The sequence below is a fragment of the Paenibacillus lycopersici genome, assembly GCF_010119935.1.
GTDB lineage: Bacteria > Bacillota > Bacilli > Paenibacillales > Paenibacillaceae > Paenibacillus_Z > Paenibacillus_Z lycopersici.
This window is the reverse complement of sequence record NZ_CP048209.1, coordinates 5858015-5915685: the sequence shown is the minus strand read 5'-3', so window position 1 is coordinate 5915685 and position 57671 is coordinate 5858015. Positions and strand designations below refer to the sequence as shown.

The 57671-nt window shown below is 59.9% G+C and carries 55 protein-coding genes and 1 pseudogene (2 of these 56 running past the window's edge); 40 read left to right on the top strand and 16 right to left on the bottom strand.

The window, feature by feature from the left end; all coding sequences use genetic code 11:
- Window positions 1–266: the 3' portion of an NUDIX hydrolase gene (locus GXP70_RS26010; RefSeq protein ID WP_162359502.1), read on the top strand. It extends 211 nt beyond the left edge of the window; only the last 266 of its 477 coding nucleotides appear in the window; its start codon lies beyond the left edge, outside the window; the stop codon is at window positions 264–266.
- 14 nt (window positions 267–280) lie between these two features.
- Window positions 281–838 (top strand): ATP-binding protein, encoded by a 558-nt coding sequence (locus GXP70_RS26005; RefSeq protein ID WP_263864048.1) that lies wholly within the window; start codon window positions 281–283, stop codon window positions 836–838.
- A 196-nt stretch (window positions 839–1034) separates the two neighbouring features.
- Here GXP70_RS26005 and GXP70_RS26000 read toward each other — a convergent pair whose 3' ends face one another.
- Window positions 1035–1595, bottom strand: a complete 561-nt coding sequence (locus GXP70_RS26000; protein ID WP_162359500.1) for a GNAT family N-acetyltransferase — start codon at window positions 1593–1595, stop codon at window positions 1035–1037.
- A gap of 293 nt (window positions 1596–1888) precedes the next feature.
- Here GXP70_RS26000 and GXP70_RS25995 point away from each other — a divergent pair, with 293 nt between their 5' ends.
- Window positions 1889–2236 (top strand): DUF805 domain-containing protein, encoded by a 348-nt coding sequence (locus tag GXP70_RS25995; protein WP_162359499.1) that lies wholly within the window; start codon window positions 1889–1891, stop codon window positions 2234–2236.
- Between the two features lie 124 nt (window positions 2237–2360).
- Here GXP70_RS25995 and GXP70_RS25990 read toward each other — a convergent pair whose 3' ends face one another.
- Window positions 2361–3257, bottom strand: a complete 897-nt coding sequence (locus tag GXP70_RS25990; RefSeq protein ID WP_225442555.1) for an alpha/beta fold hydrolase — start codon at window positions 3255–3257, stop codon at window positions 2361–2363.
- A 563-nt stretch (window positions 3258–3820) separates the two neighbouring features.
- Between GXP70_RS25990 and GXP70_RS25985 the strand changes: the two genes are divergently transcribed.
- Window positions 3821–5152: an arsenic transporter gene (locus GXP70_RS25985; protein WP_162359498.1), complete on the top strand. Its 1332-nt coding sequence runs from the start codon at window positions 3821–3823 to the stop codon at window positions 5150–5152.
- Window positions 5153–5575: 423 nt separating this feature from the next.
- Here GXP70_RS25985 and GXP70_RS25980 read toward each other — a convergent pair.
- Window positions 5576–5749 (bottom strand): annotated as a pseudogene (locus tag GXP70_RS25980) (small acid-soluble spore protein H); the annotation flags it as partial.
- Window positions 5750–6002: 253 nt separating this feature from the next.
- Here GXP70_RS25980 and glpK point away from each other — a divergent pair.
- Window positions 6003–7490 carry a glycerol kinase GlpK gene (glpK, locus tag GXP70_RS25975; RefSeq protein WP_162359496.1) on the top strand — a complete coding sequence of 496 codons (1488 nt, stop codon included), beginning with the start codon at window positions 6003–6005 and terminating at the stop codon, window positions 7488–7490.
- Between the two features lie 250 nt (window positions 7491–7740).
- On the top strand, window positions 7741–9429 hold the full coding sequence (locus GXP70_RS25970) for a glycerol-3-phosphate dehydrogenase/oxidase (RefSeq protein ID WP_162359495.1): 1689 nt from the start codon (window positions 7741–7743) through the stop codon (window positions 9427–9429).
- Window positions 9430–10027: 598 nt separating this feature from the next.
- On the opposite strand, the gene GXP70_RS25965 is transcribed toward GXP70_RS25970, so the two are convergent.
- The 3 genes from GXP70_RS25965 to GXP70_RS25955 form a co-directional block, all read right to left on the bottom strand.
- A complete protein-coding gene (locus GXP70_RS25965) occupies window positions 10028–10954 on the bottom strand; it encodes a GH25 family lysozyme (protein WP_162359494.1) in 927 nt (308 codons plus the stop codon).
- 286 nt (window positions 10955–11240) lie between these two features.
- Entirely contained in the window at window positions 11241–11750 is a 510-nt protein-coding gene (locus GXP70_RS25960) for an SRPBCC domain-containing protein (protein WP_162359493.1), read from the bottom strand.
- 29 nt (window positions 11751–11779) lie between these two features.
- Complete coding sequence (locus GXP70_RS25955) at window positions 11780–12109, bottom strand: ArsR/SmtB family transcription factor (protein ID WP_225442554.1); 330 nt, start codon at window positions 12107–12109, stop codon at window positions 11780–11782.
- 373 nt (window positions 12110–12482) lie between these two features.
- Between GXP70_RS25955 and GXP70_RS25950 the strand changes: the two genes are divergently transcribed.
- The 5 genes from GXP70_RS25950 (at window position 12483) to GXP70_RS25930 (ending at window position 20606) form a co-directional block, all read left to right on the top strand.
- Entirely contained in the window at window positions 12483–14789 is a 2307-nt protein-coding gene (locus GXP70_RS25950; RefSeq protein ID WP_162359492.1) for a helix-turn-helix domain-containing protein, read from the top strand.
- Window positions 14790–15093: 304 nt separating this feature from the next.
- Window positions 15094–16014 (top strand): ABC transporter permease, encoded by a 921-nt coding sequence (locus tag GXP70_RS25945; RefSeq protein WP_162359491.1) that lies wholly within the window; start codon window positions 15094–15096, stop codon window positions 16012–16014.
- Window positions 16015–16038: 24 nt separating this feature from the next.
- A complete protein-coding gene (locus GXP70_RS25940) occupies window positions 16039–16920 on the top strand; it encodes a carbohydrate ABC transporter permease (RefSeq protein ID WP_162359490.1) in 882 nt (293 codons plus the stop codon).
- A 44-nt stretch (window positions 16921–16964) separates the two neighbouring features.
- Window positions 16965–18557, top strand: coding sequence for an ABC transporter substrate-binding protein (locus GXP70_RS25935; RefSeq protein ID WP_162359489.1), 1593 nt, complete (start codon window positions 16965–16967; stop codon window positions 18555–18557).
- Window positions 18558–18845: 288 nt separating this feature from the next.
- Entirely contained in the window at window positions 18846–20606 is a 1761-nt protein-coding gene (locus GXP70_RS25930) for an alpha-L-fucosidase (RefSeq protein ID WP_162359488.1), read from the top strand.
- A gap of 1468 nt (window positions 20607–22074) precedes the next feature.
- On the opposite strand, the gene GXP70_RS25925 is transcribed toward GXP70_RS25930, so the two are convergent.
- On the bottom strand, window positions 22075–22623 hold the full coding sequence (locus GXP70_RS25925; protein WP_162359487.1) for a chromate transporter: 549 nt from the start codon (window positions 22621–22623) through the stop codon (window positions 22075–22077).
- Window positions 22624–22915: 292 nt separating this feature from the next.
- Window positions 22916–23404, bottom strand: a complete 489-nt coding sequence (locus GXP70_RS25920; protein ID WP_225442553.1) for a chromate efflux transcriptional regulator ChrS — start codon at window positions 23402–23404, stop codon at window positions 22916–22918.
- 211 nt (window positions 23405–23615) lie between these two features.
- On the opposite strand from GXP70_RS25920, the gene GXP70_RS25915 reads away from it, so the two are divergent.
- The 7 genes from GXP70_RS25915 (at window position 23616) to GXP70_RS25885 (ending at window position 29331) form a co-directional block, all read left to right on the top strand.
- On the top strand, window positions 23616–24125 hold the full coding sequence (locus GXP70_RS25915; protein ID WP_225442906.1) for a GNAT family N-acetyltransferase: 510 nt from the start codon (window positions 23616–23618) through the stop codon (window positions 24123–24125).
- A complete protein-coding gene (locus tag GXP70_RS25910; protein WP_162359484.1) occupies window positions 24122–24694 on the top strand; it encodes a hypothetical protein in 573 nt (190 codons plus the stop codon). The genes GXP70_RS25915 and GXP70_RS25910 overlap by 4 nt, the downstream gene beginning before the upstream one ends.
- 46 nt (window positions 24695–24740) lie before the next feature.
- Window positions 24741–25286 (top strand): AAA family ATPase, encoded by a 546-nt coding sequence (locus tag GXP70_RS25905; protein ID WP_162359483.1) that lies wholly within the window; start codon window positions 24741–24743, stop codon window positions 25284–25286.
- A gap of 198 nt (window positions 25287–25484) precedes the next feature.
- Window positions 25485–26585: an ABC transporter ATP-binding protein gene (locus tag GXP70_RS25900; protein ID WP_162359482.1), complete on the top strand. Its 1101-nt coding sequence runs from the start codon at window positions 25485–25487 to the stop codon at window positions 26583–26585.
- Window positions 26582–27424, top strand: coding sequence for an ABC transporter permease (locus tag GXP70_RS25895; protein ID WP_162359481.1), 843 nt, complete (start codon window positions 26582–26584; stop codon window positions 27422–27424). Before GXP70_RS25900 ends, GXP70_RS25895 begins: the two co-directional genes overlap by 4 nt.
- 6 nt (window positions 27425–27430) lie before the next feature.
- A complete protein-coding gene (locus GXP70_RS25890; RefSeq protein ID WP_162359480.1) occupies window positions 27431–28261 on the top strand; it encodes an ABC transporter permease in 831 nt (276 codons plus the stop codon).
- Window positions 28258–29331: an ABC transporter substrate-binding protein gene (locus GXP70_RS25885; RefSeq protein ID WP_162359479.1), complete on the top strand. Its 1074-nt coding sequence runs from the start codon at window positions 28258–28260 to the stop codon at window positions 29329–29331. The genes GXP70_RS25890 and GXP70_RS25885 overlap by 4 nt, the downstream gene beginning before the upstream one ends.
- A gap of 229 nt (window positions 29332–29560) precedes the next feature.
- Here GXP70_RS25885 and GXP70_RS25880 read toward each other — a convergent pair whose 3' ends face one another.
- Complete coding sequence (locus tag GXP70_RS25880) at window positions 29561–29959, bottom strand: hypothetical protein (RefSeq protein WP_162359478.1); 399 nt, start codon at window positions 29957–29959, stop codon at window positions 29561–29563.
- Window positions 29960–30149: 190 nt separating this feature from the next.
- Between GXP70_RS25880 and GXP70_RS25875 the strand changes: the two genes are divergently transcribed.
- Window positions 30150–30446 (top strand): helix-turn-helix domain-containing protein, encoded by a 297-nt coding sequence (locus GXP70_RS25875; RefSeq protein WP_162359477.1) that lies wholly within the window; start codon window positions 30150–30152, stop codon window positions 30444–30446.
- A 425-nt stretch (window positions 30447–30871) separates the two neighbouring features.
- On the opposite strand, the gene GXP70_RS25870 is transcribed toward GXP70_RS25875, so the two are convergent.
- Window positions 30872–32866 (bottom strand): alpha-amylase family protein, encoded by a 1995-nt coding sequence (locus GXP70_RS25870; RefSeq protein ID WP_162359476.1) that lies wholly within the window; start codon window positions 32864–32866, stop codon window positions 30872–30874.
- Between the two features lie 207 nt (window positions 32867–33073).
- Here GXP70_RS25870 and GXP70_RS25865 point away from each other — a divergent pair, with 207 nt between their 5' ends.
- From GXP70_RS25865 to GXP70_RS25815, 11 genes are all read left to right on the top strand, one after another.
- A complete protein-coding gene (locus tag GXP70_RS25865) occupies window positions 33074–33943 on the top strand; it encodes a helix-turn-helix transcriptional regulator (protein ID WP_162359475.1) in 870 nt (289 codons plus the stop codon).
- A gap of 172 nt (window positions 33944–34115) precedes the next feature.
- Window positions 34116–34532 (top strand): sigma-70 family RNA polymerase sigma factor, encoded by a 417-nt coding sequence (locus GXP70_RS25860; protein ID WP_162359474.1) that lies wholly within the window; start codon window positions 34116–34118, stop codon window positions 34530–34532.
- Window positions 34468–34671, top strand: coding sequence for an RNA polymerase sigma factor (locus GXP70_RS30125; protein WP_318652441.1), 204 nt, complete (start codon window positions 34468–34470; stop codon window positions 34669–34671). Before GXP70_RS25860 ends, GXP70_RS30125 begins: the two co-directional genes overlap by 65 nt.
- Window positions 34649–35482, top strand: a complete 834-nt coding sequence (locus tag GXP70_RS25850) for a hypothetical protein (protein ID WP_162359473.1) — start codon at window positions 34649–34651, stop codon at window positions 35480–35482. Before GXP70_RS30125 ends, GXP70_RS25850 begins: the two co-directional genes overlap by 23 nt.
- 207 nt (window positions 35483–35689) lie before the next feature.
- Window positions 35690–37174 carry an alpha-N-arabinofuranosidase gene (locus GXP70_RS25845; RefSeq protein ID WP_162359472.1) on the top strand — a complete coding sequence of 495 codons (1485 nt, stop codon included), beginning with the start codon at window positions 35690–35692 and terminating at the stop codon, window positions 37172–37174.
- Between the two features lie 6 nt (window positions 37175–37180).
- A complete protein-coding gene (locus GXP70_RS25840; protein ID WP_162359471.1) occupies window positions 37181–37459 on the top strand; it encodes a hypothetical protein in 279 nt (92 codons plus the stop codon).
- Between the two features lie 213 nt (window positions 37460–37672).
- Window positions 37673–38521, top strand: coding sequence for a protein phosphatase 2C domain-containing protein (locus tag GXP70_RS25835; protein ID WP_162359470.1), 849 nt, complete (start codon window positions 37673–37675; stop codon window positions 38519–38521).
- 640 nt (window positions 38522–39161) lie between these two features.
- Complete coding sequence (locus GXP70_RS25830; RefSeq protein ID WP_162359469.1) at window positions 39162–39791, top strand: phosphatase PAP2 family protein; 630 nt, start codon at window positions 39162–39164, stop codon at window positions 39789–39791.
- A gap of 88 nt (window positions 39792–39879) precedes the next feature.
- On the top strand, window positions 39880–41112 hold the full coding sequence (locus GXP70_RS25825; RefSeq protein WP_162359468.1) for a copper amine oxidase N-terminal domain-containing protein: 1233 nt from the start codon (window positions 39880–39882) through the stop codon (window positions 41110–41112).
- A gap of 704 nt (window positions 41113–41816) precedes the next feature.
- A complete protein-coding gene (locus tag GXP70_RS25820) occupies window positions 41817–42404 on the top strand; it encodes an RNA polymerase sigma factor (RefSeq protein ID WP_162359467.1) in 588 nt (195 codons plus the stop codon).
- Window positions 42405–42680: 276 nt separating this feature from the next.
- The gene (locus GXP70_RS25815; RefSeq protein WP_162359466.1) at window positions 42681–43697 is read left to right on the top strand and encodes an HD-GYP domain-containing protein; all 1017 of its coding nucleotides are present in this window, start codon (window positions 42681–42683) and stop codon (window positions 43695–43697) included.
- 50 nt (window positions 43698–43747) lie between these two features.
- Here GXP70_RS25815 and GXP70_RS25810 read toward each other — a convergent pair whose 3' ends face one another.
- Complete coding sequence (locus GXP70_RS25810) at window positions 43748–44080, bottom strand: winged helix-turn-helix transcriptional regulator (protein ID WP_162359465.1); 333 nt, start codon at window positions 44078–44080, stop codon at window positions 43748–43750.
- Between the two features lie 170 nt (window positions 44081–44250).
- Between GXP70_RS25810 and GXP70_RS25805 the strand changes: the two genes are divergently transcribed.
- Entirely contained in the window at window positions 44251–45189 is a 939-nt protein-coding gene (locus tag GXP70_RS25805; protein ID WP_162359464.1) for an aldo/keto reductase family protein, read from the top strand.
- A 233-nt stretch (window positions 45190–45422) separates the two neighbouring features.
- Here the strand turns inward: GXP70_RS25805 and GXP70_RS25800 are convergent, their stop codons facing one another.
- From GXP70_RS25800 to ku, 5 genes are all read right to left on the bottom strand, one after another.
- Window positions 45423–46934: an ABC transporter substrate-binding protein gene (locus GXP70_RS25800; protein WP_162359463.1), complete on the bottom strand. Its 1512-nt coding sequence runs from the start codon at window positions 46932–46934 to the stop codon at window positions 45423–45425.
- Window positions 46935–47023: 89 nt separating this feature from the next.
- Window positions 47024–47986 carry an aminoglycoside phosphotransferase family protein gene (locus GXP70_RS25795; RefSeq protein WP_162359462.1) on the bottom strand — a complete coding sequence of 321 codons (963 nt, stop codon included), beginning with the start codon at window positions 47984–47986 and terminating at the stop codon, window positions 47024–47026.
- Between the two features lie 318 nt (window positions 47987–48304).
- A complete protein-coding gene (ligD, locus tag GXP70_RS25790) occupies window positions 48305–49204 on the bottom strand; it encodes a non-homologous end-joining DNA ligase (protein ID WP_162359461.1) in 900 nt (299 codons plus the stop codon).
- Window positions 49201–50256: an ATP-dependent DNA ligase gene (locus GXP70_RS25785; protein WP_162359460.1), complete on the bottom strand. Its 1056-nt coding sequence runs from the start codon at window positions 50254–50256 to the stop codon at window positions 49201–49203. The genes ligD and GXP70_RS25785 overlap by 4 nt, the downstream gene beginning before the upstream one ends.
- Entirely contained in the window at window positions 50257–51180 is a 924-nt protein-coding gene (ku, locus tag GXP70_RS25780; protein WP_162359459.1) for a non-homologous end joining protein Ku, read from the bottom strand.
- A gap of 210 nt (window positions 51181–51390) precedes the next feature.
- Between ku and GXP70_RS25775 the strand changes: the two genes are divergently transcribed.
- From GXP70_RS25775 to tsaE, 9 genes are all read left to right on the top strand, one after another.
- Window positions 51391–51576, top strand: a complete 186-nt coding sequence (locus GXP70_RS25775; protein WP_162359458.1) for a hypothetical protein — start codon at window positions 51391–51393, stop codon at window positions 51574–51576.
- Window positions 51577–51578: 2 nt separating this feature from the next.
- Window positions 51579–51767: an H-type small acid-soluble spore protein gene (locus GXP70_RS25770; protein ID WP_162359457.1), complete on the top strand. Its 189-nt coding sequence runs from the start codon at window positions 51579–51581 to the stop codon at window positions 51765–51767.
- A gap of 187 nt (window positions 51768–51954) precedes the next feature.
- Window positions 51955–52110, top strand: coding sequence for a hypothetical protein (locus GXP70_RS29630; protein ID WP_192043395.1), 156 nt, complete (start codon window positions 51955–51957; stop codon window positions 52108–52110).
- Between the two features lie 405 nt (window positions 52111–52515).
- Entirely contained in the window at window positions 52516–52839 is a 324-nt protein-coding gene (locus GXP70_RS25765) for a helix-turn-helix domain-containing protein (protein ID WP_162359456.1), read from the top strand.
- An 8-nt stretch (window positions 52840–52847) separates the two neighbouring features.
- Window positions 52848–53870 (top strand): sialidase family protein, encoded by a 1023-nt coding sequence (locus GXP70_RS25760; protein ID WP_162359455.1) that lies wholly within the window; start codon window positions 52848–52850, stop codon window positions 53868–53870.
- 25 nt (window positions 53871–53895) lie between these two features.
- Entirely contained in the window at window positions 53896–54825 is a 930-nt protein-coding gene (locus GXP70_RS25755) for a dihydrodipicolinate synthase family protein (protein WP_162359454.1), read from the top strand.
- 430 nt (window positions 54826–55255) lie between these two features.
- Complete coding sequence (locus GXP70_RS25750; protein WP_162359453.1) at window positions 55256–56122, top strand: YitT family protein; 867 nt, start codon at window positions 55256–55258, stop codon at window positions 56120–56122.
- A gap of 151 nt (window positions 56123–56273) precedes the next feature.
- A complete protein-coding gene (gene thiL, locus GXP70_RS25745) occupies window positions 56274–57440 on the top strand; it encodes a thiamine-phosphate kinase (protein WP_225442552.1) in 1167 nt (388 codons plus the stop codon).
- A gap of 12 nt (window positions 57441–57452) precedes the next feature.
- On the top strand, window positions 57453–57671 hold the beginning of the coding sequence (tsaE, locus tag GXP70_RS25740) for a tRNA (adenosine(37)-N6)-threonylcarbamoyltransferase complex ATPase subunit type 1 TsaE (RefSeq protein WP_192043394.1). It continues 264 nt past the right edge of the window; only the first 219 of its 483 coding nucleotides appear in the window; its start codon is at window positions 57453–57455; its stop codon lies beyond the right edge, outside the window.

Here is a 57671-nt window from a genome sequence, read left to right as displayed (position 1 = left end):
GCGTCTATTTCAATGCAACCAAACAGGTATTGTCCGTCGTATTCCATGCGGAGTACGTCAGCGGCGAGATTCATATTCAACCGGAAGAAATAGTGGAAGCAAGGTTCATCCTGCTTAATGAAGAGAACATTGACCGCTACATCACGCTTCCGCAGCAAAAATCCCGTACGCTCGATGCCATGAACGCCTCGGGCGTCGTTCCTTATGAAACATGGGAAGTCAATCCGGCCTATCATCTGCTAGGCAGATTGCATCAAGGTCAATGAGCAGGTTCGTGCTTATGACCGTCGGAAAAACGCATAGCGGCAAAACCACGTTCGCGAGATCGCTGGAGCGCGAGCTGCCCAACGCTGTCGTTATCGATCAAGATCATCATGCCGGATTCCTTGCCGCCTATTACAAGCCGCTGCTTCCGCAGCAGCATTCGAATGCGCTCAAGCATGCCATTACGCAGACGATCGTGGAGTATGCCATAGCCGAAACCGACAAGCATGTCCTGCTATGCAATTCCAACCTTGACTATTCCGCTCGCAAACGTCTGCTTGACCCATTCCATGCGCATGGCTTCAGCAGTATCCTCGTTTATTTCGATCTTCCTTCTCATCTTCTTCATGAGAGGGTTGCGGCCAGCGGGCGCAGCGCGGCTCTGGGAATCGAGGTCTCCTTCGACGATGTCCTCGACAGGCAAGAGGCCCGCTATGACAACGGCGAATGGACGGCTCCGGGGCGGGATGAAACGCATGCTCGGTTCGTCATCGACGATCCTGCTCAAACCGGGCATGTAAAACAACGAATCCTTCGCATCATCCAAGCTTCGGCGGACAATCATCCATCGTAAACTACCGCTTCCGGATTCCGGTACCGCCGGCGACTGCGAAGCAGCCGACAGGGCAGCTTCGCAGGTTTGCGCATCTCCGATAGCGCGCTCCCAGCCAAGCATCTCCAGCCGCGGCCCCCAGCTACAGACCTCCCATCACTGACCTCAGCCACTGACCTCAGCCACTGACCTTCGTTCACGTATTTCCGGCCGCGCTTTACAGCTCCTTCGTCATCCGCCGGTAGTCGCTGCCCCCGATGCGCAGCATCCCCGCTTCGACGTAGCCGCTGCGCGCGTAAATGCCGTACGCCCGATCGTTGTAAGACTCCACGATCAGCGCGGTCCGCCCGAAGCCAAGCTCGCGGGCCCGCTGCTCGGCGGCCGCCATTAACGCCTTCGCGATCCCTTGGCCGCGATATGCTTCGCCGACGGCCAGCGCGTCGAGATACAGCTCTCCGTCCATCGCTTCGCGTACGATCTCCCGCTCCGCTTCCCCGAAATCACGTCGCATCCGCGCCAGGTAAGGCTCGTCCAGCAGATGCGCGTCATCGCCGGGATACGCGACGATCATGCCCGCGATCCGGCCGTCCCGTTCATCGACGATGACATGCTCGCAGCTGATCCGGTTGCCCGGCTGCTTGAAGAAATCCGACAGCCGCTCCGCCGCATCGGCATCGTCCGAGGCGCCGGTCAGCAAGTACGCGATCGAGCCGATTGCCTCCATCAGCAGCGGAATGACCTCGGGCGCATCGTCTGCTGCAGCTCTTCGTGTGCTCATGTTGTCACGACCTTCCGTTTCGCGGCCTTTGCAGGCCGCTTGCAGCGATATTCAGCAGCTTCATGCCGCTTGTCCACCATTATAACGCTATTATGGCGATCGCAGGAAACTTCCATTCGGCGAGCTCGAGCCGGCCTATGCAGACGGGATTCATTGCGGATCGGACATGCGAAGCGTTCCGGAAAGCAGGGAGGCGCGCGGGCGGCTGCGGCGGAAACGCGTCGTCATGGATCGCGAGCCGCGGCAATACGCTAGTTATAGGAACGCGATCCGACTAGCGGGAGGGCGCTGCCATGGAATGGTACCTTAAGGTGCTGCGGAACTACGTGAATTTCTCCGGAAGAGCCAGGCGTACGGAATATTGGATGTACGTGCTGTTCAGCTTCATGGCTTCCGTGCTGCTGGCGATCGCCGATGCGATGCTTGGTGCCGGCCGGCTGCTTTCCATGCTGTATTCGCTGGCCGTGCTGCTGCCCTCGCTGGCCGTCGTGGTGCGCAGGCTTCACGATACCGGGCGCTCGGGCTGGTGGTACTTCATTATTCTGATTCCGATCGTCGGCGCGATCGTGCTGCTCGTCTTCCTGCTCCTGGACAGCGAGCCCGGCATGAACCGTTACGGGCCGAATCCGAAAGGCGAGTGAGCCAAGCCGGCCGGGCTCGACGCGGCAGCCGGCTTGTCCATAACCGCTTCGCCGCAGAAAACCTTCAACTCCGCTTCATGCGGAGTTGAAGGTTTTCGTGCTGTGCTGTACGGCGCCGCCTGCGTCAGTCCCGGCCCGCCATGTACAGCAGGTCGGCGATCTTCTTCGGCTCCGTCTTGAATTGCGTCATATGATCGCCGTAGCCCTTGATCAGCCGGAACTGGCCGAGGCGGCTCGACATATGGGGGTGCCAGCCGTAGCCGAGGCCTTGCGGCAGCACGTTGTCCACCGTCAGGTAGACGTAGCTCTTCGGCGTCGTCAGACTGTAAAACTTCTTCAAATCGAGCTTCTCGAAGAGCGGGCCGGCCGGCTCGGGCTTGATGCCCGCATAAAGCTGCCGCGCCGTTTCGAGGCTCGCCAGATTGACGAACGCATCGCGGAAGAACGGGAATGGCAGCATGATGGCGTTGTTGCCGGATGCCTCCATCAGTTGGGTGAACAGCGCGACCGCTTCCGGCGGCAATTCATCCGACAGGCTGCCGCCGTCCTTGAGGACGAACGCGTCGATGAAGACGATCCGTTTCAGCCGCTCCGGGACGAGCTCCGCCGCTTTCTGGACGATCGTGCCGCCGAAGCTGTGTCCGACAAGCACGACATTGCGCAGATCAAGCGTCTCGATATCGTCCGCGATCGCCTGCGACATCATGGCATGCGTCGCCGCCGTGTTGGCGAAGTCTGCGCCGTGACCGGGATATTCGGGAGCGTAGACGGTATGGCCCTGCCTGCGCAGCTCGGCGGCGACGCCGTTCCAGAAGCCGGCGTCGGCCCAGGAGCCGTGGACGAGCACGAATGTCAGCGGCTGCTCCCGCCTGCGGACCGCTTGACGGTATGCGGCCGCGGCATCCCATGGATGCGCCGGCACCGGGGGAGCGTAAGGATACGCGACGGGAGGAAAGTAACCGACGTATCGTCCATTCCGCGCGTACGGACCGTGTAGGCTCGTCATACTCGTCATAGTCATGTAGGGAATCATGAGGCGATGTTCCTTTCCTGCTTGGTTCCTATACTATACGCCCACCGGCCCGGCGGCGTGATTCGCGAGCCCGAATTCATCGCCGAAGCCTTCATTCCGAGAGGCGATCCCAGGGGCAATCCGAGAGGTCAATCCGAAGGGCCGATCCGAGAGGCCAATCCGAAAAGTCAATCCGAGAGCCCCGTCCGCACAAGGCCGGGGTATGCCGCCGTGTCCGGATCCTTCGAGCATCGGACGGCATCCTTGTCCGCAGAAGGCGCGGCATGACCGGAATAGGCGTTCATCCGTCGCTATCGAACGTCACGCCGGGGCATCTGGTATCAATTGATAGGAGATGGTTTTCATAGAGTTCGGGTGATCGACCAGTACGAGCTATATGCCATGTACGTATAAATACAGTACATCCTTGCTGCTGCCGCATCTATGATGAATGGAATCTATGAAAACCGCCCCCGTACCGCGCCGCACCGGGACGCGGCGGACGCCTCGCCTTCGACGCCTTCGGCAGACAACAGGACGCAACCATTCCATATAGAAAGAGAGGTTGAGTCATGCATGATTTAATGGTTATGACGACGATTTGCTCATTCTTGCTTACCATCGCCTTCATCTTCCTGCGCCCGAACGTCAATGAAGCGTATCCCGCTTCCGTTGGCGCTTTATTCGTTCTGTTGAGCGGCAGCGTCTCGCTGTCCGACCTCGGAAGCATCACCGAAACGATCAGCGGCGCGGCAATTACAATCATAGCCACGATTGTCATGGCGATTGTGCTGGAGAGCTTCGGTTTCTTCTACTGGGCCGCTGATTTGCTCATGCGGAAAGCGCGAGGCTCGGGCATCCGGCTGTTCTGGCTGACGAATCTGTTCTGCTTCCTGATGACCCTGTTCGTGAACAATGATGGAAGCATTCTCATTACGACGCCGATTCTGCTGATGCTCCTGAAGAACACGGGGCTCAAGAATGCGCAGAAGCTTCCGTATCTCATCTCGGGCGCCTTGATCGCGACGGCTTCCAGCGCGCCGATCGGCGTCAGCAACATCGTCAATCTGATCGCGCTCAAAATCGTTCACATGAGTCTCTACATGCACACGGCCATGATGTTCGTTCCCGCCTCGCTCGGGCTCGTCCTGCTATCGTTCATCCTGTTCCTGACGTTCTGCCGCACCTTGCCGAAACAGCTGCCGATGGGCGGGCAGAGCTTCATGCCGGGCAGCCATCCGCTGCAGGACGTCTATCGCAGCGGGAACCGGAACAAGTTCATGCGCAATGTGCTGATTTTCGTATTCGCCGTGCGGGCCAGTCTCTTCGCCGCTTCCTACGTCGGCTTCCCCGTCCCGGTCATGGCGGTCATCGGGTCGCTCGTCTTGCTCGTTTGGCGCTGGATGTATCTGAAGATTACGCCGCTCGACATGCTGAAGAAGACGCCGTGGTATATTCTCATCTTCGCTTTCGGGATGTACGTTATTATCTTCGGCTTGAACAACATCGGCTTGACGGACTACCTGATCCGCGTGCTGCATCCGATCGTGTCCGGAAGCCTGCTGAACGCGAGCGTGATGATGGGGGCGCTGCTGAGCGTGCTCTCGAACCTGTTCAACAACCATCCCGCGCTGATGGTCGGCACGCTGACGCTGACGCATATGGATCTGACGCCGATTACGCTGAAAATATCGTACCTCGCCAGCGTGATCGGAAGCGACATGGGTTCGCTGCTGCTGCCGATCGGGACGCTCGCCACGTTGATGTGGATGCATATCGTCAAGAAGGGCGGCGTCAAAATCAGCTGGCTGGATTATTTGAAGGTGACGGTCGTCGCCATTCCGATTACGCTTATCTTCACGCTCGCGCTGTTGTCGTTCTGGGTATCGTGGCTGTTTCATTAAGGGAACAAGGAAGCCGGCCGCGGTCATATCATGAGCCGCATGCGTTCATCGGAGCATAGGAACGCCTCGCGACGGCCAGCGAAGCGGGACGGGAGCGTTCCAAGCCGATTGCCCGCAGGCAAAAAAAAGAGATCTTCGGCATCGAAGATCCATTATAGAGGAGAGTACATCCACAGCTTATGTCGCCCTGCCCCGATCGGTATGGGTTTGTTGCGCTATATAGGCAGAGATGACATGGATTTGTAATGGAATTGCAATGCCATTTTCATCTTCTTTTAATCTTCGCTCCCTATAATATGAGTCAACCCCCTATTATATAGATTGACTTCAGATCCGCGGCCCGTTGCTGCGGATCTCTTTTTTTTATTGCTGCTGGGACGGCGGGCAAACCATGTGAATGCCGTCCGATTGAAACGGAGACGCTTCGGTCAGGCTGCTTAAGGCGACGGTTTCTTCCTGGTCCGGCCGGTCCAGCGGGTAAATGCGGGCCGTGTCGTTCTCCGCGTCGACATGCTGGATATAGACGGGGACGCCGTCGCAGGTTACGTCGGCCATGATGGGCGAATTCGCGATTTCTTGCGCGCGCTGCTTGTTCATGTGTGGCTCCTGTTCGATTGGAATGTCATGCATACGGTTTAATTTGCCGCTTCGGGGCGGAGGTTTATGCATGGCGCCTGCCGGGTACTTCCAGCATGCGCGAGACGGGCGCGGCGTAATTAGCGCTGGAGGCGGGATGCCTTATTGTCAATGCCGGGGAAATCTGGCATATTGAGAGTAATCAAGGCGTTGCCGGCCGCGGCCGGTCGCCGAAGCGGCGGAAACCATGTAACGCCCCGGGAGGAGAACGATCATGGAAACGTACATGTTGGCGCTTGATCAAGGCACGACGAGCACGCGCGCGCTGCTGGTCGACCGCAGCGGCGCGATTGCGGGCATGGCGCGGCAGGAGCTGCCGCTGCAGTATCCGCATTCCGGCTGGGTCGAGGCGGATGCCGATTTCATATGGGAATCGTCCTGCCGCGTCATCCGGCAGCTGCTCCGGGACACGGGCGTCGCTGCGGAGCAAATTGCCGGGCTCGGGATAACCAACCAACGCGAAACGACGGTCGTCTGGGACCGTGCCACGGGAGCGCCGGTCTATCCGGCGATCATCTGGCAGTCCCGCCAGTCGGCCGATATTTGCGAACGTCTCTCCGCGGAAGGCCATGGCGATGCGGTTCGCGAACGCACCGGGCTGCGGATCGATCCGTACTTCTCGGGCACGAAGATAGCCTGGATCCTGGAGAACGTGGCCGGCGCAAGGGAGCGGGCGGAGGCGGGAGCGCTGCTGTTCGGCACGATCGATACCTGGCTGATCTGGAAGCTTACCGGCGGAGCGGCGCATGTCACGGATGTGACGAACGCCTCGCGCACGCTCATGTACAACATCCATGAGCTGGGATGGGACGATGCGATGCTGACGATGCTGGACGTGCCGAAGGCGATGCTGCCGGAGGCGCGTTCCTCGTCGGAGGTCTACGGCCATACGGAACCGTCGCTGTTCGGCGGCCATCCGATTCCGATCGCCGGCGTTGCGGGAGACCAGCAGGCGGCGCTGTTCGGGCAAGCCTGCTTCGACAAGGGCGGCGTGAAGAACACGTACGGCACCGGCTGCTTCATGCTGATGAACACCGGCGAAGTGCCCGTTGCCTCGCGGAACGGACTGCTCACGACGATCGCCTGGCAGGCGGACGGGCGCGTCGAATACGCGCTGGAAGGCAGCGTCTTCGTGGCCGGCGCCGCGATTCAATGGCTGCGCGACGGCCTCGGCATGATCGTCTCCGCCGCCGAATCCGCGGCGATCGCGTCGCCTTCCGCCGATGGTGTGTACGTCGTGCCCGCCTTCGTCGGCCTCGGCACGCCGTATTGGAACAGCGACGTCCGCGGGGCGATGTTCGGCTTGACCCGGGGCACGACGAAAGCGCATATCGTCCGGGCGGTGCTGGAATCGCTCGCGTACCAGACGAAGGACGTGCTGACGGTCATGGAAGCGGAATCGGGCCTCTCGCTGCATGCGCTCGCCGTCGACGGCGGAGCGGTGGCGAACGATCCGCTCATGCAATTCCAGAGCGACATGCTCGGCGTGCCGATCGAGCGCCCGGCCGTGAACGAATCGACGGCGCTCGGCGCGGCTTTCCTGGCCGGCCTTGCCGTCGGGTATTGGAAGGACCGAGGCGAAATCCGGGCCTTGCGCCAAGTCGACCGGTTGTTCCGGCCCGCGATGGAAGAAGCGGAGCGGACGCGGCTGTACGGAGGCTGGCTGCGCGCGGTGAAAGCGGCCATGGCGTTCTCCGAATGAAAGCCGCTGACTGAAAGCCGCTAACCATTAGCGCCAGCCATCATCGTTCGTCATTATATCGAAGGCAACAGGACGAAACCACGGAGACCGTTATTCCTTGGATGCGCGGGCGGCATTCGCGGAGCTGCGGCCTTTCGTGGTTTTTTGGTTAAAGATAAAGGATGAAGGCGGTTATGGATACGGTAGGCGTACAGAAGCAGCATCGGCGGCTCCAGCGTACACTGAACGGAGAAGGGCAGGCGTAGAACTCATGATAACGAATGCGAAGAACGTCCGGTTCGGAGCGGCGGACCGGCTCCCGCTATTGGCGGATATGGCGAAGAAGCCCGTCGATCTGCTCGTCATCGGGGGCGGGATTACGGGAGCGGGCATCGCGCTCGACGCGGCGTCCCGCGGGCTGCGGACGGCGGTCGTGGATATGCAGGATTTCGCGGCAGGCACCTCCAGCCGTTCGACGAAGCTGGTGCATGGGGGCCTGCGGTATTTGAAGCAATTCGAGATCGGCGTCGTGGCCGAGGTCGGCAAGGAACGGGCCGTCGTCTACGAGAACGGGCCGCATGTGACGACGCCGGAATGGATGCTGCTGCCGCTGTATGCGGGCGGCACGTTCGGCAAGCTGTCCACGAGCATCGGGCTGCGCATGTACGATTATTTGGCGGGCGTCAAACGAAGCGAGCGGCGCGTGATGCTGAGCCGGCAGCAGACGCTGGAGAAGGAGCCGCTGCTGAAGCGGGAAGGACTGAAAGGCGGCGGCTATTACGTCGAATACCGGACGGACGATGCGCGGCTGACGATCGAAGTGATGAAGAAGGCGGTCAAGCGGGGCGCGCTTGCCGTCAATTACGCCCGGGTGGAGCGGCTGTGCTACGACGCGGCCGGCCGGCTGGACGGCGCCGTCGTCCGCGACCTGATCGGCGGCGGCGAATACACGGTGAACGCCGGCAAGATCGTCAATGCGACGGGCCCTTGGGTCGACCAGGTGCGCGACATGGACGGCTCGAAGCAGGGCAAGACGCTGCGGCTGACGAAGGGCGTCCATCTCGTGTTCGACGGCGGGCGCTTCCCGCTGCGGCAAGCCGTCTATTTCGATACGCCCGACGGACGGATGGTGTTCGCCATCCCGCGCGAAGGCAAGACGTACTTCGGCACGACCGACACGAACTATGCCGGCGATACGGCGCATCCGACGATGACGGCGGCGGATCGCCGCTACCTGCTCGACGCGGCGGCCTTCATCTTCCCGGAGCTGGCGCTGGCCGAGGCGGACGTGGAATCGAGCTGGGCGGGCTTGCGGCCGCTCATTCAGCAGGAAGGCAAGTCGCCGTCCGAAATCTCGCGCCGGGACGAAATCTTCGTGGCGCCGTCGGGCCTAATCTCCATCGCCGGCGGCAAGCTGACGGGCTATCGCAAAATGGCGGAGACGGTCGTGGATAAAGTCGGCGAGCTGCGGCTCCAGGAAGGGAAGCCCGCGCTGCCGGCAAGCAGGACGAGGACGATTCCGATCTCCGGCGGCGATCTTGGCGGCTCCGCCAATTTCGCGGCGTTCGTCCGCACGAAGACGGGCGAGGGCCGGCGGCACGGCTTCGCGGCGGCCGAAGCCGAGTTTCTGGCGCGGCGTTACGGCTCCAATACGCCGCAGCTGTTCGAGCTGGCCGCGATCGTGAAGCCGTGGGCAGCGAGGCACGGGCTGCCGCTCGTGCTCGCCGTCCAGCTGCGCTACGCGATGGAGGCGGAAATGGCGGCCACGCCGGCCGATTTCCTCGTGCGGCGCACGGGCGATTTGTACTTCCGCATCGCCGAGGCGCGCAGGCGGAAGGATGCCGTCATCGCCGCGATGGCGGAGCGGCTGCATTGGCCGGCCGAGCAGCGCGACGCGTACGCCGCGGAAGTGGAACGGAAGCTGGCGGAAGCGGTGGAGCCGGGGACGGAGCCGGAGTAAGGCGGGGGACCGGAGCATAACGTTTCGGCACGGCGCTTTTACTTTTATTTAGCGGCGGTTCTTATCTCGAAAAAACAAGCAAATAAAACCGATCTGAGCGCGACGTATTCTTATGGCATATCGGCTGAACGATCGGCGATTTATAACTCTCTAAGGATCAGGGGTTCTCTACAACAGGCGGTTGCCTGGGGAACCCTTAGATTTGCCGTGGGATCAAAGGGCTGAAGCGGACAAGAGATGCGCTATTGGCTCGTGTTGTGTCCGATCGGCAGCCCAAAACACCGAATACAAATAATGGATCCTGTGTATCCTGTGTCCGTTACCTATGGGGTTATCTCGTTCAGGCGATGCGACATTCGTTCCGAGCGGCAGTTAGCGCGCGAGATCCAGACGAACTCGGCTTAGCCTAGTGTCGCAATTCGATGCGGCTTTTCTATTGCTTCGATACGTCGCATGGGAGTAGCAGCCCCAAGCGAAAACATACGCGGTGGACGGTTATGGTTTTACGACGAAATCGATGATGTCACGAGGTCCGCCCCGCGGCAACACAAAAACCGTAAGATGGCCCAAGCGCATCTTACGGTTTTTGTGTCTCCGGTTACTTCTTGTAATAAATATAAACCTTCTGCGTCGCTCCGTCCCAGGTTGCCTTGCCGCCGAGGAAAGCGGCCGCGGCGCGGACGCTGACGTAGGCCGACCCGTCCAGCACGATGAATTGGGGAACGGGCATGCCGTTGACGTACGGCTTCTGAGTGGCGGAATCCCAAGCGACGGTGGCGCCAAGCGACTCGCCGAGCTGCCGCAGCGGCGCGTAGACCGAGCCGTCCACATTGCGTCCGTACGCCGCAAGCACGTCGTTGACGACGACCTTGATCGTGTCCTTGTCGCTGAGCGGTTTCAGAACGACGGCGCCGCTGTAGCGGTTGTAGAATGCCAGCTCCATGGCGTCCATGTCCACTTGGCCGCCGATGCCGCGGACGGTGCCGGACGCCGAGTATTGGAAGACCGCCCATTCGCTCCACGTGTCGTTGTCCATCGGCTTATCCTTGCCGTAGTGGGCAACCCACAGCGGCCAAGCGCCGAGCGCCTTCCCGAGGTAGGTCTTGGCGAAGCTGGCCCCGGTATAGATCATCGCCTCATGCCCCGTCAGCCGCTGTACCTCATTCAAATAACTGACGCACCAGTTCGTCAGCTTGTTGGCCGGTACTTTCGAGGCTTGGCCTTCGACGTCCAGGACGTGGGGGAAGTCCGCCTTATAGCCGGCGACGACGGAGGCGAAGTATCTCGCTTCGGCAGCGGCGTCGTTCTTCTCCGGATGGGCATAATGATAGAATCCGACGCGCAGCCCGGCAGCGGGCGCTTGAACCGCGTTCGTTCGAAATGCGGAATCGGTGACTCCGATGCCGTCGGTCGCTTTAATGAACGCGCCGGCGACGCCGTCGTCATGGACCTTCTGCCAGTCGATCGTGCCTTGATAGTGCGAGACGTCGATGATTTTCACATTGCTGTCGCTTCTTGCTTGCATAGCATCACGGCTCCTTCTCTCGAATCTGCCTCGTACTAGTTTATGAGCGTGAGAGGGCCGGCGTAACGGGAATAGCGCCCTTTCGGGCGGCGAAACAAGCCGTATCGGTCCGGAAAAGGCTGCCGCCCGGGGATATACCCCCAAGCGCAATGAAACGGCCTCCGTCCATTGAAGTTCAGGACGTAGGCCGCTTAGCCGCTTTTTATGTTTTATGCTGTCTACTTGACGGAGTGCAGTTCACCCGGATGCCGAAAGGGCGGTTCGTGCTTTGCGTCGATGATGGCGCTTATCGAGCGTTCTGCAGATGCTCTTCCAGACGATCCCAAGTTTCCGTGATGCCTTGCTCCATGCCCATGTCAATGACCTGCTGCAATGCTTCGGGGGACGCGTAAGTCGCTTGGTTGACGAGTTTTGTTTTTCCTTCGAATTCCACGAACTGAAGGATAATATCCGTTGACGGCATATCCGTCGATACATTGCCTTCGCTATCGGAGAAGTAGTCGGTGTAATCGATCTGCTCGTTCGTTGCGATGGCCTTGTAAATGGCTTTGCCCCAAGATTCCATGCCGTAGAAATCGCCTTGCGCCTTGTCTTCGCACTTCATGCAGTAATGCCAGATGCCGCCGGGGCGGAAGTCTACGGTGCACACCGGAATGGACCAGCCGCGCGGCCCCCACCATTGCTTCAGATGCTCCGCGTCGGAGAAGGCTTGGAATACAAGCTCGCGGGGAGCGTTAAACACGCGTTCCAGCGTCAATACGTTTCCGTCTACTTTGCTCAGCATTTGGTTTGCCATTGGTTGTTTCCTCCTCGAATTGGGGGTGCTCATTCTTTCGGTTTCGCTTGCAGCTGCTGCAAATATTGCTCTAGGTTGTCGTAACGCTCGTTCCAGATCCGCCGGTAACGCTCCAACCATTCATCCAGTTCTTTCAAAGGCTCGATGCGAAGCTCGTAGTTCCGCCGGTTGGCTTCCGCTTCGACTTTCACCAGGCCGGCATCCAAGAGGACGCGCAAATGCTTGGACGCTTGAGGCTGCCTTAGCTCCAGCCTTTCCGCGATCTCGCCCACCGACAGGGAGCCGCCGGCCAGTAAATCAACAATGCGTAATCGGTTCGGCTCTGCCAGAGCGCTAAACGTCGTTGCACGATCCATCATTCGGTGTCATCACCTCGTTTTTGCGGCGCTCTTGCTTACGTTCTCAATATACCTTACAAGGAATATTCCGGTCAAGGAATATTGAAATTTTTTTGAGCGAATGAGAAAAGGAAATCATGTCGAACAGTCCGTTAAAGCGAGTATTCCCCATAACGGATCAATAAGCCCGTACATGCGAAGCCCGTATCATGCGCCTTCGTCCCGCTGCCGCGAACGCGCTTTTGTTCTGTGGCGGACTGCTCATATGGCGTTTTCCCGTCCAAAACGCATCGGAAGAGCGGGTGCGAAACGACCGGGGATTCCCAAAACGAAGGTTCCGTAATAGAATCATACAATCAGATGAAAGCGCCTGCGGATGGATGGTGATCATTGCATGAAATTGTTGGATCTCTACCGGTCGCGGAAATATTTTATGCGGTTGGTCGTTTCCTTTGCCTTGCTCGCTTCGATGCTGCTGATCGTATTCGGCTCGCTGTTCTATTCGTACGCGCAGCGCAGCGCGATGAAGCTGCAGCAGGAGTCGACCCGCAAAGTACTCAAGCAGGTCAACTACAATATCGACAACCTGTACGATACCGTATTGAATTTTACGATTTCCACGTTCTCGGACCGCGATATTTCCGTACTGATGCAGAACCGGGACATGGATATTTTCGATCTGTATAATCGTCTGCAGAAGTTCGATTATATCGCCAACACGAACTTGTTCGTCGATTCCATCGTGCTCTATAACGCGCACAGCCGCTGCTATTATATATCGCCGCAGACGGTTCCGGTGCAATGCGAAGCCGGCAGCCAATCCAATGTATTGAAGCAGTACCGAAGCGGACACGCCGACATGCCGGACATGAAATTCATTCCGGTCGCCATCGCGGATAACCAGGGAAGTCGGACGGTGCTGACCTTGTTCAAGCAAGAATCGGGAAGCATCCTGATGGTCAACGTCAAGCCGCAGTGGCTGTTCGATAACGTGCGCGCGATCAACGACTTGGCCGACAGCGCGCTCGGCGAAGTGATGATGTTCGACGCGGACGGCAACAGCCTCTCCATGGGGACAACCGACGCGGTCGACGACGGAACGAAGCGCCAGATTATAAGCAAAGTCGAGGCCAGGCAAGCGACGGAAGGATATTTCACGCTCGGAAGCGGGAGCGGCAAGAAGCTCGTCATGTTCAGCACGTCGGCGACGACCGGATGGCGCATCGTCGGCATGCAGTCCTACAAGGCCGCGTTCGGCGCCCTGGACCAGATCCGCACGTTCTCGTTCTTGCTGCTCAGCTGCTTCATCGTGCTGACGCTGTTCGCCTCGACGTTCATTTCGATGAAGCTGTACAAGCCGATCGGCAGCCTCATGCAGTCGCTGCGGGCGGTTCCCGACAGACTGGACGGCGTGAGCCGCGGCAAGGACGAGCTGGCGTTCCTGTCCTCGTTCAATCAGCGGATGCTGGAGGAAATGGCCAAGCTGGAGCAGGGGAACAAAGCGACGGAGAGCATTGCGAAAGACTATTTCCTGCGCCGGCTGCTGCTGGAGCGGCAGAAGATGAGCGGAGAAGAGTTCTCGGAGCAGATCCGGCTGCACGGGCTGAAGCTGACGGAAGCGGACGGCGCGTTCCTCGTCTGCCTGATCCGCCTCGACAACGCCCATTCGTCCGGCAAGACGGCCGAACTGCATAAGTTCGCCGTGCAAAATATTGCAGAGGAAATGTTCCGCGCCTTCGCGCTTGCGGAGAGCGTTCAGCTTGGCAACGAATTCGTGACGCTGCTGCTTGCCGTGCCGCAGGCGGACCGGGATAAATTGAACGAGCTGCCGAAGGCGGTTGCGAAATTGCAGGATGTCGTGCGCAATTACTACCATATCGGGCTATGCGCGTCGATCAGCGCCGCCGCCGACCATCACGACCGGCTGTCGGACGCTTACGAGCAGGCGCTCATGCTGGCCGAATACCGGATGATCTACGGAAGGACGGCCGTCATCACGCCGGAATTGGCCGCGGTCAACGAGCAGAATGAAGCAACGAGCCTGGACGATCAGCTCGAGAGGAAATGGCTCGAATCGATCCGCACGACGAACATGAAGAACATCGAACCGCAGCTGGTGAAGATTTTCAAGCGGCTGTCGGCTTTCCGCATCGATCATCTCCTGCAGACGCTGCAATATTTGACCGCGATCACCGTCAATCATTTGAAGGAAACGAATCTGGACGACACGCATGCCGTGAAGGCGTCGCTGCTTTCCTTCAACCGGCGGATCATGGAGCAGGAAACGCTGGACGACGTGCTGCTGCAGTACATCGATCTGTTCGAGAAGGTGACGGAACCGCGGCAGACGAGCACGGACGATAAGAACCGGATTTTGGCCGCGGCGCTCAAGGAAGCGATCGAGAAGCATTATGCCGACCCGAACCTGAGCCTGCAATTCCTGGCGACCAAGCTCAAGATGAGCAAAGCGCATCTCAGCAAGGTATACAAGCAGTGCGAATCCGAATCGCTGAACGACTATATTAACAAGGTTCGCATCATGCATGCCGTATCCGAGCTGCAGAACACGGACGCCACGATCGCGCAGATCATGTTTAATGTCGGCTTCGTCAGCGAAAGCTATTTCTACAAGACCTTCAAACAATCGCTTGGCGTGACGCCGAGGGAATTCCGCACGAATCACGTGCTGAACCAGGACTGAAGCGCAGGTTAAGAGCTTCCGTAGAGTCATTCCGTTGACTTGCGGAAGCTCTTTGTTTACGTTCCAGGCAGCCTTGCGGGGATGCAGGACATATTCCAATAGCGTTCCATCCTGTTCCGAGAGCGGTCCAAAAGCGTTTCGAGAACGTTCCCAAAGCGTTCCATGCGCGTTCCAAGAACATTCTTACGCGCCGCAAGCAGAAAAACGACCATTGAGCAGTCCGTTTGTTCAGCTTTTTGACGTTCCAGCAGTAGGAGGCCGCCTTCCGGGATGCCATACTGTGGTCAGGAAGGAGGTGAAGGAAATGCAGTGGCTTGCACGTGAGTGGAGGCATGTCAAGAAGAACAGGGAGCTGCTGCTGCTCAGTCTCCCGGGCTTCATCTACAAATTCATTTTCTACTATTTACCGCTCGCGGGCCTTGTAATTGCATTCCAGAACTATAACTACACGAAGGGCTTGTTCGGAAGCAAATGGGTCGGCCTGCACAATTTCAACTTTTTCTTCACTTCTGATTTGGCATGGCGGGTGACGCGCAATACGATTCTTTATAATGTCGCGTTCATCATCCTGACGACCGTCTTCGCGCTGGTGCTGGCGCTCATGCTGAACGAATTGTCCAAGCGATGGTTCAAGGTGCACCAGACGGTCATGTTCCTGCCCTATTTCTTATCGTGGGTCGTCGTCGGCTACATCGCGACCGGGTTCTTCGATTATCAGCACGGCGCGCTCAACACGCTGCTTGCCTCGTTCGGCATCGACCCGACCAACTGGTATCAGAAAGCGAGCTACTGGCCAACGATCATGATCGTCGTGCAATTGTGGAAGGCGGTCGGTTTCCAGGCGCTCATCTACTATGCCGGCATTATCGCGATCGACCCGAGTTATTACGAGGCCGCCCGCATCGACGGCGCGACCAAGCGGCAGATGATCCGCAAGATTACGCTTCCGCTGTTGACGCCGCTGGTCGTGATCCTGCTCATTATGGCGGTAGGCGGCATTTTCCGCGCGGATTTCGGCTTGTTCTATTACGTGCCGAACGATTCGAGCTTCTTGTACCCGGTAACGGACGTTATCGATACGTATGTCGTGCGATCGCTGCGGACCATCGGCGACGTCAGCATGTCGACCGCGGTCGGATTCTACCAATCCGTCGTAGGCTTGGCCCTGGTCTTGATCACGAACTTCATTATCCGCAAAATTAACGAAGAAAACGCGCTCTGGTAGTCGGCATGAAAGGAAGTCAACGTCATGAAGCAAACGCTCACTAGCGGACGAGCACTCGTGAACCTGATCCTCTGCGTCATTTCGATCGCGATGATCATTCCGTTCCTTCTCGTCATCTCGATTTCACTGTCCGACGAACAGTCGCTTATCGAGCATGGCTACAAATGGTTGCCCGAGAAGTTCAGCACGCTCGGTTACCAGGTCATGCTTCGCTCTTCGCACGCCATCGTTCACGCTTATGGCATCACGATCCTGATCACGGTCGTCGGTTCGCTGGCGGGATTGCTGTTAACGGCGATGACGGCGTATACGATCTCGCGCCGAGATTTCCGGTATCGGAAGCCGCTGACGTTCTACGTGTTCTTCACGATGCTGTTTCAGGGGGGCATCGTTCCGATGTACATCCTGATGACAAGATATCTGCATCTGCGCAACTCGGTATGGGCGCTCATCCTCCCGCTCTTGATCAGCCCGTTCTACGTCATGATCATGAAAGGGTTCTTGGGCAAGATTCCCGGCGAAATCATCGAATCGGTCAAAGTCGACGGAGCGAGCGAAATGCGGATCTTCTTCCAGATCATCCTGCCGCTCTCGAAGCCGGCGCTCGTCACGGTCGGCCTGATGCTCTCGTTCGGCTATTGGAACGATTGGTTCAACGGCATGCTCTACATTGACGATCCGAACAAGGTGCCGCTGCAGCTGCTGCTGTACCGCAATATGAATGCGATCGAGTTTTTGAAATCCACGGCCATCGCGCAGCAGCTCAATATCGACGTATCCAAGCTGCCGAGCCTGTCCTCGAGGATGGCGATGACCATTCTGGCGGCAGGGCCGATGATGATTGTGTTCCCGTTTTTCCAACGTTATTTCGTAGGCGGATTAACCGTTGGAGCCATAAAGGAATAAGGCAAACCAATATTTGGGGGGATCAGGAAATGGTTACATCGTCAGTGAGAAAAAAATTGTGGGGCTCGGCTTTGGCTGCGTGTCTGATGTTCGGTCTGACGGCTTGCGGAAGCAATTCGGACAATTCGAATTCCGGCAGCGCCGCGAATGCGGGCAACGCGGCGAACAACGCGGCGAACAAAGGCAATGCCGCCGCGAATGCATCGAATAACGCGAGTGCGGCCGATGGATCTGCGGACGCCGCGAAGCTGGATCCTGTTGATCTGACGTGGTATTACCTAGGACCTGCAGGGCAATCCGATCTGGGCTCGGTCGAAGATGCCGTCAACAAAATCACGCAAGAGAAAATCAACGCGACGGTCAAGCTGAAACCGATCGACGGCGGCGAGTACAATCAACGCATGAACACGATCGCGGCTTCCGGCGAAGCCTACGACATCAGCTGGACGGCGAACTGGCTGTTCGACTACGTCGGCAATGCCAACAAAGGCGTATTCCTGCCGCTCGACGACCTGCTGGACAAATACGGCGCCGAGCTCAAAGCCTCCCTGCCCGACTTCATGTGGGAGCAAGTGAAGGTAGGCGGCAAAATCTACGGCGTGCCGAACTATCAAAGCGTTACCGGCCGCGAAGGCTTCGTCTTCCCGCAGGAGATCATCGATAAATATAAGCTGGACCTGTCGACCGTCAAGAAATTCGAAGACATCGCGCCGATGCTCGATACGATCAAGAAGGCCGAGCCGAAGCAATCGCCGATCGTCATGGACCGCAACGGCATGTTCGGTTACCTGATCAACTCCCAAGGCATCGATTCGATTCCGGTCACGAGCCAGAATCCGGTCGGCTTCTACAACACGGACGACGCGGTCAAGCTGTTCAACGTGTACGCGTCCCCTGAATTCAAGCATTACACCGAAGTCGTTCGCGACTGGTACCAGAAGGGCTACATCAATGCGGACGCGCCGACGAACAAATCGGTGGACGACGTGACGAAAGCCGGCCAAGGCTACATTACGTACTCGAACGGCCTCAACCCGGGCTCCGAAGTGTCCATGTCGAACAATCGCTATAACGGCAAGCCGGTCGTATTCGCGCCGCTGACGAACTTCCTGATCAGCTCCAACCCCGGTATCGCCACGGTCAATGCGATCAGCGCGAACTCCAAGAACCCTGAGCGCGCCATGATGTTCCTGAACCTGGTCAACACCGACAAGGAGCTGTACAACCTGCTGTCGTACGGCATCGAAGGCAAGCACTATACCAAGGTCGGCGACAACACGATCAAAGCGATTCCGGACAGCGGCTACAACAACAACAATCCATGGGTATTCGGCGATACGTTCAACGGCTTCCTGCAAGACGGCCAAGCGGCGGACACGTTCGACGTGCAGAAGAAAACGAACGATTCCGCAACGCCAACGAAGATCGTCGGCTTCAAATTCGATACGAGCAGCCTGACGGCGGAAATCGCCAACGTGCAGTCCGTACTGGACGAGTACATGCCGGGCCTGAGCACGGGCGCTGTCGATCCTGCCAAGAAGCTGCCCGATTTCCTTGACCGCCTGCAAAAAGCCGGCATCGACAAAATCGTGGCCGAAGCGCAGAAGCAAGTGGACGCTTGGAAGACAAGCAAGTAGGCAAGTAAGTTAGAGAACTGCAAGAGCAAGCAAGTAAGCAAGTAAGTTAGAGAACTGCAAGAGCAAGCAAGAGAGCAAGCGAGAGCACGTAAGAGAGCAAGCAAGAAAGCACGTAAGAGAGCACGTAAGAGAGCAAGCAAGAGAGCATGCAAGAGAGCACGTAAGAGAGCAAGCAAGAGAGCATGCAAGAGAGCACGTAAGAGAGCCTAACAAAGCAAGTTAAGAACTACGCCGAGCCTGTCCGGCCGCAAGGCCGGGCGGGCAAGCCGGCAAGCGGAGGAAACGACGATGAATACATCAGCCAGAGAAGCACGGCTTCAAGCTTGGTATCGCGATGCGCGCATCGGATTGTTCCTTCACTGGGGCATGCGCACCGGCGACTACGATCGGGACCCGTTCGATCCCGATACGCCTTATGCTTTTGAAACGGTCGAAGCCTTCGAGCAGGCGGCCGCGGATGCCGGCTGGAGCGCGCAGCGGTGGGTTTCCACCGCTGTTCGGCTTCAAGCCAAATACATCACGCTCGCCACGTTCCACTGCGACATGGGCTATCTGAAAATCTGGCCGTCCGACGTGCCCGGCAGCCCGTGCACGAAGCGCGACTATTTGCGGGAAATCATCGATGCGGCCGAAGCGGAAGGCATTCGGGTCGTCATCTACGTCAACCGGGATTCGAAGCATGCCTTCCATCACGGGATTCAATGGCTGGACCGCGAAGCCTATTGCGCGTACAAAGGCGACGAGCAGGTCGATATCATCGCCCGCGACGGCTGGCTGACCTATAGCATGGATGTGATGCTCGAGCTGCTCGACCGCTATCCGGAAATCGCCGGCTTCTGGTTCGACGGCTATCACGACAAGCTGGAGGCGCAGGACGTGTTCGCCCGGCTGCATGCGCGGCGCGAGGATCTGATCCTGATCAACAACGATTTCAGCGACGGGCCGGTGGCGGACGAGGACGCGATGGCGCTGGAGGATTTCGGGAAGAGATGCTCGCCGGACTACGACTACGCGAGCGGCACATGGGCCGGACCGCATGACAAAGAGTTCGCGTTCAAGATGAAATGGGATTGGTTCTATCTCGGCGCAGGCAAGCCGGACTGGGGCGCCTACGAGCTGAACTACGCCAACGTCGCCAGCGACCAGGAATTCGTCAAGCGGATCGCGACGATCGCGGGCTCCTCCTGGAACGCACATCTGGGCTACGGCCCTAAGATCGGCGGCGACTTCCCGGATTTGATCGACAGCTTCACCGCTCACTTCGGGCAGTTCATGGCTTGGGCTTCCGAGTCGATCTACGGCACGTACGGCGGGGGCTACGATCAAGGCGGGTTTCCTCCGGGCCGGTGGCAGGACGGCGCTTACGGCGTGACGACCGTCGTTCCCGGCGAACGTACGCATTATGTGCATATCCTTACGCCGCCTGCCGGGGCGCGGCTTACGCTGCCTGATGCAGGGTATGCCGTCGAGCTGGCGCAGGATTTGAAGACCGGCGAGCCGCTCGCGTTCGTACAGCAGGACGGGTGGCTGACGGTCACCGCGCCTTCTTGGGACGCGGTCGAACAGGACGGCGACATGGTGCTGAAGCTGATCGTGGCCGAGGAGACCGGCATCGTGCCGCGGCATCAAATAACCGTCAGCACCCGATGGGAAATGCCGTATGCGCCGGCGTCCAATGTGCTGGACAGCCATTACGGGCGGTATTTCAAGAGCGCGATGGCGAATCAATGGCCGCAGTCGCTGACGTTCAAGCTTGCCGGCGAGACCTCGCTTCGGGGCATCTCCCTCGTGCAGCCCGAGTCGGGCGCGGTCGGCGAGGGCGGGTATGCGGCGCCGGTCAGCGAGCGGATCAAGGCGTACGACGTCCATGTCAGCCGGGACGGCGAGACGTGGGAGACGGCTGCTTCCGGCGAGCTGCGCAACCAGCGCGGCAAGCAGGTTATTCTGTTCCCGCCGGCCGCGGCGTCGCACGTGCGGTTCACCGCGCATAACAATCACGGCGGGACGGGGACGTTTCAGCTGATTAGCGCGGATTTGCTGACGCACTAATGAAGCTTGCAAGGATCGTTGGCCGGGCGCGCTGCATTCGCCGCTCGGCGGCATCCTTCGGCAGCGCCCGCCTACGCCATCGCGCACGCATCATCCGATCGCGCCATCGCGAACATATCATCGCGAACGCATCATCGCAGACACACCATCCCGAACACGCCACGCATCATCCCGATAGCGCCATCACGCACGTATCATCGCGAACGTATCATTACGCACGCACCATTGCGAAAATACCATCACGCGAACACATCATCGCGAACGCATCATCGCGAAAGTGCCGTCACGTACGTGCCATCACGAACACACTATCGCGAACGCGTCATCGCGAAAGTGCCATCACGCACGCGCCAACACGTACACACTATCGCGAAAGTGCCATCACGTACGCGCCATCACGAACACACTATCGCGAACACGTCATCGCGAAAGTGCCATCACGCACGCGCCATCACGAACACACTATCGCGAACGCATCATCGCGAAAGTGCCATCACGCACGCGCCATCACGAACACACTATCGCGAACGCATCATCGCGAAAGTGCCATCACGTACGCGCCATCACGTACACATCATCGCGAACACACCATTCCGAAAGCACTAAAGAACCGTATGATCGCTATCCGCCCCAATTGCCTGGTTTCTGGAACGTAAAGAATTCCAGCATCGTTAATTGGCTGCTGAGTTCTGCATCTGAGCCTTTTCAACCGGAATAAGGTGCATAGAGTTCGTGAGTCCTGTTAGAAGGGCCGGTATTGAAAATTTAAAGCATGTGCAGTTCGTTAGAATTTGGCAAGCTTCGCAGCAGTATATTGACATGCACACGGGGGAATGTAAGCGTTCATCCAGAAGGTCGAACGGCTCGAACGGCGGTTTCGCGGACGCTCACGATCAGTTATTCGAACGGCGACGCCTCGGCGCGGAGCGCGCTGCTGAGCGCCAACGGGGAACGGCCGTGACGCTGAGCTCCCGCCGACCGGCAGCTTCGGCACCGTCGGGACGATTACCGTCACCGTGACGCTGAACGCGGGCACCAATACGCTCAAGTTCTATACGATGCCTTGGGCGTATGGGCGCCGGATTTCGATAAAATCTAGGTATACTAGGCGCAGGCATGAAGCTGTATCCGTCAGACGCTTGCGATACCTCGCGCAGCTCCCTGCGCAAGGTGTAACGGTATATGATGGCAATCAGACTGTCTCATGCCGGCGTTTGCGGCGATAACGAACAAAGACCAGCGTTCCACGCTCGATATCCGAGCGGGGCGCTGGTCTTTCCGTTCGTTGCGGAGCCGGGAGCTGTCGGTCGAAGGGCCGAATGTCGGTGCCGGATAGCGAAAATCGAATTCGGTAATCCATACTCCCGTCATCCATATCCGAAATCGTAATTCCGTAATCGTAATTCCGTAATCCGTACTCAGTCATTCGTATTTCGTATCCGTACGCATGGAAGGCGGCAGCCAGCCGCTACCCCCGGAGGAACAGCGCCCCGATGACGAGCGAGCCGATAATGCCGTACAGCGCGCTCAGGTTCAAATAATACACGAGGATGAAGTACCCGGCCGCCAGCAGGAACGGAATGAACGTAATGAAGCCCGGCGCGGGTTTCATCGCGTATTTGGCGAAATCGTAGGCCAGCATCGCCATCATGACGAAGATGACCGGCTGGATGCCGCGGATCATCCCCTTGATATACGGATTGTTCTGCAGCTTCGACATGACGCCGACGAGCACGATCATCAGCAGCGCGGTCGGCAGCACCACGGCGGCCAGCGCCACGATGGCCCCGGGCCAACCGGCGACCTTGAAGCCGATGTACGCCGCAAGCTTCGTCGCGATCGGCCCGGGCAGCGAATTGCCGAACGCCAGCGCATGACCGAAGTCCTCCGTCGTCATCCAAGACATCCGGCTCACGACCTCGTTCTCATAAAGCGGAATAATCGAAGGCCCGCCCCCATAGCCAAGCATCGTCGCCCGGCCGAAAGAAAGAAATAATTTCCACAAATCCGTCAGCATGGTACTCTCCGTCCTCTCGGTAGGTGCTTTTCTCTTTTTCTTTTCTTTTCTTCTTCCCTCAGTAATAGCTTGCAAAAAAGTGTGACCGGAGGTCAGTATGGAGGTGGAACAGCGCAAGGTGAATGCTGCATTTCCCGACCTCCGTCGGTAAACGCAAACCAATCACCTTCAGCGGTCGCCTTTGTATTCGGATATCTACATCTAGTCTCTTATATAATCGAGGATATCCGAAATACAACAGCGAGTGGAACCCCATACTGCCCGCAGGTCACATGCCTTTGAAAGCAAGCTTTTACAGCTTCATGCCCATCCGGCTCTTATACCGCTTCAACAACAACTGGCTATCCACGCTGACGATGCCCGGCATCGCGTACACCTTCTCGACGAGGAAACGCTCCATGCCCTGGATCGTCTCGAAGATGCCGTGCATATGCAGCTTGCTCGGTCCGCTCATATGGTACAGGCTGGTGACTTCCGGCTCATCCGCCAGCTTGCCGGACACCTCCTCCAGAAACTGCGGCTCGACCTCGACGTTGAAGAAGGCCGAGATCTCGATGCCGATCCGCGCCGGGTTGATGACGGCCGTGAACCGCTCGATGACGCCTTCGTCCATGAGCGCGGCAATCCGCGTCTGGACCGCGACGCGCGACAGCCCGACCAATTTGCCGAGCTCCGTATAGGAAATCCGCGCGTTCTCGTGCAGCGACGTCAGGATCTTACGGTCCGTTTCGTCGAGCGCAACGACGGGCAGCGTGAACGTGTGCGGCGTTTTCGTAGACAAGATCCCACTCCCTTGTTTCATTTTGAAATGATCGTAACACAAATGGTTGCATAACGGAACCATTAATAAGAAATCAATTTCGTATGGAAATGGAAATGAATTCGCTCATTTTCAAATCGTAGGGCGGTTGGTATAATACTTTCGAGTCAGATGCAAAGCCAAGTTTCGCTTAACAAAAATCATTCCCATCCGAAGGAGCTGCGTAAACGTGATGAAAGCGGCTGTGATCCGGCAGGCGCTGCCGGCCGATTGGTTCGCGCTTGGCGAGCTGCAGGCGAGAAGCTATCATGATGCCTATCGCAGACTGCTGCCGAATGATTTTTTGAACAAGGTGACGGCGGAGAGCCGGCAAGCCGGCTGCCGCGAGCGGCTGCGGGATCTACGGGAGTATACGGCGATGCTGCTCATCGATGACCGGGCAGCGGGATACATAAGTTTGCGGTTTCCGGCGGAAGCGCAGGGCGGAGAAGGCAAAATCACCGCCTTGTACTTGCTGCGCGAGTATTGGGGGCACGGGCTAGGCAAGCGGCTCATGGCCTGCGGGCTTGATCGTCTTCGGGAGCGGGGCTGCGCGGAGGCCGGCTTATGGGTGCTGGAGAAGAACGCGGGGGCGAGACGCTTCTACGAACGGCTGGGCTTCCGTCCGGACGGGCAGGAGCGCGTCGTGATGCGCGGAGACGCTTTCGTTCAATTGCGTTATGAAAGGGAGATCGAAGCATGAGAAGAAGAAACACGGTGCTGGCGGTGCTGCTGCTGGTCGCGGCGGTCGTCTACTTCGTCTTTCATCAGACGGGCTATGCGTTAACCGAGAAGCAGGCGATCCGCAGCGCGGGCGTCTATAGCGGCCAATCGAACGTATTCGCGAAGCCGTTCGGCGACGACAACATCGTCCTGCTGTCGAACGGCAGCCAGATCAAGGCGCAAATCGTGCACCGCAAATGGGGCTTCCTGTACAAGCCGGGCACGTCGGTCGAAATGGCTGCGCTGGAAGGACATCCGAACGTGCGCTACGCCTGGTTCTCGATTGACGGGGACAGCCATGACGGGAAGCGGGATATCGTATTCGCCGCCGAGTCGACCGAGGACGCGGTCAAGAAGGTCGTCATCAGCAACGACAAGCTGAACGCGCCGAAGGATGCCGCGGAGCTGAAAGCGAACGCCTCCGTATACGTCGAGCTGGACCTGAAGCAGACCTATAGCATCGAGGTGCAGGCGATCGACGAGCAGGAGATCGGCAGCTTCGTCATCCGCGGGCTCGATGCCGACGGACGGATCGTGGCCGGCACATAACGCTGGAGTGCTGCCGAACCGCGGCAACGACGCCGGAGGGATGAGGATGAACGAGAAGAAGCCGATGATTTATTTGATTTCGGGGCCGCCGGGCGCGGGGAAATCGACGACGTCGCGGGCGCTTGCGGAGCGGCTCGGCATGAGCGCGCTGATCGACGGCGACGACGTGTATCATATGGTGATCGGCGGCGCTCGCAGGCCGTGGGAAAGCCCGTTCCATATTCGGCTCATGTGGCGGAACATCGCGGCGCTGGCGCACGGGTTCATCGAGAGCGGCCACGATGTCGTCATCAACTACGTCGTGTTCCGCGAAGACATCGGGCTGTTCATCGAAGCGCTCGGCGGCTTGGCGGACGAGACCGCGATGAAGTTCATTCTGCTTGTCGCGGACGAGGACGAGCTGCGCCGCAGGGACGCGGAGCGGAAGCCGGAGCATCGCATGGGCGAACGCTGCGGCATCGTGCTGCACGAGCTGCTGGCAGACGGACCGTCCGAGGCGAGCATCCTCGACACCAGCGCGCTGAGCCTGGAGCAGACGGTTGACGCCATTATCGCAAGCGGCCGATTCGCGCTGGGCTCGTCCCTTCGTTGACGGATCGCATAATCTGATTATTTCCCGGCCGTGCGTATGCGCAAGAAGGCCTATGAGCGCGCCATGCAATTGGGTATACTATCCAATGAAGTTATACAGGCATCATCAGGAATCATCCGCATTCAACATCTTGATGAAATTCAACATATGAAATTCAACATATGAAATTCAACATAATATGAAGGAGGCTGCCGATTCATGAACGGCCATGCGAGCCCGGGAACGATTATATCCTTCCAGGGCGTCACGAAACAGTACGAAGGCGATGCAGCCGTGCTGAAGAATGTCAGCTTCGAGATCGAGCGCGGCAAGTTTTATACGCTGCTCGGGCCGTCCGGCTGCGGCAAAACGACGATTTTGCGCCTGATCGCGGGGTTTACGGTGCCGACGAAGGGCGAGATTTATTTCGACGGCAAGCTGATCAACCACGTGCCCGCCAACAAGCGGCAGGTGAACACGGTGTTCCAGGATTACGCGCTGTTCCCGCATTTGAACGTATTCGAGAACATTGCGTTCGGCCTGCGGATCAAGAAGCTGAAGCAGGCGGAGATCAAGGAGAAGGTGCTGGAGGCGCTCCGTTTCGTCAACCTGGCCGGCTACGAGAACCGGGAAATCAACGAGATGTCCGGCGGCCAGCGGCAGCGCGTCGCCATCGCGCGGGCGATCGTGAACCGGCCGGAGATCATTCTGCTGGACGAGCCGCTGTCGGCGCTCGACCTGAAGCTCCGGACCGAAATGCAGGTCGAGCTGCGCGAGCTGCAGCGCCGCCTCGGCATTACGTTTATTTTCGTCACGCACGACCAGGAGGAGGCGCTCGCGATGTCGGATGAGATTTTCGTCCTGAACGAGGGCAAAATCCAGCAAAGCGGAACGCCGACGGACATTTACGACGAGCCGATCAATCGCTTCGTCGCCGACTTCATCGGCGAATCCAACATCGTGGACGGCCGGATGACGGCGGACTTCCTGGTGGCGTTCGCGGGCAAGTCGTTCACCTGCGTCGACCAGGGGCTGCAGCCGAACGAGCCGGTCGATATCGTGATCCGCCCCGAGGACCTGGAGATCACGCGGCCCGGGGAGGGCAAGCTGGAAGTGCGCGTCGAAACGCAGCTGTTCCGCGGCGTGCACTACGAGATTCAATGCGCCGACGAGGCGGGCAACCGCTGGCTCGTGCATTCCACGCGCAAGGCGGAGGTCGGCGAGGCGATCGGCCTGACGTTCGACCCTGAAGCGATTCACGTCATGCGCCTTAACGAGACGGAAGAAGAGTTCGACAAGCGGCTGGAGGCGTACATATGAGGCCCGCCGCGGAAGCGCAGGCGCAGCTTCGCTCGCTGCCCCGGTCGCGCAACGTCTATCTCGTGCCGTACTTGCTCTGGATGGTGCTGTTCGTCTTCGCGCCGATCGTCCTGATCGTCTACGATTCGCTGTTCGACGTGGAGGGCGCCTTCACGTTCTCGAACTATGCGCATTTCTTCACGCCCGTCTACATGAAGATGACGTTCAGCTCGTTCTGGTACGCCTTCCTCATTACGGCGTTCTCGCTGCTGGTCGGGTATCCGGCGGCGTACCTGCTGACGAAGACGAAGCATAAGCAGCTGTGGCTGCTGCTTATCATCCTCCCGAGCTGGATCAACCTGCTGCTCAAGACGTACGCGTTCATCGGGCTGTTCGGCACGTACGGCGCGGCCAATGCCATCCTGAAGACGATCGGCATCGGACAGCAGCAGATCTTGTTCACGGATTTCAGTTTTATTTTCGTATCGGTCTATATCTTCATTCCGTTCATGATCCTGCCGGTGTTCAACGCGCTGGAGGAAATGAACCCGTCGCTCATCGACGCGTCGCGCGATCTCGGCGCTTCGCCGTGGACGACGTTCCGCCGCGTCATCTTCCCGCTCACGATCAATGGCGTGAAGTCCGGCTGCCAGGCGGTCTTCATCCCGGCGCTGTCGCTCTTCATGATCACGCGGCTGATCGCGGGCAGCCGCATCATTACGCTCGGCACGGCGATCGAGCAGCACTTCCTCGTCACGCAGGACTGGGGCATGGGGGCGACGATCGCGGTGTTCCTTATTATCGCAATGGCCGTCATCATGGTGCTGACCGGCAGTTCGCGCGGCAGGACAAGGAGGTGACCGGACATGAGAACGGGGTTTAAAGCATCCAACATCTATCTATGGCTCGTGTTCGTCATTCTGTATGCGCCGATCCTCTATCTGGCGTATTACTCCTTCAACAGCGGCGAGACGATGCACGGCTTCGACGGCTTCACCTGGCATTGGTACCGGGAAGTGTTCGCGGATACGCGGCTCCTGATCATCCTGCTGAACACGATCGTCATCGCGCTCTTCTCGTCGGCGATTTCGACGATTCTCGGCGTCATCGGGGCGATCGCGATTCACCGGCTGCGCAAGCTGCAGAACCAGAACGCGCTGCTGTCGCTCAACAACGTGCTCATCGTCAGCCCCGACGTCATCATCGGCGCTTCGTTCCTCATCCTGTTCACGATGCTCGGCATCAAGCTCGGCTTCGCTTCGGTGCTCATCTCGCATATCGCGTTCAGCGTGCCGATCGTCGTCATCATGGTGCTGCCGAAGCTGAAGGAAATGAGTCCGACGCTGCTCGACGCCGCGCGCGATCTCGGGGCGACGGAATGGGACGTGCTGGCGAAGGTCATGCTGCCGTTCATCAAGTCCGGCATTTTCGCGGGCTTCTTCATGGCGCTGACCTACTCGCTCGACGACTTCGCGGTCACGTTCTTCGTAACGGGGAACGGCTTCACGACATTATCCGTCGAGATCTATTCGAGGGCTAGACAAGGCGTATCCTTGTCGATCAATGCACTGTCGACGCTGATCTTCTTGTTCACGCTGATACTGGTCGTCGGCTACTATATGATCAGCCGCCGCGGTCAGCAGGCGAACGCGGGACGCAAAGGCCGCGCCGCGGATTGGAAGGTGCCGAACGAATGAACCAGCTGGTGAGAATGCTGCTCCTTGTCGTCATACTGGGCTTTGCCCTGATGTACGGCGCGTCCGCGCTGAATTCGTCCGAAGGCTTCTCCGGCGCGAACACGTTGACGATCTATAACTGGGGCGATTATATCGACCCGGACCTGGTGTCGGAATTCGAGAAGGAGAACGGCATCAAGGTCATTTACCAAACGTTCGATTCGAATGAAGCGATGATGACGAAGATCGAACAGGGCGGCACGACGTTCGATATCAGCGTCCCGTCCGAATACGCGATCGACAAGATGAAGGAAGAGAACCTGCTGCTGCCGATCGACAAGTCGAAGCTGCCGAACCTGAAGTATATCGATCCGCGGTTCATGAACCTCTCGTTCGACCCGGACAACCGGTACTCCATTCCGTATTTCTGGGGGACGGTCGGCATCGTGTACAATTCGGAGATGCTGGGCGGCCGTACGTTCAAGAGCTGGAACGACTTGTGGGACCCGAGCCTGCGCAACCAAATTCTGCTCGTCGACGGCGCGCGCGAGGTTATCGGATTCGGCTTGAACAGCCTGCACTATTCGCTCAACGACACGAACGAAGCGCATCTGCAGGCGGCGAAGGCGAAGCTGAACGAGCTGACGCCGAACGTGAAGGCGATCGTCGGCGACGAAATCAAAATGCTGCTGGCGAACGAAGAAGCGGCCGTCGGCGTCGTCTGGTCCGGGGACGCTTCGGAGATCATGGATGCCAACGACAAGCTCGATTACGTCGTGCCGGAGGAAGGCTCGAACCTGTGGTTCGACAACATGGTCATTCCGAAGACGGCGAAGAACATCGAGGGCGCGCACAAGTTCATCAACTTCATGCTCGATCCGAAGCATGCCGCGCAGAACGCCGAATACGTCGGCTACGCCACGCCGAACGCGAAGGCACTCGAATACTTGCCGGAGGACATTTCGGGGGATACGCGGTTCTATCCGGCCGACGAGCTGACGTCGAAGCTGGAAGTGTACAAGAACCTGGGCAAGAAGATGCTCGCGCACTATAACGAGCTGTTCCTGGAATTCAAGATGCACCGGAAATAGAGCATCGACAATCTAGAAGGGGGTGTCCCGTACATCATCAAGGATGATAACGGGACATCCCTTCCGTATTATCAGGTTAACCAGTCTGTTCTGGTTAGCCTTTTTTGCTCTGTCGTCAACGGGTAACCCGGCTTAGGAGCAAGCTTCGACCCTGCGCAAAATCTTCCCTTTGGACAATGCGCGTGCCCAGGCGGACCCCGGCCAATGGCTGCTGTTCGCGAAAGAGTATTTAAGCGAGATTCAATCCACCTGTAACGAGCTGCTGCATGTTTCCGTTTCCTTCGCGGTGTCCAGCGTCCCGGTCGCGTGGGAGAAGCTGCCCGAGCAGGCCGAACGGCTGGGCCGGCTGCTGATCGCGGGGCCGCACATGGACGCGAACGTCATCGTGATGGAGCAGGCCGACGTTGCGGCGCAAGCGGACGAGAGTCCGGCGGCGCAGGAGGCGGACGGTTTCCGCAGCATCGGCAATTTGCGGCTGACGCTGGAGACGCAGCTCGAGAGCTGCAGGCAGGATGACTATGCAATAACGCTGGACGAAATCGTCGGCCTCTCCGGGAAGCTGAAGCCGGCGCTCTTCCTGCAGACGTATTATGCCATCGCGTCGCTGCTGCTGAAGGCGCTGAATCAATGGAAGGCGCGCGGGTATTCGGACTTGCTTGAAGAGATCGTCGTCTTGTCCCGGTCGGACATGACTTCCGCGGGGATGAGCGGGATGTGGGGGGGAGCTGCGCCAGGCGAGCGGGCGGCTGTTCGATGCGAGGGCCAGCGAAGCTCAAGCCGAGACGGATCTGCTCGTCGCCAAGCTTCACCGCTGCATCATGGCCGAGCTGGACGGGGACTTGTCGCTGCCGCGGCTCGCGGACGTCGTCTACTTGAATCCCGTCTACCTGTCCCGGCTGTACAAGCAGAAGACGGGTATCGGCCTGTCGGATTACATCGTCAACGCCAAAATCGCCAAGGCGAAGGAGCTCCTCGCGGAGGCGAAGTGGAAGGTGCACGAAATCGCGGCGAAGGTCGGCTACGATTCGACGCCTTCTTTTACGCGGTTCTTCAAGCGCCAGACGAACCTGTCGCCGCAGGAGTACCGGGATTCGATTTCCGGCGCTCAGTCATGACCAACGCATCGGCCGAGGAGCGGAACGGGCTGCCGGTTGAGGGGCTTACGAACCAAGGACGACTTATTCGGCCGAAAAGAACCTCTGGAACTACCTAGCGAATCTGAGGAGCGCTATTTCGGGACAAGCCCATATAATGGCGGGCTGATCGGTCGAATAGAGACTCTCAGGTTCCTTGCGTTGTAGCAAGAATGCAAAAGGGACGAATAGCGGTAACTGGGTTCGTTACCCCATGAGATAAGCGCGGCCTAGCGCTTGGAAGGCCATATAAAAAGGGTGTTCCGTTTGCCGATCGGCTTCCGGGACACCCTTATTTGCGTTACGTCCTTCGCGCTGCCTCCCTAACCGGGAACGGGCGGCGCGGCGCGGTGCGGCTTGCAGGCTGGCCGCTCGCCGGTGCGCCTTCGCTGCGAAGGCTCGCGCGGCTAGAACTGCAGCACGACCATCGCATGGCAGGTGAATTCCGGCACCGTGCAGCTGACGACGCCGTCCGTCTGCTCGAACGGCAGCGCCTCGCCGCTTGGCGCGAGATACACCGCCTGCACCGGCCGGTCCGTCCGGACGGAGACAGCCGTGTTATAGATCGGCGTCAGATCCTCGATGATCTGGATGCCTTCGCCGCGCGTGACGGGCGCCGCGTACAGCAGATGCTGCACCCAGCGGTCTTGGCTTTCCTGCTTCTGCAGCGTGACGACGCCTTGCGCGGGGAGAGACGTCGTCAGCGTCTTCTCCGGCAGCAGCCGGTTCAAGGCGTAGATGACGGTCTCCTTCAGCGCGAGGCTGCCCTTGGACGCGTAATCCGCGAACACGTTCCAGGCGATATAGATGCCGTCCTTGCCTTCCGTCATGCCGGGGCCCGCCGCTTGGCCGGTGCTCGGCGTATGCTGATGCGAGCAGAAGGCGAAGATGTCGCGGTTGAAGTACGGGTTCTCCCGCGCGCCCAGCTCTTGGCCGCCCCCTGACAGCTCGACCTCCTGGCCGTCCGCGTACATGACGTACGATGCCGCAGGCAAGCCGGCTATGGAGAACGCCGGGCGGAAATAGCTCGGCTTGTACGGCGAACGGCCGACGTACGACGCGCCGAGGTCCCATGCGAAGCCGCCGTCCGACCCGTCGGAGCCGGTGCCCTCGGCCAGGAGGCCGGATTCGCCGGTGGCGAGCAGCTTGCCGCCGGCCGCGAGGAAGCGGTCGACCTTCGCCTGCAGCCGGGCGTCGACCCGGGCGCGGTCCGGCAGAATCAATACCCGGTAGGCGGCGAGGTCCGCTTCCAGGTCGACGACGTCGAACAGGAACTTGCCTTCGAGCAGCATGCGGACGGCGCCGGCATCGGAGCTCCCCTGCGCCAAGCCGTGGTGCTCGTCCTGGTCCGGCTGCAGCGCTTCGATCGACAGCAGGGCGATGTCCGCCGCCGCCTTCGCGTCGCTGCACCACGGCTCCTTCGCTTCGACTTCCGCGTACGCGGCGCCGATCAAGGCGTACGTCGCCTCGTCCATCAGGCCTTCGGGATGCAGCTGGTCGCCAATCGAGCAGCGCGCGCCGTTCGCGAGGCTGAGCGCCGTCTCGTAGCGGAGCGCATTGGGATGCTTATAGCCGCCGAACTCGCCCCAGGAGGTATGGAATTTGCCGGTCATGCCGAGGTAATGCATGCCGAGCGTCTGCGCGTAGCGCGCCGACAACGGGAAGTGGTCGTAGCCCCAGCCGCCCGTCGGCAGCGATTCCAGCTCCAGATGCGTGTTGTAATGCGCCAGATCGCGGCGTCCGCGGCGGATATGCCCGCCGTTATGGAAGACGGGCAGGCCCGGCTTATGCTTGTGCACCGCCGCGTTGGTCCGCGAGGCGTAGTTGGCGTACGTTCGCTCCCACAGCGCGAGCATCGCCGCGTCGTCCCGCGGATCGCCGCCTTCGGCCCGGATGGAAGCGACGCAGGATTGGCAGTAGCACGGCGCGACGCCGACGATGTCGAGGAAGATGCCGTCCGCGTCGTAGCGCTGTACGACTTCTTCGATCTGCGCGGCGAGAATATCGAGGTAAGGCGTGTTCATGCACAGCCGGTGATAGCCCGGGGACATGAAATCGCTCGCCCACGTCGTCGCTTCGTTCTTGCCGCGAATGAGCCATTCCGGATGGCGGCGCGTGATCTTCTCGTCGAGGCCCGCGGAGAGGTAGACGGGCGCATTGACGCCGATTTCGTGCGCGGCATCGATCATGGCGCCGAGCAGGTCGAACGTCAGCCCGGGATGGGTTTCGTTCGCTTCGGACGGGTGGTAAGCCCAGCCATGGTGGCATTTGGAGAACACGGTAATGGAGTCGACATGGCCTTTGCGCAGCATGCTCTGGAATTGCTCCTTGTCGAACCGGCTGCCGATCCGGCCGATCGCCTCGGACGTATGGAAATCAAGATGAACCTGACGGTAACGCATGGCGGACTTCCTCCCTGTCGATAGAAATATCGAGATCTTGTCTCTAATGTAAGGGATTTCGCGATGCGCTGAATAGCGCCGTTTTCTGCCCGAAATAGCACAATATCGACTAGTTGCCCTCCCGCCGCTGCGGTATAATACTGTTCACGAGCGCAAGGCGAGGCGACGGTTCGTTAGCGCCCGGCGCGACAGAAGGCGGTGACGAGTTTGGATTGTTTGGAGCTGCGCATTCCGCCGCTGCCCCAGCTGCTGATGGTCGGACATGCCTTGTGGCCGCGCGGCATGCGGCATGCGAGACGGTCGTTCAGCGTGTACGATCTGCTGTACGTCGTCGGCGGACGGTTCTATATGACGGAGGACGATACGGCATATGAATTGAAACGGGGCGACCTGCTCGTTCTGGAGCCGGGGCGGACGCATTACGGGCAGCGGCCGGTGGCGGAGCCGACGGAGCTGTATTGGGTGCATTTCAGCCATCCCCATCCGCAGGTGACGAAAGGGCATGATGCCATCCTGTGGTCGACGCTGCTCGGCAAAGGGACGGACAAGGACTTGACCCCCGTGGATCAATATATGTACCTGCCGAAGCATGCCAACATCGACCCGGCGCTGCTCGTACCGCTGCTGGACGAGATGACGGCGCTGCACGAGACGCTGACCCTGCGCAATTCGCTGCGGCTCAACGCGCTGCTCGGCGAGCTGTTCGAACGGCTGCAGTCGACGATCAGCGGCGGCTTGAACAGCCGGTCGTATCAGATATCGGAGCGGGTCGCGCAATACTTGAAGGCGCATCTGCGGGAGCCGTTCGACGCGGAGGCGATGGCGGACGCGCTGCATTACAATTTCGATTACCTCGCTCGCTGCCTGAAGAAGTATACCGGCATGAGTCCGCTCCAATACTTGCATCACCTGCAAATGAATCGGGCCGTCACGCTGCTGCTCACGACGGACCTGCCGATCCAGGAGGTGGGAGAGCAGGCGGGACAGCCGAACGGGAACTATTTCATCCGGCTGTTTCGCAAGCATATGGGCATGGCGCCGGGGGCGTACCGGACGATGCACCGGGCGCGATTGTGAGCAGCCGGGCGCTCCGAAGCTCAGGGGGGACTCCTGTAGCGTGGGATCCGAGAAGCGTTATGGCTTTCGGCTCGTTACGGTCCCTCGGCTCCTGCGATTGGATTTTTTTGCTCGCTGCGGGAACAAAGCGGCCGCTGCCCGGTCTAATAGATGATAGGGAGTGACGCGAGCGATGGAGGACGATTACCTGCGGTCCGTAACGCGCCTCAATCCGGCCGAAATCGACGCGCTTGCCCGTCATTATTGGCATGATGTATGGCAGTACGCGTATTTTCTGACCCGTCGCGAGCATCTGGCCGAGGATATCGCGCAGGATACGTTCATTCGGGCGTTTCGGGGCATCGAAGCCTTTCGCGGGCAATGCGCGGTCAAGACCTGGCTGTTCAAAATCGCCCGCAACACGGCGTTCAACTGCATGGCATCGGCGTTTCTGCGCAAGGTGACGCTGGTCGGCCTGCTGCCCGATCGGCGGAGGGCGCCCGTCGGCGGAAGCGGCTTATTGGAGCGCCGGCGCGGAGAACGATATTTGGTCCGCGGTACTGCGTCTGCCCCGTATTTTCCGCGAGATCATTATTTTGCATGCGCATGAAGAGCTGTCCTATAAGGAGCTGGCGGACGTGCTCGGCATCACGGAAGGAACGGTGAAGTCCAGGCTGCACAGAGCCCGTACGAAGCTGGCGAAGCTGATGAAGGAGGCGGGGAGCGATGTCGAGACGGATCTTGGATAAGGAGCGGATCGCGGATCCGCTGCTGGAGCGGCTGCGGCAGCGCCCCGCGGGGAGGCGGATGCCTGCCGAGGCGCGAATGGCATACATTCAGCGAAAGGCGGCGGAGCCGATGGGAGCGGGGCGAACGAGACGATTGGCGATCGGCTGGGCGGTCGCGGCGCTGTGCGCGATCGTGCTGGCGGGCGCCTTCGCGTATGTCTACGACAAGCCGGGCGGAATCGCGGATTGGCGCTATTCGCGCGCGGCCGGGTATTCGGAGACGGTCCGGATTCCGAACGGCAGGACGCCGGAGGAGGCGGTCAAGAAGTTCAGGCAGTACGCGCCGATGCGGGTCATTCACCAGGAAGCGATCGGCGGCGGCGTGCTGCTGTTCATCAAACGGTTCGAAGATAAGCCCGGAACGTACATGGACGTCGAGTTCGTGCGCCATAACTTGCTTGGCTGGAAATGGGTCATGGGCGGCGGGTACGGAATGTCCCCGATGGAAGATATCGAGGTCGCGGTCGATTATATGCTCTTCCCCAGATACAAAGGGATCACGGGACCCTATCCGATCGTCGCCGGTCAAATTCAGAACGCGTCGGTCGCGGACGTGAACGTCGCGTTCGGCGGACCGGATGGCGGCAAGATAGCCGCGCGCATCGTCGAGTACGAGCCGGGGAAGAGGCTGTGGTACGCGGCGCTTCCGCGGTCGGCCGAAGCCTCCTACGGCATTGAAGCGGTCGACGCGCAGGGGAACGTGCTCGCGGGCAAGACGTTCGGGGACGACCGCGATTACGGTTATATCGCCATGAACAAGCCGAAGCCTTGAATCGGAAACCATGAATCGAACGATGAAGAATGCCGCTTCCGGAACGTACACGGAGGCGGCATTCTTCGCATGCGGCCGCCGGGAAAAAAGTTGGCGATTGAAAAATCGCTCCGATTCCTGTTTAATAGACTTATGAGTATATTTGTTACTTGATTAATATTTTTATTAATTCAATCTTTATTAATCCAAGAGGAGCTGACCGCACGCATGACGAACCGCGCCATCATTAACGCCGACCGGCCGATTGGCACGATCGACCGCAACATCTACGGCCATTTCGCCGAGCATCTCGGACGCTGTATTTACGAAGGGATTTGGGTGGGCGAGGATTCCGAGATTCCCAATACGAAGGGGATCCGCAACGATGTTCTGCAAGCGCTTCAAGGGTTGAACATTCCGGTGCTGCGCTGGCCGGGCGGCTGTTTCGCCGACGAGTACCACTGGAAGGACGGCATCGGTCCGCGGGAATCCCGCAAGCGGATGGTGAACACGAACTGGGGCGGTGTAGTCGAGAACAACCATTTCGGCACGCACGAGTTTCTGCTGCTGTGCGAGCTGCTGGGATGCGAGCCGTACATTAACGGCAACGTCGGCAGCGGCACGGTGCAGGAAATGCAGGAATGGGTGGAGTACATGACTTCGGACGGCGAATCGCCGATGGCGGCGCTGCGGGCGGAGAGCGGACGCGAGAAGCCGTGGGCCATCAAGTATTTCGGCGTGGGCAACGAGAACTGGGGCTGCGGCGGCAACATGCGGCCGGAGTATTACGCGGACGAATACCGCCGCTACCAGACGTACGTACGCAATTACGGCGCCAACAAGATTACGCGGATCGCGTGCGGCGCGAGCGATTTCAACTTTAACTGGACGGAAGTGCTTATGCGCGAAGCCGCGCCGTATATGGATGCGCTGACGCTGCACTACTACACGGTACCGTTCGAATGGGCGGCGAAGGGCTCGGCAACGGATTTCGATGCGAAAACATGGTTCCAGACGCTGCGCAAGGCGCTCGTGATGGACGAGCTCGTCGCGAAGCACAAGACGATCATGGACAAATACGATCCCGGCAAGCGAATCAGCCTCATCGTCGATGAATGGGGGACCTGGTACGATGTCGAGCCGGGCACGAACCCGGGCTTCCTCTACCAGCAGAACTCGATGCGGGACGCGCTCGTCGCCGCGGCTACGCTCCATATTTTCCATAAGCACAGCGACCGCGTCCGGATGGCGAACATCGCGCAGACGGTGAACGTGCTGCAAGCCGTCGTGCTGACCGAAGGCGGGAAAATGACGGTAACGCCGACCTACCATGTGTTCGACATGTTCAACGTGCACCACGATGCGGAGCTGCTCGACGTCGTTCACGAGTCGGCGCCTTACGCGCTTGACGGGGAGACCATCCCGCAGACGAGCATATCCGTAAGTCGCAAAGACGGCGTCATCCATATCAGCATGTGCAACTTGAGCCACGACGAGGCCGCGACGCTGTCCTTCGAGCTGCGGGGCCTGACCGCGAACGATGCGCCGATCGCGGGGACGCTGCTGCAGGGCGATGCGCTGAACGCGCATAACACGGTGGAACAGCCGGACCGCGTCCGGCCGGTGCCGTTCGCGGGAGCGGAACGGCAGGCGGACGGGTCGATCCGCGCCGTTCTTCCTCCGGCGTCCGTCGCCGTGCTGCGCATCGGGTAACGGGCCATGCAGCGGGATACGATTGTCGAGAAGGAGCCGTGCAAAGGGTGCAGCGCCTCGGTCCATGTCACCGACGAGCAGATCGAGCGGGTGCTGGGCAAGCTGGCTCTGCATCCCGGCGACTGCGTGCACGACGATCGTTTCGCGTCGCGCGTGGAAGCGTGCGGCGGCTGCTCCTCGCTGCAGTACGGCTCGACATGCGCGCACTGCGGCTGCTTCGTCCTCGTCCGGGCCAAGCTGGCGGCGAAGGACTGCCCGCATCCGGGCGGCTCTCGCTGGCCGTAAGCGGGAGCGCGAAGCCGTCGGCAAGCCGAAGCGCGGAGCCGTCGGCAAGCCGAAGCTCGGCTGAGCCGAAGACTAATCGCCGCATTGATAAGGCAATTAACCGAACCTTCAACGCTGCCGCGACGGCAGCATTGAAGGTTTTGTCATACTGTCCTGTCGAAGTAACTAGTATAGCCGAGCAATCATTACGAAACCAATTATGGAGGCGATACGATGAAAGTCACAGTCCGATCGGTACAGGGCGTCGGGACATGGAACGAGGACGCCGCCGTATGCGACGGGCGCCGGCAGGTTTACGGCGTCATCGACGGGGCGACGTCGCTCGTCCCGTATCGCGGGCCGGGAGGCGAGACGGGGGGCTATTTGGCCGCGCAAGAGGTCGCCGCCGTCTGCAGCGGCGACGAATGGGCCGGCCGGCCGCTGCAGGAGCTGCTGCTTCGGGCGAACGCGCGGCTTCGGGCGTCAATGGAGGCGGCCGGCGTCTCGCCGCACGAGCCCGAGGCGCTGTGGAGCGCCTGCGCGGCGCTTGTGCGCATCGGTCCGGCATGGATCGAATTCGCCCAGCTTGGCGATTGCATGCTGGCGGTCTACTACGCGGACGGGACGATCCGCATCGCTACCCACGATCAGCTGGCGCATGTCGACGACCGGACGAAAGCCGCCTGGGCTGCGGCCGTCGCCGGCGGACTGTCGGATACCGCCGAGCTGCGGGCGCGTGTCCGGCACCAGATCGTCGCCGGCCGCGCGCTCGCGAACCGCCCCGGCGGCTACGGCGTGCTGAACGGCGATCCCGCCTGCGCGGATTACCTGGAATACGGCCGGATCAGCTCGTCCAACGTCGTCGCGCTGCTGCTCTTCTCGGACGGCCTGTACATCCCGAAGCCGCCCGGCGAGTCCGACAAGGACAGCGCGGTCGAAATCGCTTCGCAAGTCCGCGGCCTGGGTCTGGACCGCTATCTGGAATGGCTGACGGAGCTCGAGAACACAGATCCGGCCTGCACGCGCTATCCGCGCATGAAGAAGTCCGACGACAAGACCGCCGTCTGGATCGAGCTCGTCTAGAAACCGCACCCGGCGCGGCGCACCGTCCCTGAGCGGATATTCGCCGTCCGCGACATGGATCCGTCGCTTCGGCCAAGTGCCGGGCCGTATGCGCCCGGCGACTTGGCATATGCCCGGCTCGGCCGCCGAAGCCCGTCCCGACTGGGCCAATGCCTCCGGTTCAGCCGCCGAAGCCCGTCCCGGTTAGGCATATGCCCGGATCGACCGCCGAAGCCCGTCCCGACTGGGCCAAGGCGCCCGGCTCGGCAGCCAAAACCCGGCCGATTCGGCCAAGGCGCCCGGCTCGACCGCCGAAGCCCGAGCCAGGCCAACCGCTGCCCAATCGCAAGATAGGCGCGTCCGACGTCATAGCCGCGTTCTTCAACGCCTCAGCCCCTCGCCCGTCCGCTCCTTTTCCCTCTTCTTAACGAACAACATGCCTATAGCGCGGCCAGCCGCCTCCGCGGCGTAACGCGGCCCGCAAGGCGATGCCGCGCTCGCCGTCTCCCTGCCGAACATCATTCCGCCTTCATCGTAATCGGCCCGACAATTCGGTATCGCCTTGGCGTAACGAGTCGGAACGGCGGAAAATTCGTTCCCCGCCGCCGCCCTGGAACCGCTATAATAGAACAGATAATGGATAGAATCGGGGGTTTCTTTCATGTGGTTGATCGCATTCCTGCTCTTGGCGGCCGGATTCGAAGCGCTGTCGCTGCTCGTATCGGGGGATAAGCTGGAGCGGTTCGACGCGTCGGTCATCGATGCCGTGCAGCGTCAGGAGAACGGCACGCTGACCGCCATTGCCAAAGCATTGGGAAAAATCGGATCTTCGTCGGTGATTATTCCGGCGGTGCTCGTCATTGCCGTTATCCTGTTCCTCGTGCTGAAGCACCGCAAGGAGCTCGTCCTGCTTCTCGGCGGCATGCTGGGCTCGACGCTGCTCAACAATGCGCTGAAGCCGATTTACCGGCGCGACCGTCCGGACATTCACCGGATCGTCGAAGAACATGGCTACGGGTATCCGAGCGGCCATTCCATGGCGGCGTTCTCGTTTTATTTCCTCGTCGCCTATCTGTTGTGGCGGCATTTGCCGAACCGGGGATGGCGGGCCGCGCTGATTGCGTTCAGCGCGGCGATGACCGCAAGCATCGGCGTAAGCCGTATCTATCTCGGCGTCCACTACCCGACCGACGTGCTCGCCGGCTACTGGCTGAGCGCCTGCTGGATCATGCTCTGCATCCGCTTGTTCCGGCTGTGGGTGCGTACAGGCAAGCGGCGGAAAAATATGTAACTTTTGGATCATTGTCAAATCCTGTCATGTCATGTAAGCTGAGAAGGCTTCAAAACTACGTCTAGAGTAATAGGGAGAGAAGAGTTAGATGAAGATGAAACGATTGTTCGGCCTGGCGCTGTCGGTCATGCTGGCCATGGCCGTATTCGCGGGAACGGCTTCCGCGGCCGCCTCGAGCTCGGCAGCAAGCACGATTAAAGTGAAACTTAACGGCGAATGGGTCATTTTCCCGTCCCCGCCCGTATTGCTGAATGGCAAAACGTTCGTGGAATTCCGCACGCTGTTCACGAAGCTGGGATATTCCATTGATTATAACGCCGCGACGAAGACGATCAAGGCGAAGTCCAGCGCCCGCAGCATTCAAATGACGCCGACGGGCACGAGCGCGCTGGTGGACGGCGCGAAGGTACCGGTCAACGGCGAGATGAAGCTGCTGGACGGCAGGACGATGGTAGGCGTTCGCTTCATCGCGACGCTGTCCGACAAGAACGTCGATTGGGACGGTACGAAGAAGATCGTCACGATTACGGACAAGGGCCCGACGGCCGCGCAGCAAGCGGAAGTGTTCGCGGTGCTGAAGGCGCTGGCGGCTGCCGAGGATAAGCAGGATGCCGCGGCGTACCTGGCGCTGTTCCACGCCCAATCGCCGTTGAAGCAAGATTTGGCGCGGGTCGTGCCCCAACAGTTCGCGAGCATCCACACCCAGACGACGTACGAGGACATGGAGATGGATACGTACTCGGCGACGGAAGCCGTCGTCTACACGCTGGAGCAGTCCAAGAAAATCGGCGGCACGGGCTTCTTCGCGAACGTCGAGAATGAAGTGTATTACACGCTCCGCAAAGACACGAACGGCAAATGGGCGATCTACGACGTGGAGGTCGACAGCTCGGACGTGCTCGACGAGGATAGCATGTGGGCCCAGGAAGTAACGGCTGCCGATGCGGACAAAACGGCAATGAACGATGTGCTGAACGCGCAAATCGCGGCCATTAACGCCGCGGACGTCACGGCATACGGCGCGACGCTCGATTCGTCGGATTCGGACGCGTACGACGATGATCTTGCATCGTGGAAGGAAATTTTCGACGACAAGACGTTGTCGTTCAAGGCGCAGGTTGTCCGCAGCGCGGTCGTCGAGCTGCACGAGGACAGCGCGGTCCTGCTCGTGAACCTGCGTTACGATTTGAATTCGACGGAGGAAGAAGATTCGCTGGCTTATAAATCGGTGACGCTCTTCGATCTGGTGAAGAAAGACGGCAAATGGCTCGTCGTGCCGGGCTCGAGCGACCATGAGCTGATCGGCGAAGAGATCGAATAAGTACATCTATATAAGTTTATCTATGCATGTTGACATCAAGCCGCCGCAGGGCGGCTCTGGCCGTCGAGAAAGTACTCGGTTCCTCGACATTGTCCATGCCGGCTAGATCGTCTTCATGGGCAACGGAACACAGAATCCGCTATTTGGTTGAAATCGGTAGGTTTCGGTTGGCGAACGGACACAGGATTCGTTATTGTCTCCGGAGAGCCTAGAAATTCTGCCTTTTTGACGAAATAAAGGATCCTAAGTCCGCAAACACATAAAATGCCATGAAATCGGGCGAATAACGGATCTCCTGTCCGTTTCAATGCTTTTCGAAGACAGTGCCGCTGCCCGTCTCTCCTTAAGCGATGTGATCCAGCCAGCTACGGCTGTCTAGTCTGGGGAATGGGGATGCGGCCGCCAGAACTGCCCGAGGTCTGCCGTTCAAGTTCTGCGTGCCATTCAGCGTCATCCAACATGGGTTTTTCTACATTCTGAGCCGCCGCAGGGAGGCTTTTTGTTTGCCGAATCGCGAGTCCGGGCTGCCGGCGCGAATCGCGAGTCCGGGCCGCCGACGCGAACCGCGCTTCGGCGTTGCGGCCGAAGCGCGGGACGGATTTCATCGCGGCGCAGCCTTTTTCACATGGGGTTCATAATGGCCTGTTAGACTGAATGTCGAATACAATCCATATGAGATGCCAAACCGGCGAGGAGGCGATAGCATGGAACCGTGGACCGAGTTCGAGGAAGCCGTGATGCCGCATTTGAAGCATATCAGGGCCTATTGCGGCTATTTGACGTCATCGAAATGGGAGGCGGAGGATTTGCTGCAGGAGGCGCTGCTTCGGGCGTTCAAGCATTACCGGGATACGGGGAAGCTGCGCCACCCGCGGTCATTGCTCTATAAGATCGCCCGCAATCTGCAAATCGACGCGCATCGCCGGCGGCGGGCGACGAACGTTCCGCTGGACGAAGCGCTGCAGCAGCAGCATTACGATCCCGACTATGTCTCCGTCAGAGGCATATTGGAATGGATGTCGGAGCATCTGTCCGAACGCGAGACGGAGATGCTGCTGATGAAGGAAGTGTTCGACTACACGTACCAGGACATCGCCGACGTCCTGCACTGCACCGTGCCGGCTGTCAAAATGGTGCTGCACCGCTCCAAGAACGCGCTTCGCAAACGCGGCCGTCCGCAGGACAGCGGCGCCGTAACGGCGCGGGGAAGGGCGGCAAGGCGCAAGAGCGCGCCGCCTCCTCCCTACGCGCTCGATCGCTGGACGGCGTCGTTGATGGCTGGCGAGCGCTAGGGCGGCAGCGTAACGCATGATGCAAGACGAAGATGAAGCGGCAAGCTCCTTCGGCTGATGATGGCCGAAGGGGCTTTTACCGTTTCCGGAGCAGACCGGCTCGCGGGCGGGAAGGACGGGGCGAACCCCGCCGATGAATGGAAAACTAGTACTATAATCCTATTTTTCCTAATGTAAATCAATACCATAGGACAGTGGACCATAGTCATGGTATATTGATATCACCTAGTATTTGCCTTGGGAATATTGCACAATTCTAGTATCGGTGGGGGCGCAATGCGACAATATTTGGGGAAAGTCACGAAACACGATGTGGAAAACGCTTTCGGCGTCACTATCCTTCCGGCCGGTATTCTGCTTCGGGAAGAGCATCTCGTTCTGCTTGAGAAGCATCGGATCGACAGCCTATTCGTCATCGATGCCGACCAGTCCGCTGCGGGCACGCCGGCGGATCAGACTCGCGAAGCGGTAGGGAAGCTGAAGGAGCGCTCGCGGGCGTTCTATGACGCTTTCAAGGAGACCGGGCAAATTCCGTTGAAGGAGCTGGAGGCGGAGATCGTGCCGGCCGTCCAGAACATTGCGAGGACGCCAGGCATGTTCAAGCTGTTCGAAGCGGTGAAGGCCCAAGGCGATTATACGTACGAGCACAATATCGGCGTCGGCGTCATCTCGACGATGATCGGGAAGTGGCTGCAATTCAGCGAAGACGAATTGGCGGAGCTTACGATGGCGGCGACGCTGCATGATATCGGCAAGGTCAAGATTCCGGAGCATATTCTGAACAAGCCCGGCAAGCTGACGAACGAAGAGTTCGAGCTGGTCAAGAAGCATACGATATACGGGTACGAGATTCTGAAGAAAACCGAAGGCGTCAGCTATCGCGCGGCGCTTGTGGCGCTTCAGCATCATGAGCGCGAGGACGGAAGCGGCTATCCGCTCGGCCTGACCGCGGACAAGATCGACGCGTTCAGCAAAATCGTAGCGGTGGCGGATATTTTCCATGCGATGTCGTCCGACCGACCGCATCAGAAAGCGCTGCCATTCTACGAGGTGGTCCGCCAGCTGCGCGAATGCTTCTTCGGCCAGCTGGATCCCGCCATCGTGCACGCGCTGCTGGACAATCTGACGGCGAAGCTCGTCGGCCAGCAGGTGCTGCTCACCGATCAGCGGGTCGGCGAAATCGTCTATATCAACCCGCATGACGGCGAAGCGCCGCTCATCAAGGTGGGCGAAGAGTTCGTCGATCTCTCCAGCAAGCGGCAAATCCAGATTCAGCGGATTATCGGCTTCTAAGCAAGAAGAGCAGGGAGGCGTTCGGCCGTCCCTGCTCTTCTTGCTTGCGTTTATGTCCACTTCGCCGCCCATAGCTTCATTTCGTGCAGGATGTTATGCAGATCGGTTCCTTTGGGCGTAAGCGAGTATTCGACCGTCACGGGAACGGTCGGAAATACTTGCCGCTCCAGTACGCCCTGGCTCTCCAGATGGCGCAGCGTGCTCGTCAGCGCCCTCGGGCTGACGGCCGGAATGAGCCGCTGCAGCTCCCCGAAACGCCGCTTCTCGCAAAACAATTCGCGCAGGACGAGGAAGGCCCATTTTCCCCCGATTACATCCAGCGTTCTCTCGATGTTGCATTCGATGACGGCCGGTTCCTTCGGAACGTAATTGCTCGTGGTCAAGTTGTCCAACCTCCCGGAATCATGGTTACTCTAAGTATAGCAGATATAATCTTTATAATATAATGAGATTTATTTCACTACTTTCTATTTGAATCTATCTCTTCTAGAATAGACGGTGGGTTCTGATGCCCGAACGACAAACGAGTCCAGAAGAATATGGAGGGATTGGCATGCAATATCGAAAACTTGGCGGAAGCGGACTTAAAGTGAGCGAAATCAGCCTCGGCAGCTGGCTGACCTACGGCGGTTACGTGGAGAAACAGAATGCGGTGCAAGCGATTGAGCAAGCATACGATCTTGGCATCAATTTCTTCGATACGGCGAACGTGTACGAGCGCGGCGCGGCGGAAGTGCTGCTCGGCGAGACATTGAAGGCGTACAAGCGCGATTCGTACGTGCTGGCGACCAAGGCGTTCTGGCCGATGGGCGACGGGCCGAACGACCGCGGACTGTCCCGCAAGCATGTCATCGAGCAGTGCAACGCGAGCTTGAAGCGGCTGGGCGCGGACTACGTGGACATTTTCTACTGCCACCGCTACGACAACGAGACGCCGCTGACGGAGACGCTGCGCGCGATCGACGATTTGATCCGCTCGGGCAAGGTGCTCTATGCGGGCGTCAGCGAATGGACGGCATCGCAGATGGCGGATGCGCTTGCGACCGCGGACCGGTACTTGCTCGACCGCATCGTCGTCAGCCAGCCGATCTACAATATGTTCGAGCGTTACATCGAGAAGGAAGTCATTCCGTACGGGGAGAAGAACGGTATCGGACAAGTCGTCTTCTCGCCGCTGGCGCAAGGCTTGCTGACGGGCAAATATACGACGCTGGCGGATATTCCGACAGACAGCCGCGCGAGCAAGCTGGAGTGGATGCGCAAAGGCATTACCGAGGAGAAGCTGGCGAAAGTACGCGCGTTGTCCGAGATCGCATCGGAGCTCGGAATTACGACCGGCCAGCTGGCGATCGCCTGGATCCTGCGCCAGAACAACGTCGCGAGCGCGCTCGTCGGCGCAAGCCGTCCGGAGCAGGTCATCGAGAACGTGAACGCTTCCGGCGTCGCGTTGAGCGAGGACGTGCTGGAGCGGATCGAAGGCATTTTAAAATAGAGCGCGATTGTCCGCTGTATGCGGACCGATTGCGCGACGAACGGCGCCGCGAGCAGAAGCTCGCGGCGCCGTTCGTCGCTGCGCTGGCTATATTCGGCCCTGCCGCGAAACCGGCCGCATCCGAGCAATGTGGTGCACTCCATGCACTACATGCCGCGAAACCGGCCTGTTAGCCTTCCGCGGGCAGCCATGCGCCGCAGCCCGCAGTGCGCTGCCAGCCGCAGGCTGCTAGCCTAGCGCGCAGCGAGCGTATGCCGCTTCGCCAGGTAAGCATCGGCCTGCCGCTGCTTGTCGGCGATGACGCTGGCGACGCCGGCCTGCTTCAGCTTAGCCTGCAGCTTCGGCAGCGCTTTGGCCGGGTCCTGCGGGGCCTGCTCCATGCTCGTATTGAACGAGCTTAAGGCATTGCTTACCGCCATATTCGCCTCGGCGTTCGCGGCGGCATCGTAATACAGGCCGACAAGCGGGGATACGGCGGCTTTGTCGAAGATTTTCTTGCCGCGGGCCCAGATGTTCGGGTCGAGGGCGTCGTTCTTCGTATGGTAGGCCAGCACGGGGTTGCCGAACATCCATGGGCCGGACGTCGAATAGGCATCGCCGATCCGCGCGATCATGCCGGGCGAGTCGCCGTCCACGCGGTAATGCGTCCCTTCGATGCCCCAGTCGAGCAGATCGAGCAGCTTCTTGTTGGCATGGAGCAGGTTGATGACGCGGACGGCGTCTTCCGCATGCTTGGAGAGCGAGCTTACGGACAGCATGCTGGTCGTCAAGTTCTCGTTCGTGACGAGCGGCGCCTGCAGCCGAACCTCGAGCCAAGCTTGACCGGTCGCGGTCTGGAGCTGCGCGGCGGTGTCATAGCTGGCCGTCCCCGTCAAGACGGCGAAGGTTTGCCCCGCGGCCTTCCCGGTGAAGAGCGCTTGCGTTTGAAACGAGTCGTAGGTTTGCTTCGCAGGCACGATGAAGCCCTTCGTCGTCCACCGATAGTATTGGCCGAGCAGGGTGCTCATGGCCGGCGAAGCGAACTCGTTCGCGATCTTCGTCCCGCCGCCCGGCATGAGCGCGCCGGGGCCGCCCGCGAGCTGCTGGTAAGACGCCAGCGCCTCGAAGTCGGCGACTTTGCCGAAGAGCGGCGTGATCTGCTTCTCGTTGTCTTTAATGACGCGCAGCATCGGCTCCAGATCGGCCAGCTTCTTGATGCCCGCGACATCGAAACGGTACTTCTCCGCGAGCTGCTTGTTGATCAGCAGCCCTTTCCAGACGATGTTGTTCATCTGCGTCGGCACCGCATAGTTATGGCCGTCGATTGCCGTCCCGGACAGATACAGCGGATTCATTGTCTTCAGCATGTCCGGCGCATAGCGGCCGAGCAGCGGCGTCAAATCCCGCAGCACGCCGATATCGGCGTACTGCTTGAAGTTCTGCCAGCCTGCGGTGAAGAACAGATCCATCGGCTCGCCGGCGGCGATCATCACTTTGGTCTTCATGTCGTATTGCGACCATTCGATCGGGTGCAGGTCGAGCGCGACGCCAAGCTTCTGGCGCAGGTATACATTGATGGCGTCCTCGACGGCGGCTTCATCCGGACTCGACGTGCCGGGGTAGAACATGCTGAGCGTAACGGGAGCCTGCGCCGTCCCGGTTGCCGCCGGCGCGGCGTGCGCGGCGGCCGGGGCGGAGACGGCGAGCAGCAGACAGGCAAGCCCGCCGGCGATGCGGCGTTCGTAAGCATGATGAGATGCGTTCATACGGAAAATACACTCTCCCTGGGCAGTTGATAGAAGCGTACAGGAGGTACGTTCCAAAATTTACTTCCATGACGTCTATCATAGCTCAGTTAAGCGAGCATCGCATGCAAAATTTCGACGCAGCGCCGCCGAGTGCCTTCATCGCCGGCTTCCAGATAGCGGGTCGCGACGCGGAAGCCCCAGGCTAGGGCGCTCAGCTCCCGCACGCGCGAATCGTTCAGTTCGAAGTCCGCGCCTTGCGTCCTCGCGCCCGCGCAGTAGCTGTCGATGATGCGCCGGCGGTACGCGGGCAGCAAGGAAACTTCCCTGTCCGAATAGACGAAAGCTTCCATGAGCATGTCGACCGCATCTTCGCCCATCCGGCCATACCCGGCACAATCCCAGTCGATCAGATAGACCGCCGTACCGTTCGCTTCTTCTCGCAGAATGATATTATCCTGGTGAACGTCCCCTTGGCAGAGCGTGAGCGGAAGCGCGTCGAACGCGTCCATCAAGTCAGCGGCACGATCCGCATAGCCGTTCAGGATATGCCGCAATGCATCGGGGAAGCCGGCAATGGACTCGCGCAGCCGCCCGGCCAAAATAATTTGATAGAGATCATAGCTGGAGCGCACGGCCGGATACCCTCGCGGCACCGCCCAATCCTTCCGGCCCTTCAGGTGGAAGGCCCCCTGGAAGCTGCCGAGCCGCTCTGCCGCAAGAGCCAGCTCGTCAATCTGCAGCCGCGTGCCCGTAGCGCCTTCGACGTATTCCATCCAGATGCGGGTCAGTCCGTCCTCTTCCTCCAGGAGCAGACAGCGGGGGAGCTTGATAGGACCGGGAAAATCGTCGACGATGTTCGCGGCGTACAGATCATGCTCCCGCCGCCAGCATTGGGGATCGCCATGGCGCTCCCATCGGCGCTGCGTCTTGACGACCAGCGCATAGGGCCGCTCGCCATCCTCCGTTACTGCAGTTCCGCTAACGCGGCATACCTCTCCAAGCGTACCGCCCTGCAGCGTTTCCGTCTCATAGCCGGCATCCGCGACGGATGCTCCGGTCAGTGCAGACAATGCGCGCAGAAGCGATGTCCGATCGATTGTCAGTATGGTTCATCTTCCTTTCCGGGTTCCTGATCGTTTCCGTCATAGAACGGAGTGTCTTGCATTCGATAAGGCTGCTAGCGGGCGCAAAATAACCGCAAAGCGGCGATGTCAATATCATCCAAAGCGGATTGAGTCAACTGTATGCAATGCCGGACCAACAGTCAATTATAGAATTTCTCGGCGGAGCGGGGGCAGAACGTTTGAAGCGAAGAACCCTTTTGAAGCGAGGAGCTAGAGGCTTGGGAGCAGGGAAGAGGGAGCGGCCGCACAGACGAAGGGCCGCGGCTAGCCGCGGCCCATCCCGATAAACGATAGAATCGGCCGCAGCGACTGCGCCGGCACTTGATCCAGCAGATCGCCCTCGCGGTTCAGCCGGTCCTCGATGTTGAGGAGGTGGAAATCCGTGATGGCCGCATTCCGCCGCACCTCGTCCCAGTGCAGCGGCGTGGAGACGCTGGCGCCGGCGCGCGCCCTGGGCGAGTAGGGGGCGATGATCGTTTTGCCCTGATAGTGCTGCAAATAATCGACGTAAATCAAGTCGCCGCGATGCTTCTTGAGCCGCTCGATCGTGAACAGCTTCGGATGCTTGTCCGATAAATAAGCGCCGACGAACTCGCCGATGCGCCGCAGCTCGTCGAAGGTAAGGTCCTTCACGAGCGGGATAATAATCTGGATGCCCGTAGCGCCGGACGTCTTCGGCGTGGACGCGATGCCGAGCGACCGCAGCAGATCGCCGGTCAGCAGCGCGGCTTCCATGATGCGCGGCTCCTCTTCCAGCGACGGATCGAGATCGAGCACCCATTCCGTCGGATGAGCGGGGTCGCTGATCCGGTCGAAGGAAGCATGGTATTCCAGGCAGGCCAGATTGCCGAGCCACAGCAGCACGGGCAGCGAGGTCAGCTTGACGTAAGCGATGCTGTCGCTCTGCACCGTCTCGACGAAGTCCGGCGCGGGCGTCGGGCAGTTCTTCTGGTAGAACGATTTGCCGGTCACGCCGTCGGGATAGCGAATCGTTGTCAGCAGCCGGTCCTGGCAATGCTTGAGCAGCCATGGCGAGAGGGCGGCAAGCCGCTGCAGGAAGACGGCTTTCGTAATGCCCATCTCCGGCCACAGCAGCTTCTCCGGGTTGCTGATCGTCAGCTCCTGCCCCTCGACGACGATCGTGCCTTTGACGGAGGGGCTCATGACAGCGGCTCCTTCGGCAGGAAGGTTACCAGCTTCGGATGGCGAAGCTGGCCGGCGTTGGTCAGCTCCAGGCCGGTGACGCGGCAGCGGAACGGTATGGACAGCCATTGGATGTCCTCGTTCTTCAAGTCTTCCGGCAGATCGGGAAACGGACAAGGAACGACGGTTATAGGGGCATGCGGCGGACGGAAGGTGGACGCAAGCACGCTGCGCAGCGCGTCGTTCAGCCCGAGCGAGACGCTGCCGAAGTAACTGCCGCCTAGTTCCATAATGAGGCTGGCTATGACGCCGCTGCGCCATTTCAGCCCGACGATGTCGACATCGAGCACGAGCGCGACTTTCTTCTTCAGCCAGTCGCGATGCTTCTTGTCTTCGCGGTAAGGGCTTGACAGCCGCTTGCTGACGACGCCTTCCCAGCGGTTCGTCTCCACCCACGACCAGAGCGCCTCCCCGTCCCGGAACAAGTCCGTGACGAAGACGCGCGGGTCGCTGCCGCCGCATAGGGCGGTTAAGCGGCGATGGCGCTCCTCATAGGGAAGCTGGCGCAGATCGCCGGTACTGTCGGCCAGCAGGTCGAACAGCACGTAGACCAGCCCGCCCGCAATGCCCGCGGGATTGCCCGGTGCCGCTGTCTTTCCTTCCTGGCCTGCGGCGACAGGCTGCTGCTGCCGGGCGCCGAGCGACCGCTCGCGCTTCAGCACCTGCTGGAAATTCGGCCGGATGCCGTCCCACCAGACGACTTCGCCGTCGAGCAGGCAAGGGCCCCAATCGGCCGCTTTGGCTTCCAGCAGCGCGGCGATTTCCGGATAGACGGCGTTCTTCGCGTACAGCTTCCGGGAGAACAGCTCCGCTTGCCCGTGCCCGTTCATTCGGGCCAGAATGCGAATGCCGTCCCACTTGAGCTGGAAGCCCCAATCGCTTCCGGACGGAAGGCTCTCCGAAGAGACCGGCGCCATCGGCTCCGCCGGCAGCGTCGGGAGATCGAAGCCGGCGGGCGGTTCGAGTGCCGGAGGCCGGTCATCCGGCGCCGGCTGCGGCGATAGCTGCTCCATTTAGGACACCGTTTCTTCCTTCTTCGTTTTGCGGGCGCGCGGCGTTTTCACTTTGGCGACGACTTCGCTGCCCGCGCCGTCGGCGGCAGGCTGGGCCGGCGCCGGCGGCATCGTGCCGGCCGCGTTCGTATCGAGCCCGCCGGGCGCGTTCGGCGGCAGCTTGACCGCCTCGAGGCTGGCCTGCAGCGCGGCCATCAGATCGAGCACGTTCGTCTTCTGCGCTTCCGGCGCCACCGAAACCTCCTCGCCGGCGATTTTGTGCTGGATCAGATCCATCAGCCGCGCGCGGTAATCGTCCGTATACTTGGCGGGCTCGAACGGCGTGGACAGCTGCTCGATCAGCATGCGCGCCATCATGAGCTCCTTCTCGTTCACGTTGACGCTGTCCGGCAGCCCCGGCACCTGGCTGACCGGCCGGATTTCGTCGGGATAGAAAATCGTCTCCATCGCCAGGCAGTCGTCGATGATGCGGATGGCCGCGAGCGAGCTCTTGGAACGGATCGATACTTTGGCGATGCCGATGCGGCCGGATTGGCGCATCGCTTCCATCAGCAGATTATAGGCGTTGCCGCCGGCCTGATCGGGCGAGAGATAGTACGTCTTCTGGAAATAAATCGGGTCGATGTCCTCCAGCGCGACGAAGTCCAGAATCGTGATCGTCTTCGTCGCCTCGCCGGACAGCTGCTCCAGCTCGTCCTTCTCGAACAGGACGTAGCGTCCCTTCTCGTATTCGTAGCCTTTGACGATATTGTCCCAGTCGACCTCGACCTCGCAGGTCGGGCATTTGCGGATATACGATACGTTGCTGCCGCAAGGGCGGTGAATGAGCTTCATCGCGATGTCCTTGTCCTCGGTGGCGGAAAACATTTTGACCGGCACGTGCACGAGGCCGAAGCTGATGGCGCCTTTCCAGACGGTATGCATGAATCATTCCTCCTAAGGTGATTGGTTTGCGTTTCACGACGCTGGCCGGGAAATGCAGCCTTCACGGTATTGGTTCAAATGGCGGCTGCTGTTCGAAAGTCGGATCAAGCTTCCTCTACTGTCCAGTTTTCCCCCGAATGCATGAAATTAAGCTGTGCCGGGCATATTTTCGTTAGCACAACCATCAATCATCTAAAGGAGGCGGAAGGGATGAGCGAAGCGGGCAATTCCCCGACAGGGTCCAACAACGACAAGAAGCACGAAGGACGCGACGACTATTTCATGGACATCGACCGGATGATAAATGAAGGGTTGGGCGGCGGAACGGTAACGTTGAACAACGGACTGATCGAAGAATCCACCACGGATACGATGGTCATCGAATCGAAGGAGTAACCATGGACACGAAACGCGCGATGGAGATTTACAACTCGAAGGATACGTTTGCCGTCCATCTGGGCGACAAGTCGGTCTGGATCGAGAACGTGGACGAGACGAACGGCATGGCGACGGTGCAGGTCGGCTCCGACCCGCTCAACACGCAGACCGTTTCCTGCGACCGCTTGACCGAAGAGGGTCAAGAATAAGGCCTATGCAGCAGCAGGAATGACGAAGACCCCGATGCCGTTGCGGCGCCGGGGTCTTTTTGCCAGGAGAGCGGGAGCCGGGTGCGCGCGGCGGGATCGGACAATGATTGATGTCCGGGGCGGACGGGTAATGCTACTTAGCGGCGGCAGACACCGCGGACCGAAACGGAAAGGAGCGCGATGCGAAATGGCACACCGGGACATTAACGTGGAGGAGCGTCATATCGAGCAAAGATCGGACTCCAGCATGGTGGCGGCAACGTTTATTAAATACGCGGCTTACATCGTCATTTTTTTCGGCTTGTTGTACGTGCTGATTCATTATGTTTTTCCGAAGTTTTGACTGTTCGCCGTATGCGGGCAGGCGGCGAATAGACGGGTAGATCGGAGAAGCCAGGCGCTGAGCGTCTGGTTTTTTCATTTTACCCGTCATAGGATTTATTCTCTAGGATGAGGGATCCGAAGGGGGCTCGCGAACGCCTAGGCCCGATGGCGCGTAGCTCTTCGCCGGATTTCGTGAGCTGGGGTGAGAAGCTGATTGCGACTCGGGCGCCTATTATGCGCCGAGCCTGGCGCCGGCGTTCACCGAAGGAGAGAACGATGAAGGATATTTCGTTGAAGCTGTCCGCACTGCAGGAAAATGTTGTAAAGTTAATTCGTTGGAACGAATCCGCTCATCGATCTCGCCTTCAGCGCGAAGCCAGCCTCCTACAAGTCGGGCGCGCTAGCGCAGACGATCAAGCAGTACGTGGAAGAGCACTATACGATGGACGTGCATCTGGAGCATATCGCCGACAAGATGGGCGTATCCGTGAAGTACGTGTCCCGGGTGTTCAAGGAGCATTACAATACGAATCTATCGGACTATATCAGCGAGCTCCGCATTCGGCTGGCGAAGGAGCTGCTGCGGGATTCCGCGTTCACCGTGAACGAAATATCGGAGAAAGCCGGGTTCTACAACCGGACGACGTTCCTGCGGACGTTCAAGAAGCTGGAAGGGAAATCGCCGAACCAGTACCGGCAGGAATTCAAGGATCGCGGCGAACGGCCACTACACTCAGACGGAGCGTGAGAGGAAACATGGAGAAGAAGATGCGGATTACGGCGGAGAAACAATTTGTATTCAAGGGCGGTCAGCCGTTCCAGAGCAGCCATGCATCGACGATCGCGGTGCTGCCGAACGGAGAGGCGGTCGCGGCATGGTTCGCCGGGAAGCACGAGAAATCCAGCGACGTGGCGGTCTGGATGTCCAGGCGCGAAGGCGGCGTCTGGTCGGCGCCGTATAAAGCGGCGGACGAGGAGGGCATTGCCCACTGGAACCCGGTCCTGTTCGCCCAGGGGAAGGCGTTGACGCTATTCTACAAAGTGGGCCACGAGATTACGGACTGGTTCACGCGCGTCTGCCGCTCCGAGGACGGCGGGCTTACTTGGACGGAGCCGCGGGAGATGGTACCCGGGGATATCGGAGGCCGCGGACCGGTGCGGAACAAGCCGATCACGCTGCCGGACGGGACGATCGCGGCTCCGGCTTCGGTGGAGCGGCATGATCCCGACGCGCCCGGGAAGCAGCTGTGGGAAGCGTTCGTCGACCTGTCGCGCGACAACGGACAGACGTGGACGATGAGCGAGCTTGTGCCGATGGATGTGGCGTCTCTGGTGGGCACGGAGCATTGGTTCGCCAAGGGGCTCATTCAGCCGACCTTGTGGTCCTCGGGCGGCGAACGCGTGCATATGCTGCTGCGCAGCACCGAGGGCTGGATCTACCGCAGCGATTCGGCGGATATCGGGCGGACATGGTGCCGGGCATACCCGACACCGCTGCCGAATAACAACAGCGGCATCGACGTGACGCGGATGGACGACGGCAAGCTGGCGCTGGTCTTCAACCCCGTCCAAGGCTATTCGACGGAAAGCCCGCGGACGCCGCTCGTCGTGCGCTTCTCGGCCGATAACGGCTTGACGTGGGGGGACGAGTTCGTGCTGGAGAGCGAGCCGGGCGAATACTCGTATCCGGCGATCGTCTCCGCGGGCAGCGAGCTGCACCTGACGTACACGTGGAAGCGGGACAGAATCGCCTATTGGAAATTAACGCTGGATGCGTAACGGGATGCAGAAGGAGGAGAGCCGAATGGGGATGGAAATGAACGGCGGCGTGTGGCCGACGATGATCACGCCCTTCACGGACGATAACCGGATCGATTACGATGGGCTGGGGAAGCTGGTCGATTGGTATGTGGAACGAGGCGTGCATGGGTTGTTCGCGGTGTGCCAGTCCAGCGAGATGTTCCATCTGACCTTGGAGGAGCGCGTGTCGCTGGCCTCCTTCGTGAAGGAGGCGGCTGCGGGGCGGGTGCCCGTCATCGCTTCCGGCCATATTTCCGATGCGTTCGAGGATCAGGTCAAGGAACTGAACGCGATGGCCGGGACGGGGATCGACGCCTTGGTGCTGATCACGAACCGCCTTGCGTCGCAAGAGGAATCCGACGATGTCTGGATCGAGCGGCTCGAACGGCTGCTGACGGAGCTTCCGGAAGATGTGACGCTTGGCTTGTACGAGTGTCCGTATCCGTACAAACGGCTGCTGACGCCGAAGACGATCAAGTGGTGCGCGGATCAAGAACGATTCCGGTTTCTGAAGGATACCAGCTGCGATATCGACGCCATTCGGGCGAAGCTGGAGGCGGTGAACGGCAGCGGCCTGCGGATTTACAACGCCAATTCGGCGACGCTGCTGGAAACGTTGAAGATCGGCGCGGTCGGCTACAGCGGCGTTATGGCGAATTTTCATCCGGAGCTGTACGTGCGGCTGGTGGAGAATTGGAGGGAGCGCGGCGAAGAGGCGGGAAGCTTGTCCGATTTCTTAAGCCTGAGCTCCTTGATCGAGAAGCAGCTCTATCCCGCGAACGCCAAGTATTATCTTATGCTGGAAGGGATTTTGTCGCATGGATCCTGCCGGACGCAGCAGGGGCGGACGCTGACGGCGACCAATCGGCTGGAAGTCGAGCAGCTGCGCCGGCTGTGCGGCGCGTACGCGGAGAGATTCAAAGGGCTGCAGTAGTCCGCGGCTAGCGATGCTCAGCGGTGCGCCTCCGAGGCATTCGGCCGGAATAGCTGCTGACGCTCGGGATACGGGCGCGACGATGGCCCCCGCTTCGGCGCATCGGCGAGGCGCTTGGCGCGTCGGCGAACCGGGATGCCAGGACCGGGAGTACTGCGATTCAACTGAAATACACGACGAGAAGGCGCTGCGCTTGAGGCAGCGTCTTTGTTATGTCCGGATAACGCCAGGGCTTCGATATAATACCAAGCGCTCCTCTCGGTTTATCGAGGTGAAACGTTAAATCAAATCATTGGAAAGCGGAGAAAGACTGATTAAGAGCATCCAAATCGAAAGCTAAATCAGCTTTTGATTTTGAAATCGGTCGAAAACAAGGTATAATGGAAGAAGAAGATGGATTTTTGGCCATCATGCGTAAGGGGGAGAAGCTATGGCGAAACAGCATTACAAGATTACGAAGCTTGAATTGCTTCGGCGGATCGTATTTATTACGATCGGTGCGGCGCTCGTATCGGTTGCACTGGAGATTTTTCTCGTGCCGAACAACATTATCGACGGCGGCATTGTCGGTATCTCGATTCTCGTCTCTCATGTCACAGGTTTACCTCTCGGCGTCTTTCTATTCTTGCTCAACGTTCCGTTTCTCATTATAGGGTATAAGCAGATCGGCAAGACGTTCGCGATATCGACGCTTTACGGCGTCACCGTCATGTCGATCGGTACGACGCTGCTGCATCCGGTGCACGCGCTGACGTACAGCACGTTCCTGGCGCCCGTTATCGGCGGAGTCATCCTCGGCATCGGGGTCGGGCTTGTCATCCGCTTCGGGGGTTCGCTGGACGGCACGGAAATCATCGCGATTCTGTTCACGAAGAAGACGCCGTTCTCGGTCGGCGAAATCGTCATGTTCTTCAATCTGTTCATCCTCGGCAGCGCGGGCTTCGTGTTCACGTGGGACAGCGCGATGTACTCCTTGATCGCCTACTATATCGCCTTCAAAATGATCGACGTCACGCTGGAAGGCTTCGATCAGTCGAAATCGGTCTGGATCATCAGCGACGAGGCCAAGGAAATCGGAGACGCCATCATGAGCCGTCTCGGCCGCGGCGTTACGTATCTGCAAGGCGAAGGCGCCTTCTCCGGCGGGGTGAAGCGGGTTATCTTCTGCGTCATTACGCGTCTGGAAGAAGCCAAGATGAAATCGATCGTGCAGGAGCTCGATCCCGGCGCGTTCCTGGCGGTCGGCAACATTCACGACGTGAAGGGCGGCCGCTTCAAGAAGCGGGATATTCACTAGCTGCCATGTCCGGGCGTTCGGAACGCCGGCGGCAGACACCGATAAGGAGGCAGGGCTGCGCGGAGAGAAGCGCGGCCCTGTCTCCTTTTGTTGCGGGTCCGCGGGGAGACCGATATAATAAGGTCAATTAGACGGATGGCGATCGGCGCCATTGGAGGGTGTTAGTCTGGACGAATTTGCGCGAATCCGCCACTGGACGGAGCGCCGTCAAAGCCCGGCGCTGCTCGCGTCGCAGGGCGTCGTGCTCGGCATCGGCGACGATGCCGCGGTCGTCGGGACGCCGCCGGGCGAAGCCGGCGCGCTCGAATGGCTGCTGGCGGTCGACACGATGGTGGAGACCGTACATTTCAACGATGCGACGATGGCGGAGGAAGACATCGGCTGGAAGGCGCTGGCCGCGAACGTCAGCGACATCGCGGCGATGGGCGGCACGCCCCGGCACGCGCTGGTGTCGATCAGCGTGCCGAAGACTTGGGAGCCGGAGCGCGTGCGCCGGCTCTACGACGGGCTGTACGCCTGCGCCGGGCAATACGGCGTGGCGGTGATCGGCGGCGACACGACTTCGTCGCCGCTGCATTTGGTCGTGGCCGTGACGGTTACGGGCACCGTCGCGGCGGGGCGGGCGATCTGCCGGGCAGGGGCTCGGCCCGGCGACGCCGTGTTCGTGACCGGCGCTGCGGGGATGTCCGCGGCCGGTTTGCATTTCCTGCTCGCCGCGGCAGCGGCGGGCGAGGCGGCGGCCGCGAACGCTGCGCAGCCGATGGGCGCCGCCGGCGGCTCGCCGCTAGGCGCGGGCGCTGCGGCGCCAAGCGCGCCTCGGCCGCGGCCCGTGCCGCCGGCGGCGGCCGAGGCGGCCGGCACGGCGGCGCTGGTGCAGGCGCACCGCCGGCCGGCGCCGTCCGTGCGCGCGGCGGCGCTGCTGGCCGCGCGCGGCTCGGTCACGTCGCTGGACGACGTCAGCGACGGCCTGGCCAGCGAAGCCTGGGAGATCGCCCAGGCTTCGGGCGTCAAGCTCGCGCTCCGCGAGTCCAGGCTGCCGAAGAGCGGCAGCCTGGCCGCTTACGCGCACCGGTGCGGCGCGGATCCGCTGGAGTGGATCCTCTACGGCGGCGAAGACTACGTGCTGCTCGGCACGATCGCAGCCGGCGACGCGGACGCGGCGAAGGCCGAGCTGGAAGCGGCAGGCCTGCCGATGTACATCATCGGCGAGGCGGAGGCCGGCCCCGCCGGCGTGGAGCTCGTCCGCGACTTGGACGTTCGCGGACCTGTGCGGCGCGAGCCGCTGGCGAAGCGCGGCTATAATCATTTTGGCGGGTAGGGGCGGATAGGAATGAGCGAAACGATCGAAATCGTATGGGAAGCGGACGACGAGTCCGGTACGGTCCGGCTTGCGGAGACGCTGGCGGGGTGGGCCGGCCCGGGCACGGTGCTGGCGTTGGACGGCGATCTCGGCGCGGGCAAGACGCGGTTCTCGCAGGCGTTCGCCCGAGGAATCGGCGTGCCCGGCGTCGTGAACAGCCCGACGTTTACGATTATTAAAGAATACAAG

Coding starts and splice junctions, on each gene's coding strand:
- GXP70_RS26005 (WP_263864048.1), top strand. CDS start 281: ATGACCGTCGGAAAAACGCATAGCGGCAAAACCACGTTCGCGAGATCG.
- GXP70_RS25890 (WP_162359480.1), top strand. CDS start 27,431: ATGAGAACGGGGTTTAAAGCATCCAACATCTATCTATGGCTCGTGTTC.
- GXP70_RS25990 (WP_225442555.1), bottom strand. CDS start 3,257: ATGACTATGACGAGTATGACGAGCCTACACGGTCCGTACGCGCGGAAT.
- GXP70_RS25860 (WP_162359474.1), top strand. CDS start 34,116: ATGGAGGACGATTACCTGCGGTCCGTAACGCGCCTCAATCCGGCCGAA.
- GXP70_RS25905 (WP_162359483.1), top strand. CDS start 24,741: ATGAACGAGAAGAAGCCGATGATTTATTTGATTTCGGGGCCGCCGGGC.
- GXP70_RS25755 (WP_162359454.1), top strand. CDS start 53,896: ATGGGGATGGAAATGAACGGCGGCGTGTGGCCGACGATGATCACGCCC.
- GXP70_RS25875 (WP_162359477.1), top strand. CDS start 30,150: ATGGCCGAGCTGGACGGGGACTTGTCGCTGCCGCGGCTCGCGGACGTC.
- GXP70_RS25845 (WP_162359472.1), top strand. CDS start 35,690: ATGACGAACCGCGCCATCATTAACGCCGACCGGCCGATTGGCACGATC.
- GXP70_RS25805 (WP_162359464.1), top strand. CDS start 44,251: ATGCAATATCGAAAACTTGGCGGAAGCGGACTTAAAGTGAGCGAAATC.
- GXP70_RS25960 (WP_162359493.1), bottom strand. CDS start 11,750: ATGGCAAACCAAATGCTGAGCAAAGTAGACGGAAACGTATTGACGCTG.
- GXP70_RS25870 (WP_162359476.1), bottom strand. CDS start 32,866: ATGCGTTACCGTCAGGTTCATCTTGATTTCCATACGTCCGAGGCGATC.
- GXP70_RS25945 (WP_162359491.1), top strand. CDS start 15,094: ATGCAGTGGCTTGCACGTGAGTGGAGGCATGTCAAGAAGAACAGGGAG.
- GXP70_RS25950 (WP_162359492.1), top strand. CDS start 12,483: ATGAAATTGTTGGATCTCTACCGGTCGCGGAAATATTTTATGCGGTTG.
- GXP70_RS25930 (WP_162359488.1), top strand. CDS start 18,846: ATGAATACATCAGCCAGAGAAGCACGGCTTCAAGCTTGGTATCGCGAT.
- GXP70_RS25835 (WP_162359470.1), top strand. CDS start 37,673: ATGAAAGTCACAGTCCGATCGGTACAGGGCGTCGGGACATGGAACGAG.
- GXP70_RS25770 (WP_162359457.1), top strand. CDS start 51,579: ATGGACACGAAACGCGCGATGGAGATTTACAACTCGAAGGATACGTTT.
- glpK (WP_162359496.1), top strand. CDS start 6,003: ATGGAAACGTACATGTTGGCGCTTGATCAAGGCACGACGAGCACGCGC.
- GXP70_RS25830 (WP_162359469.1), top strand. CDS start 39,162: ATGTGGTTGATCGCATTCCTGCTCTTGGCGGCCGGATTCGAAGCGCTG.
- ku (WP_162359459.1), bottom strand. CDS start 51,180: ATGCATACCGTCTGGAAAGGCGCCATCAGCTTCGGCCTCGTGCACGTG.
- GXP70_RS25840 (WP_162359471.1), top strand. CDS start 37,181: ATGCAGCGGGATACGATTGTCGAGAAGGAGCCGTGCAAAGGGTGCAGC.
- GXP70_RS25915 (WP_225442906.1), top strand. CDS start 23,616: ATGAAAGCGGCTGTGATCCGGCAGGCGCTGCCGGCCGATTGGTTCGCG.
- GXP70_RS25995 (WP_162359499.1), top strand. CDS start 1,889: ATGGAATGGTACCTTAAGGTGCTGCGGAACTACGTGAATTTCTCCGGA.
- GXP70_RS25940 (WP_162359490.1), top strand. CDS start 16,039: ATGAAGCAAACGCTCACTAGCGGACGAGCACTCGTGAACCTGATCCTC.
- GXP70_RS25785 (WP_162359460.1), bottom strand. CDS start 50,256: ATGGAGCAGCTATCGCCGCAGCCGGCGCCGGATGACCGGCCTCCGGCA.
- GXP70_RS25815 (WP_162359466.1), top strand. CDS start 42,681: ATGCGACAATATTTGGGGAAAGTCACGAAACACGATGTGGAAAACGCT.
- GXP70_RS25970 (WP_162359495.1), top strand. CDS start 7,741: ATGATAACGAATGCGAAGAACGTCCGGTTCGGAGCGGCGGACCGGCTC.
- GXP70_RS25955 (WP_225442554.1), bottom strand. CDS start 12,109: ATGATGGATCGTGCAACGACGTTTAGCGCTCTGGCAGAGCCGAACCGA.
- GXP70_RS25985 (WP_162359498.1), top strand. CDS start 3,821: ATGCATGATTTAATGGTTATGACGACGATTTGCTCATTCTTGCTTACC.
- GXP70_RS25925 (WP_162359487.1), bottom strand. CDS start 22,623: ATGCTGACGGATTTGTGGAAATTATTTCTTTCTTTCGGCCGGGCGACG.
- GXP70_RS29630 (WP_192043395.1), top strand. CDS start 51,955: ATGGCACACCGGGACATTAACGTGGAGGAGCGTCATATCGAGCAAAGA.
- GXP70_RS25820 (WP_162359467.1), top strand. CDS start 41,817: ATGGAACCGTGGACCGAGTTCGAGGAAGCCGTGATGCCGCATTTGAAG.
- GXP70_RS25895 (WP_162359481.1), top strand. CDS start 26,582: ATGAGGCCCGCCGCGGAAGCGCAGGCGCAGCTTCGCTCGCTGCCCCGG.
- GXP70_RS25775 (WP_162359458.1), top strand. CDS start 51,391: ATGAGCGAAGCGGGCAATTCCCCGACAGGGTCCAACAACGACAAGAAG.
- GXP70_RS26000 (WP_162359500.1), bottom strand. CDS start 1,595: ATGAGCACACGAAGAGCTGCAGCAGACGATGCGCCCGAGGTCATTCCG.
- GXP70_RS25965 (WP_162359494.1), bottom strand. CDS start 10,954: ATGCAAGCAAGAAGCGACAGCAATGTGAAAATCATCGACGTCTCGCAC.
- GXP70_RS25750 (WP_162359453.1), top strand. CDS start 55,256: ATGGCGAAACAGCATTACAAGATTACGAAGCTTGAATTGCTTCGGCGG.
- GXP70_RS25760 (WP_162359455.1), top strand. CDS start 52,848: ATGGAGAAGAAGATGCGGATTACGGCGGAGAAACAATTTGTATTCAAG.
- GXP70_RS25825 (WP_162359468.1), top strand. CDS start 39,880: ATGAAGATGAAACGATTGTTCGGCCTGGCGCTGTCGGTCATGCTGGCC.
- GXP70_RS25850 (WP_162359473.1), top strand. CDS start 34,649: ATGTCGAGACGGATCTTGGATAAGGAGCGGATCGCGGATCCGCTGCTG.
- ligD (WP_162359461.1), bottom strand. CDS start 49,204: ATGAGCCCCTCCGTCAAAGGCACGATCGTCGTCGAGGGGCAGGAGCTG.
- GXP70_RS25800 (WP_162359463.1), bottom strand. CDS start 46,934: ATGAACGCATCTCATCATGCTTACGAACGCCGCATCGCCGGCGGGCTT.
- GXP70_RS25910 (WP_162359484.1), top strand. CDS start 24,122: ATGAGAAGAAGAAACACGGTGCTGGCGGTGCTGCTGCTGGTCGCGGCG.
- GXP70_RS25900 (WP_162359482.1), top strand. CDS start 25,485: ATGAACGGCCATGCGAGCCCGGGAACGATTATATCCTTCCAGGGCGTC.
- GXP70_RS25885 (WP_162359479.1), top strand. CDS start 28,258: ATGAACCAGCTGGTGAGAATGCTGCTCCTTGTCGTCATACTGGGCTTT.